The organism is Eubacterium sp. AM46-8, from assembly GCF_003466705.1.
Taxonomy (GTDB): Bacteria; Bacillota; Clostridia; order Lachnospirales; family Lachnospiraceae; genus Lachnospira.
This window is the reverse complement of sequence record NZ_QSEU01000019.1, coordinates 1-47,698: the sequence shown is the minus strand read 5'-3', so window position 1 is coordinate 47,698 and position 47,698 is coordinate 1. Positions and strand designations below refer to the sequence as shown.

At 37.4% G+C, this 47,698-nt stretch carries 49 protein-coding genes and 1 other annotated feature; of the genes, 7 read left to right on the top strand and 42 right to left on the bottom strand.

Going from position 1 to position 47,698, the window contains the following annotated elements; all coding sequences use genetic code 11:
* The 3 genes from DW963_RS12145 to DW963_RS12135 form a co-directional block, all read right to left on the bottom strand.
* Window positions 1-208 (bottom strand): hypothetical protein (locus DW963_RS12145; RefSeq protein ID WP_147347602.1); only part of this gene is annotated, 208 nt, incomplete at its 3' end.
* 14 nt (window positions 209-222) lie between these two features.
* On the bottom strand, window positions 223-1,176 hold the full coding sequence (locus tag DW963_RS12140) for a helix-turn-helix transcriptional regulator (RefSeq protein WP_117916072.1): 954 nt from the start codon (window positions 1,174-1,176) through the stop codon (window positions 223-225).
* 159 nt (window positions 1,177-1,335) lie between these two features.
* On the bottom strand, window positions 1,336-1,629 hold the full coding sequence (locus DW963_RS12135) for a hypothetical protein (RefSeq protein ID WP_117916071.1): 294 nt from the start codon (window positions 1,627-1,629) through the stop codon (window positions 1,336-1,338).
* A gap of 215 nt (window positions 1,630-1,844) precedes the next feature.
* Between DW963_RS12135 and DW963_RS12130 the strand changes: the two genes are divergently transcribed.
* Window positions 1,845-2,165, top strand: a complete 321-nt coding sequence (locus DW963_RS12130) for a helix-turn-helix domain-containing protein (protein ID WP_055287675.1) — start codon at window positions 1,845-1,847, stop codon at window positions 2,163-2,165.
* Here DW963_RS12130 and DW963_RS12125 read toward each other — a convergent pair.
* From DW963_RS12125 to DW963_RS12100, 6 genes are all read right to left on the bottom strand, one after another.
* Window positions 2,139-2,387, bottom strand: coding sequence for a hypothetical protein (locus DW963_RS12125; protein ID WP_055214303.1), 249 nt, complete (start codon window positions 2,385-2,387; stop codon window positions 2,139-2,141). The genes DW963_RS12130 and DW963_RS12125 overlap by 27 nt on opposite strands.
* 167 nt (window positions 2,388-2,554) lie before the next feature.
* The gene (locus DW963_RS12120) at window positions 2,555-2,995 is read right to left on the bottom strand and encodes a hypothetical protein (RefSeq protein ID WP_117916069.1); all 441 of its coding nucleotides are present in this window, start codon (window positions 2,993-2,995) and stop codon (window positions 2,555-2,557) included.
* 166 nt (window positions 2,996-3,161) lie between these two features.
* Complete coding sequence (locus tag DW963_RS12115) at window positions 3,162-4,415, bottom strand: type II toxin-antitoxin system HipA family toxin (protein ID WP_117916067.1); 1,254 nt, start codon at window positions 4,413-4,415, stop codon at window positions 3,162-3,164.
* Window positions 4,416-4,421: 6 nt separating this feature from the next.
* On the bottom strand, window positions 4,422-4,739 hold the full coding sequence (locus DW963_RS12110) for a helix-turn-helix domain-containing protein (protein ID WP_117916065.1): 318 nt from the start codon (window positions 4,737-4,739) through the stop codon (window positions 4,422-4,424).
* 161 nt (window positions 4,740-4,900) lie between these two features.
* The gene (locus tag DW963_RS12105; RefSeq protein ID WP_117916063.1) at window positions 4,901-6,076 is read right to left on the bottom strand and encodes a M20 family metallopeptidase; all 1,176 of its coding nucleotides are present in this window, start codon (window positions 6,074-6,076) and stop codon (window positions 4,901-4,903) included.
* A 21-nt stretch (window positions 6,077-6,097) separates the two neighbouring features.
* Window positions 6,098-7,489: a YfcC family protein gene (locus DW963_RS12100; RefSeq protein WP_055214307.1), complete on the bottom strand. Its 1,392-nt coding sequence runs from the start codon at window positions 7,487-7,489 to the stop codon at window positions 6,098-6,100.
* 186 nt (window positions 7,490-7,675) lie between these two features.
* Between DW963_RS12100 and DW963_RS12095 the strand changes: the two genes are divergently transcribed.
* The gene (locus DW963_RS12095) at window positions 7,676-8,596 is read left to right on the top strand and encodes a LysR family transcriptional regulator (protein ID WP_286169367.1); all 921 of its coding nucleotides are present in this window, start codon (window positions 7,676-7,678) and stop codon (window positions 8,594-8,596) included.
* Window positions 8,597-8,652: 56 nt separating this feature from the next.
* Here DW963_RS12095 and DW963_RS12090 read toward each other — a convergent pair whose 3' ends face one another.
* From DW963_RS12090 to DW963_RS12060, 7 genes are all read right to left on the bottom strand, one after another.
* Complete coding sequence (locus DW963_RS12090; protein ID WP_117916057.1) at window positions 8,653-9,567, bottom strand: FKBP-type peptidyl-prolyl cis-trans isomerase; 915 nt, start codon at window positions 9,565-9,567, stop codon at window positions 8,653-8,655.
* A 179-nt stretch (window positions 9,568-9,746) separates the two neighbouring features.
* Window positions 9,747-10,169 (bottom strand): hypothetical protein, encoded by a 423-nt coding sequence (locus DW963_RS12085; protein ID WP_117916055.1) that lies wholly within the window; start codon window positions 10,167-10,169, stop codon window positions 9,747-9,749.
* Window positions 10,170-10,346: 177 nt separating this feature from the next.
* Complete coding sequence (gene hemZ / locus DW963_RS12080) at window positions 10,347-11,762, bottom strand: coproporphyrinogen dehydrogenase HemZ (protein WP_117916054.1); 1,416 nt, start codon at window positions 11,760-11,762, stop codon at window positions 10,347-10,349.
* Between the two features lie 159 nt (window positions 11,763-11,921).
* Complete coding sequence (locus DW963_RS12075; protein ID WP_117916052.1) at window positions 11,922-12,545, bottom strand: MBL fold metallo-hydrolase; 624 nt, start codon at window positions 12,543-12,545, stop codon at window positions 11,922-11,924.
* A 9-nt stretch (window positions 12,546-12,554) separates the two neighbouring features.
* Window positions 12,555-14,852 carry a RelA/SpoT family protein gene (locus DW963_RS12070; protein ID WP_117916050.1) on the bottom strand — a complete coding sequence of 766 codons (2,298 nt, stop codon included), beginning with the start codon at window positions 14,850-14,852 and terminating at the stop codon, window positions 12,555-12,557.
* Between the two features lie 55 nt (window positions 14,853-14,907).
* Entirely contained in the window at window positions 14,908-15,768 is an 861-nt protein-coding gene (locus DW963_RS12065) for a sugar phosphate isomerase/epimerase family protein (RefSeq protein WP_117916048.1), read from the bottom strand.
* Between the two features lie 210 nt (window positions 15,769-15,978).
* Window positions 15,979-18,348 carry a beta-L-arabinofuranosidase domain-containing protein gene (locus DW963_RS12060; RefSeq protein WP_117916075.1) on the bottom strand — a complete coding sequence of 790 codons (2,370 nt, stop codon included), beginning with the start codon at window positions 18,346-18,348 and terminating at the stop codon, window positions 15,979-15,981.
* Between the two features lie 174 nt (window positions 18,349-18,522).
* On the opposite strand from DW963_RS12060, the gene nrdG reads away from it, so the two are divergent.
* Both nrdG and dut read left to right on the top strand, forming a co-directional pair.
* Window positions 18,523-19,044: an anaerobic ribonucleoside-triphosphate reductase activating protein gene (gene nrdG, locus DW963_RS12055; protein WP_117916045.1), complete on the top strand. Its 522-nt coding sequence runs from the start codon at window positions 18,523-18,525 to the stop codon at window positions 19,042-19,044.
* Between the two features lie 21 nt (window positions 19,045-19,065).
* Window positions 19,066-19,509, top strand: coding sequence for a dUTP diphosphatase (gene dut, locus DW963_RS12050; protein ID WP_117916043.1), 444 nt, complete (start codon window positions 19,066-19,068; stop codon window positions 19,507-19,509).
* Window positions 19,510-19,574: 65 nt separating this feature from the next.
* On the opposite strand, the gene DW963_RS12045 is transcribed toward dut, so the two are convergent.
* The 4 genes from DW963_RS12045 to infC all read right to left on the bottom strand — a co-directional run bounded on the left by DW963_RS12045 (window position 19,575) and on the right by infC (window position 21,956).
* Window positions 19,575-20,627 carry an FKBP-type peptidyl-prolyl cis-trans isomerase gene (locus DW963_RS12045; protein ID WP_286169366.1) on the bottom strand — a complete coding sequence of 351 codons (1,053 nt, stop codon included), beginning with the start codon at window positions 20,625-20,627 and terminating at the stop codon, window positions 19,575-19,577.
* A gap of 184 nt (window positions 20,628-20,811) precedes the next feature.
* Entirely contained in the window at window positions 20,812-21,168 is a 357-nt protein-coding gene (rplT, locus tag DW963_RS12040) for a 50S ribosomal protein L20 (RefSeq protein WP_012740768.1), read from the bottom strand.
* Window positions 21,169-21,224: 56 nt separating this feature from the next.
* Window positions 21,225-21,422: a 50S ribosomal protein L35 gene (rpmI, locus tag DW963_RS12035; protein WP_022097931.1), complete on the bottom strand. Its 198-nt coding sequence runs from the start codon at window positions 21,420-21,422 to the stop codon at window positions 21,225-21,227.
* Between the two features lie 39 nt (window positions 21,423-21,461).
* Window positions 21,462-21,956 (bottom strand): translation initiation factor IF-3, encoded by a 495-nt coding sequence (gene infC, locus DW963_RS12030; RefSeq protein ID WP_117916041.1) that lies wholly within the window; start codon window positions 21,954-21,956, stop codon window positions 21,462-21,464.
* A gap of 324 nt (window positions 21,957-22,280) precedes the next feature.
* On the opposite strand from infC, the gene DW963_RS12025 reads away from it, so the two are divergent.
* Window positions 22,281-23,150, top strand: a complete 870-nt coding sequence (locus tag DW963_RS12025) for a DegV family protein (RefSeq protein ID WP_117916039.1) — start codon at window positions 22,281-22,283, stop codon at window positions 23,148-23,150.
* A gap of 25 nt (window positions 23,151-23,175) precedes the next feature.
* Here the strand turns inward: DW963_RS12025 and DW963_RS12020 are convergent, their stop codons facing one another.
* The 3 genes from DW963_RS12020 to add are packed head-to-tail and all read right to left on the bottom strand — an operon-like array spanning window position 23,176 to window position 26,481.
* Window positions 23,176-23,556: a response regulator gene (locus DW963_RS12020; RefSeq protein WP_117916037.1), complete on the bottom strand. Its 381-nt coding sequence runs from the start codon at window positions 23,554-23,556 to the stop codon at window positions 23,176-23,178.
* A 36-nt stretch (window positions 23,557-23,592) separates the two neighbouring features.
* Window positions 23,593-25,422 carry a RelA/SpoT-related domain-containing protein gene (locus DW963_RS12015; protein ID WP_117916035.1) on the bottom strand — a complete coding sequence of 610 codons (1,830 nt, stop codon included), beginning with the start codon at window positions 25,420-25,422 and terminating at the stop codon, window positions 23,593-23,595.
* 3 nt (window positions 25,423-25,425) lie between these two features.
* A complete protein-coding gene (gene add / locus DW963_RS12010; protein WP_158568728.1) occupies window positions 25,426-26,481 on the bottom strand; it encodes an adenosine deaminase in 1,056 nt (351 codons plus the stop codon).
* 219 nt (window positions 26,482-26,700) lie between these two features.
* Here add and DW963_RS12005 point away from each other — a divergent pair, with 219 nt between their 5' ends.
* Window positions 26,701-27,063, top strand: a complete 363-nt coding sequence (locus tag DW963_RS12005; protein ID WP_012740775.1) for a metal-dependent transcriptional regulator — start codon at window positions 26,701-26,703, stop codon at window positions 27,061-27,063.
* A 79-nt stretch (window positions 27,064-27,142) separates the two neighbouring features.
* Here DW963_RS12005 and DW963_RS12000 read toward each other — a convergent pair whose 3' ends face one another.
* Entirely contained in the window at window positions 27,143-28,042 is a 900-nt protein-coding gene (locus DW963_RS12000) for a CAP domain-containing protein (RefSeq protein ID WP_117916032.1), read from the bottom strand.
* Between the two features lie 219 nt (window positions 28,043-28,261).
* Between DW963_RS12000 and DW963_RS11995 the strand changes: the two genes are divergently transcribed.
* Entirely contained in the window at window positions 28,262-28,609 is a 348-nt protein-coding gene (locus DW963_RS11995; protein WP_117916030.1) for a helix-turn-helix transcriptional regulator, read from the top strand.
* A gap of 72 nt (window positions 28,610-28,681) precedes the next feature.
* On the opposite strand, the gene pflA is transcribed toward DW963_RS11995, so the two are convergent.
* From pflA to DW963_RS11905, 18 genes are all read right to left on the bottom strand, one after another.
* Window positions 28,682-29,440, bottom strand: a complete 759-nt coding sequence (pflA, locus tag DW963_RS11990; RefSeq protein ID WP_117916028.1) for a pyruvate formate-lyase-activating protein — start codon at window positions 29,438-29,440, stop codon at window positions 28,682-28,684.
* A gap of 193 nt (window positions 29,441-29,633) precedes the next feature.
* A complete protein-coding gene (locus tag DW963_RS11985; RefSeq protein WP_117916026.1) occupies window positions 29,634-31,262 on the bottom strand; it encodes a DEAD/DEAH box helicase in 1,629 nt (542 codons plus the stop codon).
* Window positions 31,263-31,357: 95 nt separating this feature from the next.
* Entirely contained in the window at window positions 31,358-33,133 is a 1,776-nt protein-coding gene (gene thrS, locus DW963_RS11980; RefSeq protein ID WP_117916024.1) for a threonine--tRNA ligase, read from the bottom strand.
* Between the two features lie 220 nt (window positions 33,134-33,353).
* Window positions 33,354-33,559, bottom strand: a binding site (T-box leader).
* Window positions 33,560-33,639: 80 nt separating this feature from the next.
* The gene (locus DW963_RS11970; RefSeq protein ID WP_117916020.1) at window positions 33,640-34,734 is read right to left on the bottom strand and encodes a PTS sugar transporter subunit IIC; all 1,095 of its coding nucleotides are present in this window, start codon (window positions 34,732-34,734) and stop codon (window positions 33,640-33,642) included.
* Window positions 34,735-34,859: 125 nt separating this feature from the next.
* A complete protein-coding gene (locus tag DW963_RS13340; RefSeq protein ID WP_158568727.1) occupies window positions 34,860-35,036 on the bottom strand; it encodes a hypothetical protein in 177 nt (58 codons plus the stop codon).
* A gap of 15 nt (window positions 35,037-35,051) precedes the next feature.
* Window positions 35,052-35,396 carry a MerR family transcriptional regulator gene (locus DW963_RS11965; RefSeq protein WP_117916018.1) on the bottom strand — a complete coding sequence of 115 codons (345 nt, stop codon included), beginning with the start codon at window positions 35,394-35,396 and terminating at the stop codon, window positions 35,052-35,054.
* Window positions 35,397-35,576: 180 nt separating this feature from the next.
* Entirely contained in the window at window positions 35,577-36,224 is a 648-nt protein-coding gene (locus DW963_RS11960) for a DUF4230 domain-containing protein (protein WP_117916016.1), read from the bottom strand.
* A 252-nt stretch (window positions 36,225-36,476) separates the two neighbouring features.
* Complete coding sequence (locus tag DW963_RS11955) at window positions 36,477-36,773, bottom strand: type II toxin-antitoxin system RelB/DinJ family antitoxin (RefSeq protein WP_117916014.1); 297 nt, start codon at window positions 36,771-36,773, stop codon at window positions 36,477-36,479.
* A gap of 582 nt (window positions 36,774-37,355) precedes the next feature.
* The gene (ptsP, locus tag DW963_RS11950) at window positions 37,356-38,981 is read right to left on the bottom strand and encodes a phosphoenolpyruvate--protein phosphotransferase (protein WP_117916012.1); all 1,626 of its coding nucleotides are present in this window, start codon (window positions 38,979-38,981) and stop codon (window positions 37,356-37,358) included.
* 16 nt (window positions 38,982-38,997) lie between these two features.
* On the bottom strand, window positions 38,998-39,159 hold the full coding sequence (locus DW963_RS14185; protein WP_502694431.1) for an HPr family phosphocarrier protein: 162 nt from the start codon (window positions 39,157-39,159) through the stop codon (window positions 38,998-39,000).
* Window positions 39,160-39,272: 113 nt separating this feature from the next.
* Window positions 39,273-41,177 (bottom strand): PTS fructose transporter subunit IIABC, encoded by a 1,905-nt coding sequence (locus DW963_RS11940; RefSeq protein WP_117916010.1) that lies wholly within the window; start codon window positions 41,175-41,177, stop codon window positions 39,273-39,275.
* A gap of 17 nt (window positions 41,178-41,194) precedes the next feature.
* Window positions 41,195-42,115: a 1-phosphofructokinase gene (gene pfkB / locus DW963_RS11935; protein ID WP_117916008.1), complete on the bottom strand. Its 921-nt coding sequence runs from the start codon at window positions 42,113-42,115 to the stop codon at window positions 41,195-41,197.
* Between the two features lie 255 nt (window positions 42,116-42,370).
* On the bottom strand, window positions 42,371-42,970 hold the full coding sequence (locus tag DW963_RS11930) for an ECF transporter S component (protein WP_022097908.1): 600 nt from the start codon (window positions 42,968-42,970) through the stop codon (window positions 42,371-42,373).
* 30 nt (window positions 42,971-43,000) lie between these two features.
* On the bottom strand, window positions 43,001-43,477 hold the full coding sequence (locus tag DW963_RS11925) for a winged helix DNA-binding protein (RefSeq protein ID WP_012740791.1): 477 nt from the start codon (window positions 43,475-43,477) through the stop codon (window positions 43,001-43,003).
* Between the two features lie 117 nt (window positions 43,478-43,594).
* Window positions 43,595-44,494 carry a DNA/RNA non-specific endonuclease gene (locus tag DW963_RS11920; RefSeq protein WP_117916006.1) on the bottom strand — a complete coding sequence of 300 codons (900 nt, stop codon included), beginning with the start codon at window positions 44,492-44,494 and terminating at the stop codon, window positions 43,595-43,597.
* A complete protein-coding gene (locus DW963_RS11915) occupies window positions 44,491-45,420 on the bottom strand; it encodes a DMT family transporter (RefSeq protein WP_117916004.1) in 930 nt (309 codons plus the stop codon). The genes DW963_RS11920 and DW963_RS11915 overlap by 4 nt, the downstream gene beginning before the upstream one ends.
* Window positions 45,413-46,966: a Na+/H+ antiporter NhaC family protein gene (locus DW963_RS11910; protein WP_117916002.1), complete on the bottom strand. Its 1,554-nt coding sequence runs from the start codon at window positions 46,964-46,966 to the stop codon at window positions 45,413-45,415. Before DW963_RS11910 ends, DW963_RS11915 begins: the two co-directional genes overlap by 8 nt.
* A 32-nt stretch (window positions 46,967-46,998) precedes the next feature.
* Window positions 46,999-47,698, bottom strand: a 700-nt coding sequence (locus tag DW963_RS11905) for an ATP-binding protein (RefSeq protein WP_353652822.1), incomplete at its 5' end; no start/stop codon positions are given.

The following is a 47,698-nucleotide window of genomic DNA, read 5'->3' as shown; positions in this document are numbered from 1 at the left end:
ATATAATAATTCTATAAGTTCTTCTTGAAGCTTCTATTTTATCTTCACATTCATAATTTATACTTCTGTTTAAATCATCTACCAAACTATTAGCATAATTTATACTTCTGTTTAAATCATCTACCAAACTATTAGCTACTAACAATTTTAGTATTTTTTCAATACTCTCCAGCCTATATTCAATATCTTTCACTTTAATTTTATTCATTGTATCTGTTCATCTCACTCCACCACTTCCACATTCTCTCCCTGACTCCTCAGCCACACATTAATCCCCTCACCGAATACCTCAGCGGATACGGTGTATACGCCATCTTTTTTATCAAGAATCTTTGCTGTAGGTAGGCGGTCAAGAACTGCCTCAATGCTTCCACCTTTGTACTTGAATTTGATTTTCTTGAGCTTGCCGCCATACATAAACTGTACTCTCTTGCGAAATTCTCCCTCTTCAAATCTATCACTGTAAGGTATCTTAAAATGCTCATCAAGCACCTTATAGTCAGCTATCCTGTCAATTCTGTAGATTGTTGGAAACGCATCATCTATCACTTGAAAATTCGCCTTGATTTTTTCATCATCTATAAAAGCTGTAAGATAGAAGTAGAATTCTGAAAACATTATTGCAACAGGCTTTACTCTCCGCTTAACCACTTTATTATTAGTACTTTTCTTATATTCAAGTTCCAGATAATTGCAATTTCTTATTGCAAGTCCAATATCCCACATCTTATCTACAAACTCTGATTTGTTTGTCAGTTCTATGTAATGGAACTCCTCATTTTTAATTAAATCCTGTACTATCACTTTCCCCTCTTGTGGTGCACAACGGTCAACCAGTATGCCAAGAATATGTTGCATCTTTTTTCTCGTAAACGCCCTGCTGTCCAGCAGTATCTTGCATATTGCAAGTATCTCGCTGTTTGTCAGCTTTGTTTTGTATATCTGATTGAGATAATGTCCGCCTTTCTTCTTGTCATATTCGATTGTGTTGATTACTCCGCTCTTTCCAGCTTCCTGTTCAAAGAAATTATTAATTGCACTTATATCACGCTGAATGAATCGCTCAGATACACCATATCTGGCAGCTTCAACTTCTTTGTCAACTACTTCTCCTTCCATAAAACGTTGATACAAGTTTAGTACACGGCTTACTTTATCGTTGTAGTCATTCTCCATATGTCATTCTCCTCATTTCAGTAAGATAATGTAATGCAATATTTCACGATTTAAGCTGTTAATATTTTAGCACTTTGTTGTAGAAAATGCTAATATAAAATCAATTTATGTGAATTTTTATGCAACATTTTCACAAATATAAGTTCTAATATTAATTCACTATACAATAAATGAAAATATATTAAATCCTGTAAACACATATATAATATACAGCAACATAACCACGAATAAAAACAGATAAACAATTGCCAGAATTGGATATCCTATGCTTCTTAACTTTATCAGCCTGCATTCTTCATAATACTCTTCGTAATTAGCATATGGAGTCTTTTCTTCTTCCGGTAATTTATTCCACACCTGTCTTGAGTTATATCTGATATTGAATAGATATGGCCTTTTCAGATATACATAATCACTCTCGTTATCATTTTCAACATTATTATTGTCGCTCATCTTATGCCTCCTCATTTTGCTTCTCTTTTATGTATTAATGATAACGGACAGGTCGGACATTATATGTCTTAGTGCCATATTTTATCTTTTTATTTTAAAAAACATTTTTAATTGTCCGTGACTAATTTTATTTTAGTTGTAGATAATTATATCATCAGCTAATCAATATTACAATTATGTGTATTGTATTTATCATCTTTATAGCGAGGGATTTCATGAAAGATATTGATTTTGAAAGTATTGGAAAGAAGTTGAAAGAAATACGCTTATCTAAAGGTTTGCCACAGGACGCTGTTGCCAGTGCTGCTGAGGTCAATACTTCTCATATAAGCAATATTGAAAATAACCGTGTGAAAGTTTCCCTGCCTACACTTATCTATATATGTAATGCACTAGGTGTAACTGTAGATTATGTGTTATCCGGTGAATATACTGGAGATTATTCTTCAATCGACAGGGAAATCATGAAAGAGATCCAGTCTCTTTCTGATGAAGAAAAGGAACGTGTCTTAAGGGTTGTGCGTGCCCTCAAGTAATCTCACTGCATAGTTAAATCCTGCCATGAAGCTTTCTTTTTTCGCAACTTCAGCAACTGCCATATATTTATCACGCTCACATTCATAATCGCTCCATGTTGCCAGTTCTTTGAACTGCATCAGCTCATGTTCAATCTGTTTTTCTACTAATTCATCCACATTTTTCATTATATCTGTCTGACTTACAAGCATGTTATATAATCCTTCTAATTCATTCTGCATAATTATTCCATCCTGTATATAATTTATGGTGTTCCAGCTGCCTACATAATTACTCCCAGCCTATTTCCTTTAAATAATACCAGTTATGTCAGACACTTATTGTCATATTATTTTATTTTATAAAAAATCAGGCTTTGGATTTCTCCTCCGCCTGATGCATCATCCATTTAATTAATCTTCACTACATATTGAGTATCCATATATTCAGCAATTGCATCTGATAATAAATCTGCAAATCTTTTCTGTACATATTTTACATTCATATTATGTTCTTGTTCGTTATCATCAGCATTTCTAAAAGATAAATTCAAAATATTATCTTCCACATTTTCTACCCTGAGTGGCTTAATCCATGTACTCATCTGTATATCCTGAATATTATATTCTGTCTGAAGAACTAATAATATTGATTTCCAGTTATTTTGGATATTAGCAACGGGACTATCTTCTATGCTGTCCGCGTTATATTCCTTCTGCACCTCATTATAATCTTCTTCTTCGTCTTCATCATAGTCGTCGCTTCTCAGCTTATCCTCATAGTAATGCATTTTTGCATTTGCAACTGCTCCTTCAATATTAGCTTTCACATTAGCCCAGAAAAATCCCATAATAAATGTCTCCTTTCATCTGTACATAAATCGACTGTAAATACAGGTTGTTTGTATATTAAGAATAGCATTCAAGTCAGACATATTGTGTCTATACAATTTTTTATGCTTACAAATTATAAAAAATCAGGCTTTGGATTTCTCCTACGCCTGATGCATCTGTATTTTAATATTCACATTCTCTGAATGCAGGTTTCATTTTTTCTATCTGTCCCCTGCTTATATCATAATCCTTAGCCAGTCTCTGCCAGTTATTTTTTACAATCTTCTTAATCTCATCTACTCTATCTTCTGCTTCTTTTGATGACAAACCATAATATGAAGATGCTTCTATTGCTAGATTAAAATCAATACTTGAATCATATTCATCTACATTTAAAGAAAGATTTTCCCCATATATATCAGGATTAACATCGTACATTGGTGAAAGTCTCCAACCATCTTCTGTTAATATAAAGCCATGATTTCTAAAATGATCATCCGTATTAGATACCGCCATACTAAAAACTATTCTTCGCCATAACTCAGCCAAATCTTCTTTTGCTTTAGCTCCATTAGCCCTTAAAAAAGATGCTATCTCTAAATAGCTGCTTCCATCTATACTTCCTGCACCATCCTTTTTCCCCAGCATTGTCATCGCAGATGAAAAATGTATTCTCTGTTCACCATCTCTGTCAAATCTTTTAACTAAAAATGTACTTCCTGTTTTAGAAAACTTTTCCAACTTAGCTTCTGGCACATTCAGACCACACATTTTTGCTAATTCATGTACAACCATCTCCCATGCACCTGAATTAAACTCATCATGCTTTGATGGAAATTTTGCTATCCACAACGCTCCATCTGGTGCCATTACTGATGCTTTAGGTCTTGCTCCTCCCAAAGATGAACCTGGCGCAATTAATTGCCTAAGCCACTTTTCTTCTAAAGCATTATCATCATTTTCAAATGATATAGATGCCTGTTCTAATTGTCGAAGTGATGTCCACGGAGGTGTTGCAAGTTCTTTATCATCTGATAAAAATTCTTCTTCTGGATATGTTTTAAATCTTAATCCCCCCATTCTTGCTTTATCATACACTCCTAAAAGATAATCACTTTCCACCAGTTTCCTTGGTTTTTCATCAGCTTTTTTTGCCCTGATGGCCTCTCTCCTTTTCATAAGCAGTCTTCCCCATCTGTCAGGACATGAATCTGCAAAAACGCCAAAAATATTTTTATCATCATTCACATATTGTCTGCCATTATACAATTGTAAATCCGGATCTATAAAAGTCGTAGATTGTTCAAGCCATTTTTCATCATATTCAAATGAATAAAACTCCTTACCTCTTGCCATAGAAGCATATAATTTTCCTATTAATTGTTTATCATAAGGTAAAAAATCTGCATAAACATATATTATTCTTTCCCCATTCATTTACATTCACCTCTTTTTTCTTACCCTCTTTTGTACATGCAAATCCAAATCCTGCAGCTTTCTTCCTAGCTCATCATCTTTAGCTACTAATAATAAATCTTTATCCATGTAATTCAATGCATGTAAAACTGCTGCATAACACCCCATAGCAACTGAAGGTGATCCCTTCTCTATAGCACATAATGTTGCCCTGCTTATCCCAGCTCGCTCAGCAACAATTTCTGCTGATATTTTTCTTCTTAATCTTGCATATTTTATTTGTAATCCCATCTGTTCTAGTATGTTCAATGTTTCCGGTAATAACACTATAGATTTTTTAGGCATAATATCATCTCCTTACATCAATAATATTATACACCTCTATTAATTTTGTCAATTTTTATTTACTTTATTTTTAATTATTCATAAAAATCAGGCTTTGGATTTCTCCTCCGCCTGATTACAACTCTATTAATTCAATTCAATATTATCGCTAAACCCACTAATCAGCCTTTTTCTCTCGCCACCTCAAACTCCTGCTTTATCTGCGCAAGAAGCTCAGGATTAACAAGAACATCGCATATTGAATCAGCCATTATCTTTGCTGCATATACTATGGCATTATGCGCTGCATCACTCTTTCCCGCTTTAAGATAAGCTTCTGAATGTGGCTTTGCATCCTTGTCTGTGAATGCAATTCTTATACATGAGCCTGGAACTTCATATAACACATTGCCAAAATCTGTTGAGCCAGTCCTTTCGCGTGGTGGCGCAATCGATGGGGCATTCTCATATGCTGCATTTGCCATAAGCAGATCATTGACCTTATGGCACACAACCTTGCTCTTGAATGGAAGGTCTCTCTGAACCTCATATGTTGTTCCAGTCATAAGCGCAGCACCTTTTAAAATGTTGTAGAATCTCTCTACAACTTCATCAAGGTATTTCGTGCTGTATGAACGGAGTGTATATTCTGCAACAGTAAGATCCGGAACTACATTTGGAGGACCACCTGCATTACGGATTGTGTAATGCATTCTTGTGTCATCTTTAACATGCTCTCTTAACATCTCAATTGCATGGAATGATAATAACGCTGCATCAAATGCGCTGCGTCCTTCTTCTGGACTTATTGCAGCATGGCTTTTTACTCCGTGGAATGTTACCACAAAATTCTCGAGTGCCATACATTTTTCATCTACTGATGTATTAGGCGAACCATGCGACATAAATGCAAGGTCAAGCTCTTTCATATAACCTTTATCGAGCATAATTATCTTACCGCCAAGAGTTTCCTCTGCCGGAGTTCCATACACAACAAGCCTGCATGGATAATCCTGAAGGCAGTTCTTTACTGCGATCGCTGCCCCTATTCCGGCAGGTCCCTGAAGATGATGTCCACACGCATGTCCGATTTTTTCAAGAGCGTCATATTCAACAAGAATTCCAATCACCGGTCCGTCACTTCCATTATCCCATGTTGCCCTGAATGCTGTTTCAAGTCCTGTTCCACGCTCTACCGCAAATCCTTCTTTTTCAAGATAACTGCACAATATATCAGATGTCTTGTACTCTTCCTCGCTTATCTCCGCAAGGTCGAATATCTCATCTGACATCTGGCATAAATCTTCTTTATAGCTGTCAATAACCGCCCCAAGCTGCTTCTTAATATCGTCTGACATAATATCTGCTCCTAATCAATTCTAATATCCAATCATTAATGCACCAAGCATAAACAGACATCCAAGTGCTGTCCATATAAGGAACAGAGGCATCATGAACTTAAGCCATTTACTGTATGGAATCTTTGATACAGCAAGATATCCCATAAGTGATGATGACATTGGAAGTACTGAGTTAGAGAATCCGTCTCCTAACTGGAACGCAAGTACTGATGTCTGTCTTGATATTCCTACAAGGTCTGAAACCGGCACCATAAGTGGCATTGTAACTGCTGCCTGACCTGTTCCTGACACGATTACGCAGTTAATAAGTGACTGACATAAGAACATGCCGACAGCCTTAATTGAATCTGGCATAACATTTACAATATTAACAATTCCATACACAATAGTATCAAGAATATTGGCATCACTTAATATTACCTCAACTGTACGGGCAATTCCGATTATAAGACATCCTACAATAATGCCTTTAGCACCTTCTCCGAATTCCCTTGCAATTCTGCTAGGACCGTAACCGCTGATAAATCCGCATATTACACCCATAAATATGAACAGGCCTGACATTTCTTCAAAGTACCAGCCCTTCTTTGAAAGGCCATATATAAGTATTCCAAAACCAAGTGCCATAACAACAAGAACTGCAATCTGTCTTACCGTAATTGTGTCTGTTGCATTGTCAAATGTGTACTCCTGGTCTTCAGGAATTCCATATATTACGCTTTTTTCAGGATGTGCTGCAACCTTTCTTGCATAGCAGATTATGTATGCACTTGTAGCAGCAAGAAGCACAACAAGAATGAATACTCTGTAAGCCATTCCTGAGAACAACTGCAATTCTGCTATATCCTGCGCAACTCCTACATTGAACGGATTAAGTAATCCGGCTGTGAATCCAACCGCTGCACCGAGTGCAATCATTGCTGTTCCTGTAACTTTATCAAGCCCTAAGAATAACGCAAGTGTAATTCCGATAGGAACGAATATCATAACCTCTGATGACATTCCCATTGTGAATCCGAATATAGAAAATAATGTCAAAAATACAGGGATTACAACATATTTGTGCTTAGAAAATGTCTTAGATAACTTCTTGCATAACGCTGTAAGTGCGCCTGTTGATGTAATTACCTGAAAAGCTCCGCCGATTATCAGCATAAATGTAATTGTTGACGCTGATTTCACAATTCCGGTATAGATTGCTGAAGGAATCTTTAACGGATTAAGCGGACTTGATGCTATTCTGTGATAACTTCCAGCTTCAACTAAAGTCTTGCCTGTTGCGGCATCTTTAAATCTTGTAAACTCGCCTGCCGGCACAATATATGTTGCCGCTGCAGCAATAAGAATAATTACCACAAGTATTACAAATGTATGTGGCGTTTTCCATTTTTTCTTTGCTTTTGTTTCCATGAAATTTTCTCCCATAACAAATTTATATTTTTATACATTTTAATATAAATCATACTAAAAATAAAATTGTATGTTTTTATCGAAAGTATAAATCTAATTTATAGTTTCGATTGATTGATACATTTTAATTATGTATAATTATTACATTATTATTGAAACATGCACTATTTTAGAAAGGGAATTCATATGATTACTGAAAAAGACATGCAATATGTTCTTACAATTGCTAATTACGGAAATCTTACCAAGGCCGCCAATGCTCTGTTCTTGTCGCAGCCGGCTTTGAGCATACATCTTAAACAGCTTGAAACTTCACTTGGCATACAGCTTTTTGAAAGAAAAGGCCGCCGCATGATTCTTACATATGCAGGCGAAGAATTCGTGAAATCTGCCAGAGATATTACTATGAAATGCTTTGAACTTGAGGACCGCATGATTGATATTGGCAAAAATGTGGCTGTTAAACTCCGCATTGGTTACATGGTACGTCAGGTTGAGTCTCTCTTTCCTTCTGTTATGACTGCATTTAACAGACTGTATCCACAGTCAGTTGTATATGCCATTGACGGACATCTCTCAGACCATGAAGAGCAGCTTCTTGCCGGTGACCTTGATATGTTCTTTGGATATAACAGCGTGAGCAACACCAGACTTTCCTATGAAATCATATATGAAGACTGTCTTGTTGCCATTCTTCCCAAAAGCCACCCTGCTGTATCTTTCGCAGAGTCTAAAGAATCATGCATCTATCCATGGCTTGATCTTGCACATGTAAGAAAAGAAAGATTCATCCTGCAGCACAGCAACCAGAGTATAAGACAGCTTGAAGAAGACGCCCTTTTCTATGCTGATGTCCTGCCAGAGCTTACCTATAAGATAAGCAGTATTGACGCAGGAATCCGACTTGCTGAACAGGGATATGGAATTGCATTTACACTAAATAGTTATCTTACTTCAATGAAGCTTTCACCTGATTCAGTTATATTACAGGTTGGCGACCCAGACATGCGTATACCATTCTCAGCCGCCTTCCGCAAGGAAGATGAAAACCGGAAAGAACTGAAAGAATGGATACGGCTGACTAAAGAGCTTGTTTCCAGACAATAAAATAACCGGCTGATACTGCATTTAGCTGTACCAGCCGGTATCTTAATATTATTCAATTATAAAACTTCTACAAGCTCAATCCTGAAATTCAGTTCTTTTCCTGCCATCTCATGATTAGCGTCAAATGTGATATCTGTATCAGTTAAAGCAGCAACCCTTGCCGGGAATGGCTGTCCATACATATTCTGAAGATACACCTTATCATCAACTTTAAGTTCTTCTGCACCCGGAAGCTCGCTTATAGGCAGTGTTATGAACGCTCTTGGATCGGCTTCTCCATACGCCTCCTCTGGCATAAGATGAACATCAATAACGTCTCCGACATTCATTGTTGCAACAGCCTTGTCAAAGCCCTGAATCATCATTCCTGCTCCACAAGTAAATTCAAGCGGTTCACCTCTGTCGTAAGAAGAATCAAACTGTGTTCCATCGTTAAGTGTTCCTTTATAATGAACCTTTACCTTCTTTCCCACATTAGGTCCTTCAAATGATGGTGTAAATGTACCACAGCCACCGCCGCAGCCGCCACAACCACTTCCGCAGTCTGATTCACCTTCATCACTTCCACAATGTCCGCAACCTGACTCTTCATCTTCATGGCTTCCACAGTGTCCGCAACCATGACCTTCTTCATGATCATGATGATGGTCACAATTAACTCCTGCTGATGTTAAATCGCCATTAAGATATTCCTCAACTGCTGCATCTGCTTCTCCATCTGCTCCTGAATATACATCAATTCCAGCTTCTGAAAGTGCTGTGACTGCACCGTTACCAATTCCACCACATATAAGAACATCTACACCTTTATCCTTAAGAACAGCTGCCAATGCGCTATGACCAGCTCCATCAGTGCCAATTACCTCTGCACGGACAATATTCTTTCCTTCTGTCTCATAAATCTTAAAGCTCTCAGAATGTCCGAAATGCTGAAAAACCTGACCATTCTCGTATGTTACTGCTACCTTCATTAATAATCCTCCTGATTAATATTTATTTATCCTCATACAGTGCATGATAGACTTCAAGGAACTTTTCATCTCTCTCCCCAGTTGCTATCCTGTCTCTGCCATCAGAATAATTGTAAAATCCTTTTGCTACACATTATAACACTTCTTACTCATTATTTCTCTCCAATAGTCTTATAATATTAATAACATTTACTACATGGCGTATAGCCAAGGCTTTGTGCTTTCTCTAGCGTAACCTGACTCGGATTCTTCATATTACTGCATGAACTGCTTCTATGGTACTTCTTTCCAGATTTAGGAATCCATACCATTGTAGAACTACCAGAATTGTTAGGAACCACTGGTTCCTCTACTGCCTGCTGTTTCTCCTCAACCTGAGGTGCAGCAGCTTCTGTCTTCTCAGTTACTGCCTCTGTAGTCTTTTCTTTAGTGACTTTTTCTGTGTTGACAACGCTCTGTGTTGTCTGTTCTTTACTAACGGAAACTGTTGACTGTGTTACAGATTTCGTCGTAGCATTTTCCGCTGTCTCTGTACCACAACCCACGAGCATACATATACTCATGATAATTACCATTAATAAACATCTTGTTCTGCCTCGCATATTAATCAGCTCCTTTGTACATATATAATTGTTCCGACCATTATTTCACTGATAAAATAGTATCATAATATGTACATTTCCGCAAGATAACGAGTTCATTAGTAATTATCACCACATAAAAACTCTGCCACACGTATGCACTACATATGGCAGTTTTACACTAAGAACATATATTTTCTAAAACTCATTCTCCTCAAAGAACTTCCGCTTTCTCTCAATCATCTCATCAATTCTCTCGACATAGCTTCTGACATCTTTAACATTCTCAATTCTTTCAATCCTTACTGAGTGATTATCATCTGACTCATTATGGAACACAACCTTAGTTGAAGCTCCTGCGCCGCACGCAATTATCGTCTGCTTCTCTTCCATAATAAGAATATTATATATACATTCAAGTCCCGGAACTGCATAGCCAACATTCTCAAAATTACCTGCCATATTCTTCTGGCGGTACATATAATAAGGCTGCATGTTGAGATCTCTTGCTGTCTGCTCAGTCATCGCGATAATACTGTCTGTATTCTCTATTGAAAGTTCCGCATACTGCTCACGCAAAATATTGAGTCTTGATGCCCTCTTAATTGCAAGTGAATGTACAGTAAGGCTCTCTGGGCCCATAGCCTTAATTTCATTAAGAGTATGAGCGACCTCATTAACTCCCTCTCCCGGAAGTCCTAGAATCATATCCATGTTGATATTATCAAGTCCTGCTTCTCTTGCCATTGCATAAGCATTCTTAATATCTTCAACCGTATGCTTTCTTCCGATTAAATCAAGTGTTTTCTGGTTCATTGTCTGTGGATTAATAGATATTCTTCCCACATTATGTGCCTTAAGTACTCTGAACTTATCAGTTGTCACGCTGTCCGGTCTTCCAGCCTCAACAGTAAGCTCGCGGCATCTGCTCAAGTCAAATGCTTCTTCAACTACTGTCAGTACTTTATCTAACTGTTCTGCACTCAAAGTTGTAGGTGTTCCGCCACCCATGTACACTGTATCCAGTCTTCTGCCTTTCATGGATTCAGCAACGAATCTTATCTCTTTAATAAGTGCATCAACATAATTATCAACATAATCTTTGTATGCACCAAGTGCATATGATGAAAATGAGCAGTACAGGCAGATACTTGGGCAGAACGGAATTCCTATGTACAGGCTGTAACCTGTCTTATAATCCATATCTGTAAGTATATCCAGTTCTTTCCTCGCTACTGTAAGGGCAAGGTCTGCTTTTTCCTCACTCGCATAATGCTTTTCCATAAAATACTTCTTAATCTGTTCTTTGGCTGCACCTTCTTCAAGCATTGTATATGCAATTTTACTTGGTCTTACACCTGTAAGATATCCCCACGGAAGTTTCTTTCCAGTCTTTTCTGAAAGTCTCTTATATAAGCTGTCTTTGAATACTTCATGGGCATTCTTCTTATCAAGACCTGTGATATCCGGCACCTCTATTGTAATAATCTCATCATTCTCTTCTGGCTTAAAATCTGCTTTAAGTGCTGTAACCTCAGTTCTTGGATAAAATGAACGGACAAGTACAACCGCATCATCATAAAATACATCATTATCAATCTTAATATATATCATAGTTGCTTCCTTTTCGCGTCAGTTTCTTTTCGCCTGCTGATTCCATACTCGCAAACCCGCACTATCGTGCTTCTCCGCCTGCTTCGCAGGCTGTTTGCTCGTTGATGCCCCGCGAAAAGTAAATAACGCTTCGCGTTGCTTCCTTTTCTCTTGCGGGCATCACATAAATGGATTGTTCTGCTTTTCGTATCCAATCGTTGTGAACTCACCATGTCCGGGATATACATTTGTATCATCATGGAGCTTGCAGAGCTTGTCATGAAGCGACTCCATCATTGCAGCAGAGCTTGCTGTAGGATAATCTGTTCTTCCGACTGAACCGGCAAAAAGTGTATCTCCTGACATAAGTGTCTTGTCTGATTCAATATAATAACATGTTCCACCTGCTGTATGTCCCGGTGTATGAATTGCTTTTATCTTAAGTCCTGCAAGTTCAAGAATATCCCCATCATTATGAAGCACATCTGCTGTAACTTTAAGACTCATTCCATATGCATTAGAAAGATTTCTTGCAGGTGAAGCAAGCAGCTTCTCCTCATCACATGATGCATATATCTTAATCCCATAATGCTCACGCACTTCATTGGCAGCACCTATATGGTCAAAATGTCCATGTGTAAGAAGTATTGCCTGTGGCTTACTTCCCGAACGTACAACCATATCATATATAGACTCAGGCGAATCTGCCGGATCAATAATAATGCTTTCATTATTCTCTTTATTAATTATAAGATAGCAGTTAGTTCCTACTGGTCCTAATACTCTTGATTCAATCTTTATCATACATCTCTCCTAGCCTGCAGTTCTGGTTATATCAGTAACTCCATCTATTTTTCTTAACTTATCTATAATTCTGTTAAGTTCTTCTTTTCCGTGAATATCAAATCCCATGCTTATTGTTGCAACATTTTTCTTATTAAGACGACAGTTCATGGATTTAACATCAATTTCTGCTTCTGTAAACATTCTTGATATATCAACAATCAGTCCTGTTCTGTTATTAGCAAATATATTAATCTCTACTTCATAAGTATCATTAGTCTGTCCCTGTTCCCATTCGGCTTCAATAAGACGTGCACGCTCGTTGGCTGGGAAGTTGATTATATTAACACAGTCTGTTCTGTGAATTGATATACCTCTTCCTCGTGTAACAAATCCGACAATCTCATCTCCCGGAACCGGATTACAGCATTTTGAAAATCTCACAGCAACGTCATGGATTCCCTTAACAACAATTCCACCCTTGCCTTCCTTCTTCTTGGCCTTATCCTTAGATTCTGCCGCAACAATTTCTTCAAGAACGTCTTTATCTGTAATCTCTGCTTTCTTGGTCTTTTGATGTTCTTCGTTAAGTCTGTTTACAATCTGACTTTCCTTTAATGCACCATGACCAACTGCTGCAAGAATTGAATTCCAATCCTTAAAACCATATTTATTAAGACATTTTTCAACATATTCAGGTTTGGTAATATCAGATAAAACAATTCCCTTAGTCTTGCAGTAATTGGCAATCATTTCCTTGCCCTTAAGAATATTATCTTCCTTTAACTCCTGCTTAAACCACTGGTTTATCTTGTTTCGTGCCTGAGTACTCTTTACTATTGAAAGCCAGTCTCTGCTTGGTCCTTTGGAATTCTGCGATGTAATAATCTCTATTCTGTCACCTGACTTGATGACATAATCAATATTAACAAGCTTTCCATTAACTCTTGCTCCTACCATCTTGTTTCCTACTGCACTATGTATGCTGTACGCAAAATCTATAGGACAAGAACCTGCTGGAAGTGTTTTAACATCTCCTGAAGGTGTGAAACAATATACGCTGTCTGAAAAAAGATTTAAATCATTCTTAATTGATGATAAGAATTCCTTATTATCAGACATTTCCTTCTGCCATTCAAGAATCTGTCTTAACCAGCTAAGCTTTGCTTCCTCACTCTGGTTGTCCTTCTCACCTGTCTTTCCCTCTTTATATTTCCAGTGGGCTGCAATACCATACTCAGCAATCTTATGCATTTCGTAAGTTCTTATCTGTATCTCAAACGGCTGTCCGTTAGATGCAATAAGTGTTGTATGAAGCGACTGGTAATTATTAGGCTTAGGCATTGCAATATAATCCTTGAAACGTCCCGGAATAGGCTTATACATTTCGTGTATTACACCAAGTGCCGCATAACAGTCTTTTACAGTGTCAACCTTGATTCTTACTGCAAATATGTCATATATCTGGTCAAGCGTCTTATTCTGGTTAACCATTTTTCTGTAGATTGAAAAGAAATGCTTAACTCTTCCGTCTATCTCAGCCTCAATACCGGCATTGCTTATATGCATGCCGACTTCTTTAATTATGCTCTTTATAAATGCATCTCTGCCCGGTCTGTTTAAGTTAACCTGTTCAACAAGATCATTATATACATCAGGCATCAGATATTTCATTGATAAATCATCAAGTTCTACCTTAATCTTGGAAATACCTAACCTATGGGCAATTGGGGCATATATTTCCATTGTCTCTCTTGATTTCTCAATCTGCTTTGCCGGTGACTGATACTGCATTGTACGCATATTATGCAGTCTGTCGGCAAGCTTTATAAGAATAACTCTTATATCCTTTGCCATTGCAAGAAACATTTTTCTAAGGTTTTCTGCCTGGACCTCAATCTTATCATGCTGGTAATTAAGCTGTGTCAGCTTTGTTACGCCATCTACTAACAGTGCTACCTCATCACCAAATTCTTTTGCAACGTCTTCACTTGTCATAACTGTATCTTCAACAACATCATGAAGAAGACCTGCAATAATTGATTCTTTATCAAGCTCCAATTCAGCCAGAATAATAGCAACACATAAAGGGTGGATTATATAAGGCTCACCCGATTTTCTGAACTGTCCCTCATGTGCCTTTCTTGCGGTCTCGTATGCCTTCTCGATATCAGACAGATCTGTAGATGGATGGTATTTCTTTATAGCTGTAATAAGATCCTTATATAATTCCTCAGGACTTGTAAAATCTGCTGGTGTATCCACCGCTCTTTCAACCTGATTAGTTTTGTTATGGCTTGCGCCTGGTAACTCTATATTCTCTGGCATACGTGCTCCATTCTCTGGTAATTGTCCAGCGTTATAGTTTTCTTAAGCCCATTATTTATACACTGGCATATGTTCTTTCCATAAATTCTCTTGTAGCCACTGCATTCTCAGGAACAGTATTTTCCAGTGTGCAGTGTACATATGGCTTATGCTCCTTAATCTTCTTTAACAGAAGTGGATAATTAAGACCTCCTCCGGTCACCGGATTACCCTTTCCTGTACCTGCTGCCACTGACTTAAGCTCACTGCCTTCAACAATATAATCCTTGCAGTGAACAACAGCAATATCCTTTAATAACAGTTCAAATGCTTTCTCAATAATCTCATCCTGCTGTGCAAGATTATCAACACATAACAGGTTAACCGGATCAAATATAATCTGAAGATTAGGTGAATCAATAGCATCAAGTACCTTTCTTGCACGTTCAACAGTGTATACAATGTGCTTCCATACAGGCTCAATTGCCACAATAACACCAAACTGTTCAGCATATTTAACTATTGGTCTTAAATTATCAATAAAGCACTGAAGAGCCTCCTCACTGTGATTAGCTGGCTCATACTTATACTCCTCATTAACCGCACCAGTCTCAGTACCAACAACTCCACAGCCAAGAATACTTGCAAATCTTATATGTGCCTTATACTTCTCAACAATCTCCTTATGCTTCTCAGGATTGGGATTGCAAAGGTTAAGATAACAACCAAGTACTGCAACATCAACCTTATTCTCTGTGCATAACTCTTTTATATACATGGCAAGTCCCGGTGTCATAGTCTCCACGCCCGGCTTAAACTCCTTAATAGACTTACTTAGTGCTATATGCATACAGTGAAAACCCTGTGCATGTATATTGGGTATAAGCTCCTCTAATGGAGCGTATGCAACATCATGTGCTCTTATTCCGATTCTCATAAAAAACCACCTTTCCGTCAATTACAAACACTTTTGAAAGATTATACTATATATTACATAAAAAAACCAGTAAATATCTGCGACTTTTCCAAGCTGTGAGGGCGTTAATGCTGCTATATACAAAAGAACGGTGAGAGAAAGCCCGCCCAAGCGAAACGCGTTTGCTTTCTCTCACCGTATTAAACTCTGTATGCACCTTTATCTCAATTATCAATACAGCTTTACATTATTAATTAATCCTGTATCTCCAAGTGCCTTATAATATGTAACAAGTGGTATAAAACTCTGTGCAAATCCTTTCGTACTGTCACCAGAAACAATAACAGCATCATCTATAACCTTTTTAGAACCAATTCCTGCCTTTCCTGTGTTATTAATATTAGTTTCAAATGTTTTGAAACCATACTCAAGATATTTCTTATCACCTGTAAGTTCATACGCAATTGCCAGTGATTCCAGAAGAAGTGTGTTATTTCCATTCCTTGAAAGTGAAGGAAGCTCCTTATAATAGAACAAACCATTGTCAAGAGTACAATTCTCTACAATATCATCAATTGCTCTTATAAGCATCTGCTTAATATCTTCTCTTGGGAATACCCTGTAATATCTCATTACGCTTCCTGCAGCTACTGATATCATAAATCCTACTCTTATAAGAGTATTGTCCGTATATGGAGCAAGCCAGTTGCCATACTCCTCTTCCCATATCTTAAAGCTGTCAATAATCCACTCACATTTTGCAAGCCATTTTTCATCTCTTGTCTCCACATATAATGCAACAAGTGCACGTAAAGCCCAGCCAGTTTCTCTCGCATTGGCTTCTCCCGGTTTGGCATACATTGGTGTATCCAGAAGTCTTAATATGTTATCACCTATACTTATAGCTGTCTCAAGACCTCTCTCATCACCTGTAAAATGATAGTAATCAATCACTCCTTCAACCCATTCATGTGAGCATACCATTATTCCATTCTTACAATGGCCTGCTGTATGTTCCCACTGTCCACCTATTCTTAATGGATTCTTGCTGTAATGGCATACATCAACATCCATCTGATGCTTTGCTGAAACTATTAAATAGTCAAGGAATCTTCTGATTCCAGTTCTTGCATACATAAGAGCACATGAATGCGGATAATCATATTCATTATTACTCCATACAGGTTTTCCGCCACCTCTTCCCTGTAAAGTATATCCCATATCAATAGAATCGCCCCAATTCAACATGCCGTAGCATCTTGAATGGTTATCAGCCCTTGCAATAAGTGCGATTTCAACTTCATCCACAAGATGTTCAGGGAATACATCCATACACACTTCTGCCTTCTTGAATTCCTCTGGTGCTATGCATGGTCTGTCAGGCATCTGGTATATTGTACTTCTGTTATCAAGTTCCCACATCTGCATATCCGGTTCATGGAAATGCATCAGGAATCTCTGTTCCTTTGCCATACCAGACTGCATAACAACATTTCCAATATCCTCTGGAACAAGCATAACAGCTACTCCGCCGTCATATGCCTTAATTGCCTTCGGATAATTCTGCTGTGCCTGATATACAGTTATACACAATCCATCATTTCCATCAGTATAATCTGCAAGAAATGTACCATAGAATACCTCTGCAAAATGTTCATTTGCTTCCTTTACAAGATATGCATCATCGATAATCTTATTAACCTGCACTCCATCTCTTCCAATATAGAAATCAGTCTTATAATTAGAGCTTCCAACAAGTGTTCTTACATTGGAAACAGGTGCTTTACCAGATATCATCTCTAATTCCCCGGTTCCTCTTGTGTGATACACAGGTCCATTCTCTTTAGAATTATCCGTAAGTACATCTCCACATCCGGTAGAATCATTACCCATATTAATGTGCATATCAAACAAATCATCACTTGCAGTGACTGTCTCATCAGGCTTTGCATAAAATACCAGTGATTTAATATGAAGCTCATCATAAGTTGTATTAATAATCCTGTATGAAACATCAATCCATGACTTAGCTGCATATGATGTAAGTGTTATCTCAAAATCAACTTTTTTATTATTAAGAATGTTACTTCCTTTAGCTCTGATTACACATTTTACAGGACCTGCGTCTATAATCTTCCATTCACCAATATTAATGTCGTATAATCCCATATCATCTTTCAGATATGGTCCTTCAAAATTCTGAGCGGTATAATGTTTTCTTCCATCATCAAGTGTTTCAAATATATTCTGGGAATTATTCTTTACTGTAAATGCAACACAGCCTGTGTCAACACACAGTCCCTGCCCAGTCTGAGTAACAGATACTCCCTTTTCTTCACAGCTTCCATCAGACTCTTTTTCAAACTCAAGCACTGCGCCCTTATTAGCCGGAATATCAGCAAGAAAATCCACATACAGGTATCTTATGCTTCCATCTGCATGCTTTGATGTAACCTTTGGCTGAACCATGCATTTTTTGCCATCCTGTGTAATAGCTATCCTGTCAGCAGTTTTTAGCTCTCCTTCCTTAAAAGGAAGTGCTATGCCTGCCGGTTCCTGTAATCTGTCATACCTGTAAAGCTTGTCAAAATAAATTTTCATTATATGTACCCTCCATTGTTTGTCACGAGCAAATCTGCTATAATTGTACAACAGATTTAAATCATTTGCTATAGTCTTAATATAGCATTCATAATTCTGTAATTCATGTGATAAGATGTCATTATTAGCTAATAATACAGATTTATTGCAGCTTTTAGAAAGAGGGTTTATATTATGCATTATGCCGAGATAAAAACCTGCGATATTGCTAACGGACCAGGGGTGCGTACATCTCTTTTTGTAAGTGGATGCACTCACCGATGCAAAGGTTGTTTTAACGAAATTGCATGGGATTTTAATTATGGCAGGGACTTCACAGACGATACAATCAAAGAAATCATTGATTCCCTTGCCCCAGACTATGTTACAGGTCTCACACTTCTAGGAGGTGAACCATTTGAACACAGCAACCAGCAGGGACTCCTTCCATTGCTGAGAGAAGTACGCAGAATATATCCTAACCTGAGTATATGGTGCTTTACAGGATATCTGTTTGACAAAGATATTGTTGAAAAAATGTGCAATGAATGGAAAGAAACTAAAGAAATGCTTCAATACATTGACGTCATAGTTGACGGCAAATATGAAGAAGACAAGAAGGATATGATGCTTCAGTTCAAGGGTTCATCTAACCAGAGGACAATCCTTGTAAAAGAATCACTCGAATCAGGTAATATCGTACTTCTGTATGATTAATAATATAAAGGAGAATACACAATGTCACAGAAAGTTAATATTAAGAAATTAAATCCAGATTCCTGTATCCCAACATACGGAACAGAGTTCTCAGCAGGAGCAGACCTCTACTCAGGAATGCCAGAAGCTGTAACAGTTATGCCAGGCACAACTGAATTCATCAAAACAGGAATAGCAATGGAGATACCAGCAGGCCTCGTAGGCCTCATCTATGCAAGAAGCGGAATGGCATGTAAAAAAGGTCTTGCCCCAGCCAACAAAGTAGGCGTAATAGATTCTGACTACAGAGGTGAAATCATAGTTGCCCTCCACAACCATTCAGATAATCCTGTAACCATAGAACCAAAAGACAGAATCGCACAGATAGTCTTAGCTCCATACATCACAGCAGACTTCAACGAAGTAGAAGAACTTGACGACACAGAAAGAGGCGAAGGAGGCTTCGGCTCAACAGGCACGAAATAATACAGGAACCGGCAGCATAATAATATGCTGCCGGTTCCCACTCACAACCTAAATTCTTTCCTGCCTTACTTATAAGAAATGTTGGCATGTTCAATAACATAGTCCTGTGCCTTCTGTACAAGCATAGCCTTTACAATCTTATCTTTTCCGTATTTTTCAACAAATGTATCCGCATTAGAGTATCCGTTATCAGCCGCAAAATCATCAAGAGAACCTTTATAATCGTATTCTCTCATTGTCATATTGCGGTCTTTAACTATAGCCTCCATGATAAGCTGCTGTGTAGCAGATTTCTTAACAAAGTCATCAAAAGAAAGTCCATACTGCTTCTGACAATATTCATCCTTTGAAAGCTTAGAAAAATCCGCATAAAAACCAATAGATGTTTCAAGTCTGGATCTTGTTTCTTCCATAAGTGAATCAGGATAACTGCTTATCTTGAATGTATCCTGTAAAGAAGATAATACATCTTCCTGTATCTTGTTCTCAACCTTTGAATTAATATCAGTTTCAAGAGATTCCTTTATTGACTGTCTATATTCTTCGATTGTATCATATCCAAATGTTTCCTTAACATATGCATTAGTAAGCATTGGCACATTAGGCTGTGAAACTGTCTGCATTGTAAGCTCAAACACTACCTTAGTTCCTGCATATACTGTATTGCTATATGTTTCCGGCAAATCAATTACCATGACCTTAGTCTCTCCAGCCTTCATTCCATAGAGTGCTTCATCAAGCTCTTCTATGTCAAGTCCAAGCTTATCTTTTCCAAGTATCATTGTAACACCATCTGTATTAGACAGTCCTGTTGACTGTGAACCCGAACTTGTAGCAACATAAGTTACAAGTATCTGATCTCCATCAACAGCACCTCTGCTGACTTCTGAATAAGTTGTATTATTCTCTATATCTTCAGCAATCTTATCATCAATAAGCTGATTTTCTATAGAAGTTTTATCAACTGTTACAGCTATATCCTCATATTTTCCAAGCTGTACATAATCATTAACATTATAATCGTATTTTACTTCAATCTCTTTATTACATGCAGTTGCCATAAGCATTGTTGCTGATAATAAAACTATTGATGCTTTTCTTAAAAAATTTTTTCTCACAATAGACCTCCGCTCTTACTTCTCTATACAGAAGTAAAAAATTGACTTTCATACTATATCACATAAAAGAGATTTTATCCATATTTGTTCATATTAGTTCACAGAAATATCATACATTTTAAAAAGAAAAGACTGCCGCTTTCACGACAGCCTATTATCTCAATGATATATAATATATAATCAATTATGCAAGCTTAGACTTAGCAACCTCTGCGAGCTTAGCAAATCCTTCTGCATCGTTAACAGCCATCTCAGATAATACCTTTCTGTTAAGATCGATATTAGCTAACTTAAGACCATACATGAACTTGCTGTATGAAAGTCCGTTAATTCTTGCAGCAGCATTGATTCTGGCAATCCATAACTGTCTGAACTGTCTCTTCTTCTGCTTTCTGCCCTTATAACTCTCTGTAAGAGCTCTCATAACTGACTGCTTAGCAACTCTGTACTGCTTAGATCTTGCTCCTCTATAACCCTTAGCGAGCTTTAATACTCTGTTATGCTTCTTCTTTGCGTTTAATCCGCCTTTAATTCTTGCCATTTTATAAATTCCTCCTTAAACTATATCTCTAAATAAATGTTGTTATACCATTAATCTTAGAGATAAGGCATAATCTTCTTCATTGTCTTAACATTAGTTGCATCAGTCATAGCTGCCTGTCTAAGATTTCTCTTTCTCTTAGCTGACTTCTTTGTAAGAATATGGCTCTTGTATGCCTTCATTCTCTTTAACTTACCTGTTCCAGTTACTTTAAAACGCTTTGCAGCTGCTCTTTTTGTCTTTACCTTTGGCATAATAATCCTCCTAAAAATGTCTGTTAGTTGTTATTTATTTTAACGTTTTTCAGTTAAAAACATCATCATGCTCCTGCCTTCCATCTTAGGAGCCTTCTCAATTACAGCTATATCGCCAAGCTTTTCTGCAAAATCCTCTAATATATGCTTAGTAGAGTCGATATGAGCCATTTCTCTTCCTCTGAATCTTAATGATACTTTAACCTTGTTACCTTTCTCAATGAACTTTCTTGCTGAGTTACACTTAGTATTAAGGTCATTGACATCGATGTTAGGTGATAAACGAACTTCCTTAACTTCTACTGTCTTCTGTTTCTTCTTAGCTTCCTTTTCCCTGCGGAGCTGTTCGTACTTGAACTTGCCATAATCTACAATTCTGCATACAGGTGGATTAGCTGATGGCGAAACCATTACCAAATCTATTCCTGCATCCTTAGCCATGTTTAAAGCATCTCTTAATGCCATAACTCCAAGCTGCTGTCCTTCTTCTCCAATAACACGAACCTCTTTGCATCTAATCTGTTCGTTAATCATTAACTCGTTAATAGCGGTACACCCCCATATAAAAAAATAAAGTGAATAGCACAGCTATCCACTTTCTTTAATCAAAACACAATCCTATATTATGTGTAATTCTTAAATATCAACCCGAGTCGCCCTGTGCGCTGAGGTGAGAGTGGATACTCTGCTTTGCTTTGCAACTATTGCATAATATCATTCCAAGCAGCATATGTCAACCCCATTTTAAAAATTTATTTGCAAAATTTTATTACAATGCAATTAATCTTAAGTCTTGGAATATCACCTCAATAATGATATTATAATACAGAAAATAAATCAAGAAAGGATCTGACATTTATGAAAGATTTTCTTATATCAACTGACACAACTGCCGATTTGCCTGACAATTATGTTAAAGAAAACAACATTGATATCCACACTTTATTCTATGCATTTGGTGAAGTAATCTATGGAACAGACAATACTATGCCTGAGAAAGAATTTTTCGACCGAATGCGTAAAGGCGAGATGCCAACAACTATGGCATGCAATCCGCAAGATTGTAAGACAATATTTGAAAAACGCGTCAATGAGGGCTTTGATATTCTTCATATTGCATTTTCATCAGCACTTTCCAGCAGTTACAATAACGCCTGCATAGCTGCCAATGAAGTTATGGAAGAACATCCGGGAGCGCGAATCGTTGTTATCGATTCTTTAGCTGCTTCAATGGGTGAAGGTCTTATAGTATATAAAGCTATCGAAATGAAGAAATCCGGAAAATCTATGGACGAAATAATAGACTTTGTCAATGAGCACAAGCTTAATGTAGTACATAATTTTACTGTTGATGACTTAAACCACTTATATAGAGGCGGCCGTGTTTCTAAGACTACTGCCATTATTGGTACACTTGCCAATATCAAGCCAATCCTTCATGTAAATAATGAAGGCAGGCTTATTAATATAGGAAAAGTCCGTGGAAGAAAGAAATCACTTATTGCTTTAGTTGACCGTATGGAGGAACATATAGGTTCATACAGGGATAAGAATGATATTGTATTCATCAGTCATGGTGACTGCTTACAAGATGCACAGTTCGTAGCAGGTCTTGTCAAAGAAAGATTCGGCATAGATAACATATGGATTAATTATATATGTCCTACAATTGGCACACATTCCGGTCCTGGAACAGTTGCACTCTTCTTTATGGGTGAATCAAGATAATATACATGCAGAACTGGCAGAGTGTTTACCACCCTGCCAGTTCTGTTATCTGTTCTACCAACGTATTCACATCTACAGGCTTAGATATAAGTCCATTCATGCCTATCTTTTGCAACATCTCCATCTCTGTTCCAAAGCCATCTGCTGTCATAGCAATTATTGGCACATCTGTACATTTTCCATTCTTAGTTCTTATAATTTTCGTAGTCTCTATACCATCTATTCCTGGCATTCTCACATCCATAAGAACTGCATCTATGTCATCCGCCTGTTCACTTTCAAGCAGTTCAATCGCTGAACTGCCATCTTCTGCCTCGTAAACTGTTATATCTTCATCTTCAAGAATATCTCTTACAAGTTCCCTGTTAAAATCATTATCATCAACTACAAGTACACATTTATCCATGCTGTTCTCCTCTGACACATAATCATAAGATTCATATTATAACACATTATTCTCTCTTATTTCTGAAACAAGCTTTCTTCTGTATGCCCTGCAGCCATTTTCATTCCAGTATTTTCTCTTTTCAACCTTAATAACCTCAAATGTTGTATGGAAAATATCTGTCTTATAGCTTGTATATGGTTCTCTTCCTGGATAGAATACAGTAATTGAATCTGCACATTCATCTATCTTAAGACCGTAATCCTTAGCAAACTTTCGTGATTCATAGGGGCTTCTTATCATCTTGATATGTGCATAATATCCTACAAGATAAGCAAAATAGTTAATATCAAATTTATCAAGCCATCTGCCATCACTTGCCATAAATACTATAACAGGGAATGTTCTTTCTTCATCTGCAATCAGTGTTGTAAGATCATCATAATCCTTACTGTCTTCAACGTATCTTACAGATTCCCTCATTCTTTCCACATCAACAATGCCTATATTGTCTGCGATCTCTCCAAAGAAATTAGGTCTTGAGAACAGAACATTTTCATTATCTCTGTATCTATCTGACGGCTCTGCATATCTGTTAGATACCGTGAATTTCAGTCTGTCACCTTCTCTGCATACAACTGCTTCAGATATCCATACTCTTGTTGGTATCTTAGTATCAAGATGTGTAGTTTTTTCAGAAAAATACACATTATCTGCATCATATAAAAGATTAACAGAATATCCTGGTTCCGCATTAACATAAGTTCCAGCACTATCTGGCAGGTCTGTAAATACATCCTCAAATCTTGACTTAACCCACGAATATATATATCCTGTAGCTTTTCTGAACGCATCTGCCATGACAAGATTGCTAAGATCAATATATGTATCAGCCTTAAACACCATATATGAGCCAAACTGCTTGAACGGCTCAAATCTTCTTCTCTTGGCTATATTATCATTCTCCTGTTTCTTCTCATGTTCTATCCTTGCAAATGCTTCTTTGAGTCTCTCATCCTCAGGTCCTATCTGATTAACTATCTTAACAATATTATTAACAGTAATCTCCGGACCTTTATCTCCTGTATTATCCCACAACTGTCTTAGTAACGGTTCTCTTTTAAATTTATAAAACTTCTTGGCAAGTTCTGTATCTTCATCAAATATCTCTTCAATATATGGATGCAGCGGTTCTCTTGTAAACTTCAGTCTATAATGGCACCTTAACATATAGTTCCATTTTCTATCTTTGTAATGCTGATGTCCTAAATCTTCAATCAGCCCCACAACTGAATCATCACATAACTCCAGTGTCGCAAGAATACTGTTCATCTTTCTTGCAAGCGCTTCATTACCCGTGCCAAAAGCTGAGCCTTTATATCTCATATCATGTTCAATCTCATGCCAGCCCTCAAAAGAATTAGTTCTTACCTGTATCTCAAATGTATCATCCACATAATCTCCAAGCTCCGGATTAACAATGGTCTTGCTAAGATATCCCGGCAGCTTGAATATTCCGTTAATCTTCATTGCCCTGAACTCATATTCATTGGCCTCTGTTGTATTCCACACGCCCGGCATAGAGAATATTGTATCAAGAAAATTCTTAACAATCTCAACATCATCCGCATAATACAGAATAATTCTTATTCCTATAAGATCCTGCATCTTCTTATCCTGATTCTCTGTCCCCGGTCTTCTGTAGTCCTTTAATATAAGTTTATCAAGCATTGAATCAGGAGCTTTCACCCTGTATGCAACCCTGTAATAGAATCCTGCTTTCTTAAGCTTTTCTTCTATAATACTTAGCAGATCATCCTTAACAATATCAGGAACATATATCTTTTCTACATTCTCCTTAGTAAATAATTCATTAATTTCATTCATATCCTAACCTCTTATTCCCGCCACTTTGGCAAACTGTGTCTCCACCCTTGCCCTTAAGCGGTTTTTTATTCCCTCTGTTGCAAATGCAGCTTCAACGCCATTCATTATCATCTGCTTAACATCTTTCTTCTCCATATTAAATGTATCTGCAACCAACGCCAGTTCCCTCGCCTCTGTAGTGTTAGAAACCATCATATTATCCGTATTAACAGTAACTCTTATCCCCTTATTCATAAGCTGCTGTATCGGATAATCCCCTATTGTCTCATATATTTTAGTGTTCAGATTGCTTGTCGGACATAATTCCAACACAACACCTCTGTCTGCAAGTTCCTGCATAACTAAAGGATTCTCTATACATCTTATGCCATGTCCTATTCTTTTTGCCTGAAAATTCAATGCACATTCAACACTTTCTGCTCCAGCTGCCTCGCCTGCATGAATAGTAAATGGTACTCCTTTCTGCACGGCATCCCTGAATACATCTGCAAATGTATCCGTTGCATAAAGTCCTTCTGCCCCTGCAAGGTCTGCCGCCACAACACCGCTTCCCTTTTCAGCATATAATGCAGCAAGTCTTACTGTCTCCATATTAGCATCCTTATTATCATCCGAACGCATACAGCATAATATAAGATTGTGACAGGAATATGACTTCCAGTACTTTCTTGATTCATCGAGTCCCTCACATGCTGCTTCAACAATCTCCTGCTGTGACAATCCTTTTATTGTATGAAGCTGCGGCGCAAATCTTATCTCGCTGTATATTACCCCCTGTTCTTCCTGCTCCTTAACAAGCTGACACACACTATATCTAACAGCCTCACGCGTCTGTAAAAGCTGAAGTGGGAATTCGAACTTTTCAAGGTATTCATTAAGATTCTTACAATCTGATGACACACTCAGCTTTGCTGACAATTCTGCATCATCACCTGTTTCTATATTCTGCATACCACAAAGATGTCTTACAGATTCAAGCGACAATGAACCATCAAGATGTACATGCAGGTCTGTAAGGCAATCCAGTTTTTCTATCCATTCTATATTGCTACTATTCAAAAAAAACACCCTCTAACATAATATTATCTTACATACACTTCTTTACATTTTAAACTGCATTCATTTTATTTGCAACACTGATAAGCTTTTGTCTCCATATTTTACCAAGTATTTTGATAATTTTTATGATTAATTTATATTCAGCGCATTTGCATTAAATATACATGCGTGTTATAATTCATATATCAATATCGTTATAAGTAATCGGGGGATATAATTATGTCAGTTATTCATGAATCAGCAGAAAACTATCTTGAGTCAATATTAATGTTAAGCAAAAAGCTTCCTGTGGTTCGTTCAATAGATGTTGCCAATGAATTAGGTTTCAAGAAATCAAGCGTCAGTATTGCAATGAAGAATTTGAGAGAATCTAATCATATAACGGTAACTAAAGAAGGTTACATATATCTTACAGAATCAGGTAAAGAGATTGCTGAGATGATATATGAGCGCCACCAGCTCCTTACATCATGGCTCATAAGACTTGGTGTTGATCCTAAAGTTGCTGAAGAAGATGCCTGCCGTATCGAACATGATATAAGCAAAGAATCATTCAACGCTATTAAGAAAGCAATATCTTAATTTTTCTCATATAATTTCCTTCTCGGAAAGAGCCATACCGGATTATCCGGCATGGCTCTTTCTATTTTACATATTCTTTTTATCCAGCAAATTCCTGTGCCCAGTAATGACTGTACCTTCCTGCTCCACAGCCTGAATTACTATAACCCAGCCCCATTTTTGTATACTCCGGGCTCAATATATTAGCCTTGTGTCCTGCTGAACTAAGCCATGATTTCATAACATCTTCAGGAGTTGCCTGACCTGCCGCAATATTCTCACCACATGCATTCTGCCATTCAACATTACATATGTCATACACTTCAAAGCAGCTATGATCATTAGGTCTTTTATGTCCAAACACACCTGTACAATCCATCTCTATAGCTCTCATGTTAGCTGCATTACACAGTGCCTCATCCAGCACGAGCGGAGCAACGCCAGCATTAGCTCTTTCATTATTAACAAGTTCTAACACCCTGTTTGCAAATTCACTATATGTAACCGTATTAATCTTTGCAATTGCAAGAAGGCTTTCATCATCAATGACATTAGCACTTTCGCCAGAAGAAGAATCATCTGAATTCTCTCCGGCATCAGATGAACCACCATTGTCATCTGATTCTGAGCCATAACCGGAGCCATTATCCTGATAGCTGTCATCCTGACTGGCATCATCCTGATATCCACTATTCTGTGAATTCTCCTGCACATTATCTGTGCCTATGTCTGCCTGTCCAGCATCTGTCTGATTGTCAGATGAATCTGATGCATTGGCATCCTGCTGATTACTTTCAGTCTGCTTATTGTTCTCACTATCTGTTTTCTGTGTGACTTTTTCAAATGTCTCTTCGTATGCAATTGCTTTAGTTGCTACTTGCTCTTTATTAATGTCCTTCTCTTTAGAAGCCACATTATCTCTGGCAGCGCTGCCACAACCTGCGAACAGACCTCCTGCAATCATTACAGCAATAAAAGCTGCTGTATATCGTCTCTTCATAATATTTGTCCCCCGTTTATCTACTCCTTGACAGTTTCACTGTCAAAGAAAATCATAACATACTGGCATAAGATTTTCCATAAGCATTTTTTGTCATCAATACCATATAAACCTGTATAATTGCCATAAATTACCATTTATACTACTATTATTATGCTGATAAAATGTTATTTTTCTAATAGTCCAATCTCGATTAGATGAACTATGGAGGAATACTATATGCATGAGTATCGTAATAGAATCCGTGAATTACGTGAAGAAAAACATATAACACAGGTAAGATTAAGTACTGAACTGGGGGTTGCTCAGGAAACCATAAGTGCATACGAACAGGGAAGACACCTTCCAAGCGTCACATCACTTATGAAGCTTAGCGTAATATTAGATGCTAGTATGGACTATATAATGATGAAATCTGATGTCAGAAATGTTGTACAGGTAAAATCATTATCTGATAATGAAACAAGACTTCTCAGATATTATAAAAAGCTTAACACATCAGGTAAAGAAAAAGCACTTTCATACCTCGAAGGCCTTAATGACGGATTAAGAGCTGGCCGTAAATAGCATATTTTTAAGTAATATATAAGCCTCCCTGACAAATATACGTCCGGGAGGCTATTAGTTTAATTAACCTTATTATTCAAGATATTCTGTGTATTCTGCTGTCTTTAATATTTCGTTAGCTCTTGCAATCTCTTCCTTAGTCGGTGGCATTACGTCAGAAAGTGTATATGGAATTCCTAATTCTTCCCATTTGAATACACCAAGTGTATGATATGGAAGCACTTCAAATCTTTTTACTGTCTTTAAGCTGGCAACAAAATCTCTTAACTGTTCAAGATCTTCCTGTGCATCTGTAACTCCTGGAACAAGAACATGTCTTATCCACATATCCTTATTGTGGTCAGACAGATACTTTGCAAGGTCAAGAATGTTCTTATTAGTCCATCCTGTAAGGTCCTTATGCTTCTCATCATTAATCTCTTTAATATCAAGAAGAAAAAGATCTGTGACTGCCATCAGTTTATCAAACTTTTCAAGATACTCAGGCTCCATCTTGAAAGGATTGCCTGATGTATCAAGCGTTGTGTGTACACCATTCTTCTTTGCAATTTCAAAAAGTTCTGTTACGAACTCCATCTGAAGAAGCGCTTCACCACCACTTACAGTGATTCCGCCACCATTCTTCCAGTAATTTCTGTAACGGTAAGCTTTATCGAACACTTCCTGCGCTGTTTCTAATGTTCCGCCTTCTTCTTTCCATGTCTCAGGATTATGACAATATCTGCATCTCATATGGCAGCCCTTAAGAAATACAATATATCTTACCCCTGGTCCATCAACCGAGCCAAAGCTTTCTACCTGATGAATTCTACCTTTAATACTTTCACTCATAGCATTTTCCTCTTCCATAATTATTACTTTATAAATGTATTATCACAAAACAGCGATAATTTACTCCAAAAATATCTACATTTTATAGAAACATATATTTGGTGCATTAAATATAACACATCCCCTATATATTGTCAGTTTGAAATCATCATGTTTGCATAAAAAAGCAAAATGTAGACCTTTTTACCTACATTTATCTGTTTCTATAACGTATTCTCTCAAGCCTGTTTATTTCATAACATTTTTCACACATGCCAAACTTATGATTCCATTCCAGCTTCTTTCCGCATCGTTTGCATCTGTTAAAAAACTCGCCATTAGTAAGCTCGCTTACTATTCGTTCTGATATATCTTCCTTCAACATTCTTATACGCTCATTATATTCTGAAATATTGAGTGCATTACAATACGAATTCAGCAGGTCCAGTTTTTTATATAACTGCTCCAGATCATCAAGTTTCATGTTCGTTATATCATCATATTCTGTATCAACATAGTACCACATTCTGCTTACAGGTTCACCATCTGCTGTCATATCAACCAGATCCTGCCACAGATATTTTAATTGTTCACTGTTTTCATCAAATGGTATATTAATAAGACTGTATTCAAGGTCTTTATTAATCTTCTCACCATGTTTTTTCTCAATATATTCAGCAAGCTTAATACGATTCTTAAGATCTGCAACCGAAAAGCATTTTTTCTCAATAGTCTTTAACCATATCTTAAATATTTCCGACAGACTGTATGGCATATCGAGCACTTTTCTAGGCGGCTGTATAACGCAGCTTGTTATCTGTTCATATCTTCCATGCAGAAGCTCACCTATCTGTTCCCTGTCTTCTAAAGAATTAACATATCCCTGATTATACATTCCTTTTCGTCCGGCTCTTCCGGCAATCTGCTTGACCTCACTCATATTAAGAGATCTCTTTGATTTGCCATCAAATTTTCTTGCTTCAGTAAATATAACTCTTCTTATTGGAAGATTCACTCCCATTCCAATCGCATCAGTACATACAACTATCTTACTTTCGCCACTTAAGAACCTTGCAACCTCTGCTTTTCTTACACTGTAAGGAAGCGAACCATATATAACACTTACTTTATAACCTTCCTTTTTAAGCAGTGTTGCAAGCATAAGTACCTTTCTTCGTGAAAATGCGACTAAAGCATCACCATCCTGTATATCATCCGGAAATATGAAATCATGGTCTTCCATTATAAGCCTTGAATTTCTCTTATGTCTTATGTCTGTATATGTGTCTCCACACATTTTTATAAGCATTTTAACGATATGTATTGCATTCGGTGACATGCATATGTGAATAACATCCGCATTGACACCAAGAATTGCTTCTGTCCACGCCCAGCCCCTGTCTTTGTCTGACACCATCTGGGCTTCATCTATTACACAGACATCATAATGCCTGCTTATATCCATCTTCTCTACAGTACACGATAAATGCTTTGCACCTTCCCTTATGTCCTTCTCTTCACCTGTTGTTAAAGAACAGTTAATTCCTCTGGCAAGGCTCATCTCCTGAATCTCTAACGCAAGCAGCCTTAAAGGTGCAAGGTACATTCCTGCATCTGCATTGTAAAAATCCTCAAGTGCATCATGGGTTTTTCCAGTATTAGTCTCCCCTATATGCAATATAAAATGTCTCTTTATATTTCTGGCTTCAGGATACAGCTGTGTTATATCCTCAGGTATGCTCTCCATTAAGGCGGTCTTTATCTTAAGTTCCTTAAGACTCGCAAGATCCTTTGGCACGAATTTTTTCTTTTTCTTTTTCTTTTTATAGTAATATCTAGCCATTTATTTTCCTATTGTTTTCTTAAATATAAACAAGAAGCATGACAATGCGTAATAAATTACATATTGTCACGCTTCTTTCTGTAAGGTCAGTCTAATTATTTAGCTGCTGCAGGATTATTCTTCTTAGTAGCAATCTCATCCTTAAGCATTGCAACAAATTCGTCCTTAGATACTGTAGTTGACTTCTGCTCTCCGTGAAGTCTGTAACTTACAGTTCCATCTGCTGCTTCATTCTTACCAAGTACAATAAGGTAAGGAATCTTCTTAACCTGAGCTTCTCTTACTCTGTATCCAAGCTTTTCTGCTCTCTCATCAATCTCAACTCTGATTCCATTATCAGCAAGATAATCATAGAGACCATGTGCATAAGCATTTAACTCCTCATCTTCATTCTTAACTGGAAGAATTGTAGCCTGTACAGGAGCAAGCCATAATGGAAGGTTGCCCTTTGTCTCCTCAAGTATATAAGCCATGAATCTGTCAAGAGAACCAAGGATAGCTCTGTGAAGAACTACAGGTGTCTTTCTCTGTCCATCTTTATCAATGTATGTTAAGTTGAACTTAGATGGAAGACAGAAATCAAGCTGACATGTTGATAAAGTATATTCATTACCGATAGCAGGCTTAACATTAACATCAAGCTTAGGTCCGTAGAATGCAGCCTCTCCGATTTCCTCTGTGTACTCAATTCCGATATCATTAAGAACCTTTCTTAATGCGTTCTCAGCATTGTTCCACATTTCATCATCATCATGATACTTTACCTTATCCTCTGGATCTCTTAATGAGAGAACACAGCGGTAATCTGTAATATTGAAATCCTTGTATGTCTCAAATATAAGGTCTACAACCTTGGCAAATTCTGACTCAATCTGCTCTGGTGTTACGAAAAGATGGGCATCATTCTGACAGAAATGTCTTCCTCTCTCAATACCCTTTAATGTTCCACTTGCCTCAAATCTGAAGTCATGTGCAATCTCACCAATTCTTATAGGAAGATCCTTGTAAGAATGCATTTTATTAGCATATATCATCATGTGATGAGGGCAGTTCATTGGTCTTAAGACAAATGATTCGCCTTCAACTTCCATAGCTGGGAACATGTTTTCCTTGTAGTGATCCCAGTGGCCTGATGTCTTGTAAAGATTAACTGTACCAACACATGGTGTCATTACATGAAGGTATCCAAGCTTTCTTTCCTTGTCCTTAATGTAATTCTCAAGCTCCTGCCATACTGTATATCCCTTTGGTAAGAACATTGGAAGTCCACGGCCAATTAAGTCATCTGACATGAAAAGTTCCATTTCTTTGCCAATCTTTCTGTGGTCACGTTCCTTTGCTTCCTCAAGAAGCTTAAGATGTTCTTCAAGCTCCTCAGCTGTTGGGAAACATACACCATAGATTCTCTGCATTACATGATTGTTAGCATCGCCCTTCCAGTATACACCAGAATATTTAACAAGCTTGAAATTCTTACAGAGCTTAGTATTATCAACATGAGGTCCACGGCAGAGGTCTGTGAAATCGCCCTGGTCATATACTGTAATGTTGCCATCTTCAAGACCGCTTATAAGGTCAAGCTTATACATATCATCCTTGAACATCTCAAGGGCTTCTTGCTTAGAAACTTCTCTTCTGTATATCTTCTTGCCTTCCTTGCAGATTTTCTTCATTTCTTTTTCGATAGCTTCAATAACTTCGTCATTGATTACATTATCTCCAAGGTCTATATCATAATAGAATCCCTCTTTTACTACTGGGCCAACCCAGAACTTAGCATGTGGATATAAATGCTTAACTGCCTGTGCCATAACATGTGCACATGAATGATTAAGAGTATTCAGTCTTTCATCTTCCTTAAAATTAACCATGATAAATCTCCTTTTGTGTTAATATTTTTGTTGCTATTCTCATCGCTGCTTGTGCTCGTAGCTCATGTTCCAGAGCTTCGCTCTGTCACTGTCGCGGTGCTCCTCGAATATCCATGCAAAGTCCACACCCTGTGCAAGCACAGCTGTTGACTTTCCCTGTATATTCTCATCGCTACTCGCGCAAAAAAGCCCCTTATACAGTGGCTTTCCAGCTTGCTGTATAAGGGGCGAATATTCAATCCGCGGTTCCACCCTTATTATTCTCTAAATCAGGAGAACATCTCATTATGATTATAACGGAATCACCGTGCCGTATTGGGGCCGCTCAGAGGTGGTTTTCCCATATCCGTATTCTAAAGCACTTCCACCATATATGCTTCTCTCTGTAGAACCGTAACATAGTACTCTTCTCGTCAACACTTTGATTAAAAGTATATTTCAAAAGCTACCTGATGTCAACCTTTTAATCACAGATTTTATATTCAATTTTTAATTCAATTTTCATTTTAAGACAATTTCATATCTCCATCTTTAACCCAGCCAATCTTCTTAAGAAGCATATTAATAAGCGGGCAAAGAACTGCCGGAAGAACAAATGATATAAGTATCATTCCAGCCCAGTCAAATCCTGTAATTGCTGCCTTAGTTCCATTGGTAATGTCATTTACCCAGCCTGAATATACTCCAATCTGACCGACAAATCCGCAAGTTCCCATACCGGATGATACCGGAGTACCATTCATCTGCAGCTTGAACAAGCATGTTGCCATAGGACCTGTAATTGCAGACGTAACTATCGGTGCAATCCATATTCTCGGATTCTTAATGATATTTCCCATCTGAAGCATTGATGTACCAATTCCCTGAGATACAAGTCCGCCCCAGCGGTTTTCATTAAACGACATAACCGCAAAGCCAACCATCTGTGCGCAACAGCCTGCAACTGCTGCTCCACCCGCAAGTCCTGTAAGTCCAAATGCAGCACATATAGCTGCAGATGATATAGGAAGTGTAAGCGCAATTCCAACAAGTACTGATACCGCAATTCCCATAAGGAAAGGCTGGAGATTAGTTGCAAGCATAATAAGCTCGCCAATCTTCATTGCCGCTTTTCCTAAAGCCGGAGCGATAAGAGCTGCAACGCCTGTTCCAACACCTATAGTAACAAGCGGTGTAACAAGAATATCTACCTTAGTTTCTTTAGAAATCATTTTACCTGCTTCTGCTGCAATAATTGCAACAAAATATACCGCAAGCGGACCGCCCGCACCACCAAGTGCATTAGATGCAAATCCAACAGTTATGAGTGAAAACAGCACAAGTGGAGGACATTTCAGCGCATAACCAATAGCAACTGCCATTGCCGGTCCACTCATTGCTGACGCAAGCCCTCCAACTGTATAATTTACGCCACTCACTGTTGCCACAGTATTAGTAAGAAAACCGATATGTAACTGTGTTCCCAGTGTATTAAGAATTGTTCCTATAAGCAGCGAGCAAAACAGTCCCTGTGCCATCGCTCCCAGTGCGTCAATTCCATACCTTTTAACTGAAACTTCAATATCCTTGCGTTTCAGAAAAGATTTAAATTTCTCCCACATAAATAGACCTCACTTTTTATAAATTTTCACTATGATAGCATATTATGTGGGATTTGTGAATTGTTCGCAGCTGATAATAAATTAATGTTTATCATAAAGCAATGCTTATTAGAATGTACTCCTTACTAGAAAGTGATGCTGCCTATTATCCCATCCATTTTCCCAAGAGCTGATTTTCTTTCTCTTATAGCTCTCTCTAATGACATTTTTTCATAAGATGTACCTTTAAGTTCTTCAATAGTCCATTCATCTCCTAAATATGCCATCTCATCAATAAAAATTTCTTTTTCATTTTCTTTCATAACTATATATCCTCCTTAATGTGACCTCAAATTTTCCAATAATTGTTCTGCCATCTCAATAAGTTCTGCCGTTTCTGACTGATTATCATACATATTATTAATCTTTTCTTTAAGAATCATTACCTGCTCATCTACCGTCATGTATTCAAGCTTTGCAATTTCTGATAATCTGTATCCAAACCGTTGATACAATCTTATCTTTTTAATCTTTTTTACTGTAGCATCATCATATAGCAGGTAACCATACTTATTCTTTGTAGTTGCTTTAACCAAGCCATAGTTTTCATATGTCTGCACAATCTTTCTCGTCACTCCTGTTTCCTTGCATACTTCTTTAAGTGTCATTAAATCATTCCTCATAGGCCCTCCTTTAACCTATGACTACTCCAACGGAGCAGTCAAATGGTTTTTACAAAAAATTTGATTTTCATAAAAGGCCATGTAAATTTCGCGAAAAATGATTATGATTATGTATGTGAAAGCATGAAAAAAGCGCCATAGTCAATTGACTAGAGCGCTACTGTTAATATTTAACTCCAATTACATATAAACAATTTCATATTCTTTAAATCCTGATAAAAAAGCTTTTATAATATTTTTTATATTTTCTGATGCATTATCATAAATCCCCTTAGATTCAACATCTTCCAGTCCCATTTGTTCAATTTCATCTACTATTTCCTCATACTGCGAAAACTCAATAGGATTCAAAATATTATTTGATTCTGAACATGTTACTGTGTCCCATATTACATAATTATCATTCAACTGTATTTCAGGCAACTTAATATATATTTTACTACTATCATTATCAACATTAATAACCATTTTGCTCATATCATACCCAACTTTAACAACACCACTTGCTTTAATTTCAATAGAATTTGTTGTTCCAAAAATTTTGATGTTATCCAACCAATATCTTGCAGAGTCTTTACCATAAGTTACAGTATACTCACCACTATAACTTGATAATTCAGCTATTCCTTTCAGCTTTGCCTCTACTTCTTCAATAGTAACTATACTTTTTTCATTTTCTCCTGGCAATTTAAGGTCTATGCCACTTTGATTATTCTTTTGCTCTAATTTCCATTTGCCTTCATTTCTTAAATTAGCAGTTTGAAAACCAGCAACAAATGTAAGTGCCAAAACAAAAATACTCAAAATTATCTTAAAACATTTTTTCATATCTGGTCTCCTATGTCCATGCCGTTACAATCACTAATAAATAAAACGCCACAATAAGACCTATAATTGTTAATAAAATACCTAAAGCTTTTTTCATTGGTATTACCTCCTAAATTTATCTTTCAGTTAACTGATTAATTATTCTAAAAGTTATACAATTATATAACCCCATTATCCGATAAGAATTTTCTATACATATCTTCAACTCTTTCCAAATCATCTTTATGAAGATTTCCTATCTTAAATATAAAACTATCTTTTGTAAGAAATATCATCCCACTCTGTTTCATCATTCCATTCATCCGCAGATGATACAGTTGCTTTTCCTGCACTGTTATAATTCGTATTCTTCATAGCCAGCTTATACGCTTGCATTCCATATATACCACTATTCATATCCGGGTGAAATGGCAACGCCTGTTCCCTTACAGCCTGTTTTGCTGCCATTGTAAAAAATGTGGTCATGTCCAACCCTAGATTAGACATAAGTTCCTGTAACTGACTTTTCAATGTTTCATCAATTCTCATAGTAACATTTGTATTTGCCATTATCATCACTCCTTTCATCTTCTATTTTATTATATTCTTTCGCATATTTTTTCAATGCATTGTTATAACAGCGCACATATTATATCATAATATGAAATAACATATCAATTCTATTCCCTTAAATCTCTCCTATTTTTAAGGGAATAAGCAATATAATAAGCGAATATCTCCTTAGAGTTCTATCCATGCCAGTTCTCAATATACTAATCATCTATATTCTGTCACACAAATATAATACAATCTAACACCTGATACCTATCAATAGTCGCATTTTACAACTTCTTATGGGTAATTTCTCCATCAAATCATCATATTCAAGCCAATACTGCATCAAAAAAGCCTATAAGATGTTCAAGCAAAACAATCTTATAGGCTTTTCAACTCTAAGTATTCAATTTACCTGCCAAAACTACCTATCAATCAACACAAAAAATGTTTCTTATAGGAAGACGGCAATTCCACGCTATATTTTAGACATTAGCGACTGAATTTCCTCATGCGAAATCGCCAAAGCTGCCAGATCTCACCGATGCAGTGATGCCGCCAACGCCACAGCAATCAAGCAAGCTAGCCAGCAAGCCCCTAAGAAATCCTCGTCTCACGAATCACTTTTCTGACAGCCAGCACCTTGCCTGCTGAAACCGAAAGCTCATCGACACCCATCTTAAGAAATTCTTCTGTGAGTGTTGTGTCTGCACCGAGTTCCCCACAGATACCTGCCCAGATTCCCTCTGCATGTGCATTCTCAACAACCATTCTTATCATGGCAAGAATGGCTGGATGATGAGCATCGTAGAAATCATCAAGCTTTGTGTTCTGACGGTCAATCGCAAGTGTGTACTGTGTCAGATCATTAGTTCCGATACTGAAGAAATCCACCTTCTTAGCAAGCTGGCGGCTCATAATTACAGCAGCCGGAGTCTCAATCATAATTCCACTCTTAGGATTACCGAATTCAATTCCCTGCTCTGTAAGCTCAGCCTTAACTTCATTCTCAATAACTTTAATCTTATCAACTTCCTGTTCACTGATTATCATAGGATACATGATAGATATGTTTCCATATGCGCTTGCTCTGTAAAGGGCTCGTAACTGTGTCTTGAATATCTCAGGTCTTGTCAGGCATATTCTTATTGCACGAAGACCAAGAGCAGGATTATCCTCTTTATCCAGTCCGAAATAATCACACTGCTTATCAGCACCGATATCAAGAGTTCTTATAATTACCGGTTTTCCAGCCATGCTTTCAGCTACAGTACGGTATATGTTGAACTGTTCTTCTTCTGTTGGAAATGTATCAGATTCAAGATATATGAATTCACTTCGAAACAGTCCAATTCCTGCTGCATCATTGGCAATAACATTTGCAAGGTCCTTAATGTTACCAATATTAGAATAAAGCTTAATCTTCTTGCCATCTAAAGTCACATCTTCCTTGCCTTTAAGTTCCTGCAAAAGAGCTTTCTTCTCATTGTCTTTGCGCTGTTCCTCCTGCATTGCTGACAGGGTTGCCTCATCAGGTTCAATATATACGACACCGTTAGTTCCATCGACAATACCAAGCTTGCCATTAAGAGATTCATCAATAACAATATCTGAACCAATTAAAGCCGGAATTCCCATTGTTCTTGCAAGAATCGCAGTATGCGAATTAACTGAACCCTTCTGTGTAACAAATGATAATATCTTGCTCTTATCCATCTGGACTGTCTCTGATGGTGCCAGATCCTCTGCCACCATAATAACAGGTTCATCTGCATCTATACCGCTTCCTGTATTGCCGGAAAGTATTCCTAACAATCTTTCTGTAATATCTTTGACATCTGCTGCTCTTCCACGCATATATTCATCGTCCATGGCTGCAAACATCTGTGAAAAATTATCCCCTGTCTGGGCAATGGCATATTCTGCATTCACCATCTGACTATCAATAATATGCTCAACAGATTCCTTATAATCGTCATCTTCAAGCATCATCTGATGAATCTCAAATATTGCCGCATTAGCCTCGCCAACTTCGCGAAGTGCTTTATCATGAAGTTCCCCCAGTTGTTTAAAGGCTGTTTCTACAGCTTCATAATAACGGTTCTTCTCAGCTTCTGCATCAGTAATCTTTACACGCTTAACCTGATGTTCACCTTTCTCATACACCATTATCTTACCTATAGCAATGCCTCCAAATACACTTTTTCCAGTATATTTATTCATGTGCACCTCCTGTCTGCTACATATTGCTCTTCATGAATTCTTCAATCTTAGCTGCTGCAACCTCTTCATCTTCACCTTCTACAGTAATTGTAACTTCATTACCACATTTTACAGCAAGTGCCATAATACCGAAGATTTTCTTGCAGTCTCCTGACTTGCCATCCTTAGTAAGAGTAATCTTGCTGTTAAATTCCTTAGCGGCCTTTACAAGCTCTCCTGCTGGACGAGCATGTATGCTTCTGCATCTGTAATAACGTACTTAAATTCCTTCATAATTAAAAACCACCTTTCTTAGGCTGCTTTCTTCTTAAAGAGCCCTAAACATATTGTTGAGATGATAGTTCCTGCCACAAGTGCAATCACATAATATATTGCATTGCCTACTACAGGGAATACGAAAATGCCGCCATGTGGTGCCATTAAAGTACATTTGAAAAACATACTGATGGCACCTGCTGCACCTGAACCTATGATACATGCTGGTATTACATGTAAAGGATCTGCTGCCGCATAAGGTATTGCACCTTCTGTTATAAATGCAAGTCCCATAATAAAGTTAGTTGGACCGGCATCTCTTTCTTCCTTAGTAAACTTATTCTTAAAAAGTATTGTTGCAAGAGCAATCGCACATGGTGGAACCATACCACCTATCATTACTGCTGCCATTATATCATAATTACCTGCCGCAATGGAAGCAGTTCCGAAAACATATGCTGCTTTATTGAATGGTCCACCCATATCAATTGCCATCATGGCTGCAAGTATGAATCCAAGAAGAACCCTGCTTGTACTTCCCATTCCTGCAAGGAAGCTGTTAAGTCCTGTGTTAATCCCACCCATTACAGGCTCTACAATAAATGTCATTCCAAGTCCTATTACCAGAATACCCACTACCGGATATATAAGTACAGGTGCTATCTTTTCCAATGCCTCTGGTAACTTATCACATATTTTTCTTAAAAGAACTATAATGTATCCTGCTGCAAAACCTGCAACCAGAGCGCCTAAGAATCCAGACTTTCCATTAGCTGCGATATAACCACCAACAAAACCAAGTGCAAGTGCCGGTCTGTCACCAATGGCCATTGCAATAAATCCTGCCAGAACAGGGAGCATGAAGCCAAATGCTGCTCCACCGATAGACTTAAACAGTGCCGCAACAGGTGTTATCGTACCAAAATTGCTTCGTTCTGCCTCTGACAGTGCATTCATATCAACATTAAGTCCATCAATAAGAAATGCTATGGCAATCAGAATACCTCCGCCTACAACGAAAGGTAACATATGTGATACACCATTCATAAGCTGTGTATATATCTTATGTCCAATTCCGCCGCCTTTCTTTGCTGATGCGCTTTCCTTCTTTTCAGAAATTCCTGCCTTATATACAGATGCATCTCCTGCAAGAGCTTTCTTTATAAGTTCATCTGCTTTATTAATTCCATCTGAAACCTGACACTCAATTACTTTCTTTCCATCAAATCTCTCCATTGGAACCTGTGCATCTGCTGCTACAATAATACATTCTGCTGATTCAATATCTGCATCTGTCAACACATTCTTAGCTCCGCCAGAACCTCTTGTCTCAATCTTAATTGCACATCCAGCCTTAGCTGCTGCCTTCTCAAGTCCTTCTGCTGCCATGTAAGTATGTGCAATACCTGTAGGGCAGGAAGTAACTGCAAGAATCTTAGCCGGCTTATTATCTTCCTTTTCAAGTCTTTCATCTATACTCTTGGCTTCTTCGTCAGCCCCATCAATAATTTCAAGGAATTCCTCCGGGCTTCCGGCTTTCATAAGCTTTGCTACAAAATTCTCATCCATAAGAAGCACTGATAACTTACTTAACACATCAAGATGTACATTATCCTTAGTATCCGGTGCTGCAATAAGGAAAAGAATCTTTACCGGCTCATCATCAAGCGATTCAAAATCAACTCCATCCTTAATAACCATTGCTGCAAGTCCTGGTGCATTAACGGCACTGCATTTGCCATGAGGAATTGCTATTCCTTCTCCCACACCTGTTGTACTTTCTTCTTCTCTTGCATATACTTTAGCCCTGTAGCTTTCGATGTCATCAATCTTTCCGCTCTTTGCCATAAGTTCTACAGCCATATCAAGAGCCTCACTCTTTGTCTTAGGAGCAGCATTAAGATTGATACTTCTCTTATCCAGTAAATCTGTAATTCTCATAAAATACCTCCTTTACATTATCCCTTGCAGGTAACCTCTACCCGCTTTAATACCTCTAAAATCTCTCTTTTTGTTGCAAGATTTTCTGAAAATGCACTGGCACTTCCTGTTGCAACGCCCATTCTGAATGCATCTTCATAATTACATGTCTGAAGATATCCCGCCATAAATCCTGCAACCATTGAATCACCTGCACCTACTGAATTCTTAAGCTCGCCCTTTGGTGCATCTGCTTCATATACCTTTCCATATTCATCAATAAGAACTGCGCCTTTTCCACCCATCGATATAAGCACATTGACAGCTCCCATATCCTGCAGCTTCCTTGCATATGGAATAACCTCTTCCTTAGATTCAAGCTTAACACCAAATATATCTCCAAGTTCATGCTGATTAGGCTTGATAAGAAATGGGTGATATTCAAGAACATTAAGTAAAAGCCTGCTTGTCGCATCAACTATAATCTTAACGTCTCTTCCCTGTAGTCTTTCCATAATTCTTCTGTATATATCGTCTGATATACACGAAGGAATACTTCCTGCAAGTACAAGAACATCTCCACTTGAAAGTCTATCAATCTTACTTACAAGAGAATGGAGATTATCTTCTGATATCTGAGGTCCCATTCCGTTAATCTCTGTTCCATCTATGTTCTTAATCTTCATGTTTATTCTTGAAAAGCCATTATCAACCTGAATAAAATCCGTATTAATGCCATATTCTGATACCATGTCACATATCTGTTTCCCAGTAAACCCGGCTACAAATCCAAATGCTGTTGTATCAAATTCAAGATTATTAAGAACTATTGAAACATTAATTCCTTTACCACCCGGAAGCATATGCTCATATGATGTTCTATTCGTCATTCCCAGCTCAAAACTCTTAACTTCCACTATATAATCCAGTGATGGATTAAATGTTACTGTATATACCATTGTCTCTCCTTTCTGGCTTCACAACCTTTTTGTTATATTTATAATACAGTCATATTCGTTCAAAATCAATCATATTCATTTACAAACTTTTAGATTATTTTTGTGCATTTTTCACAAATTATCATCAAAATACCTTCTCTAAATATGCATTGTGTATCAACTTCATAACTTTCAGTATCGGCCAAAAACAAAAAAATATGCCAGAACTTCAGACTCAGCCAAAGTTCCAGCATATTAGTATTATATATTATTATATTAATGTTTTCCCTTAAGAAGTGGTGATAATGGCTTATATATAAGCATTGATATTCCCACGTCAATAAGTCCCTTAACTATTGTAAAAGGAAGATTAAAGCATATCAGACACTGCATGATTGATTTCATAGATGGAATTATAGCCTGATACAGACTTAATATTACCACCTCTGGCATTGCCAGTTTATAATACACAGGATACACTATTAAATAATTCGAGAACACACTGAATACCCCCATTGCCATGGCACCGCATAAACCGCCAAGCAATGCTCCTGTCTTAGACTTTTTCTTCTTATAAACAATTCCTGCTGTAAACACGAATACGGAACCGAGTATAAAGTTAGAAAGTTCTCCAACAAGCATACTCTGTGAAGCTGCCAGATGTACAACATTCTTAATGAGACATATTATAATGCCTGCCACTGGTCCGAGTGCATAAGCACCAAGTAACGCCGGAAGATCCGAAAAATCAAACTTGATAAATCCTGGCATAATAGGAATCGGTATCTCCAGATACATAAGAACTACTGCTACTGCTGAAAGCATACCCGTCACCGCTATCGTTCTCACATTACTCTTAGTATTAACATTACTCATTGCTTTTATTCTCCCTTATATTCTGTAATATTATTCCGCCTCCTTAAGGTGCATCTTTTTTGATGCATGCTCCATAGCTTCAACAAGAGTTCTCATATCACTAAGTATCTGTGTAGTTCTTTCTTCACCAAGTTCAGCAATAACATTACCATAATATTCTCTGTTATTGTCCTCTCTTTTTTTTAAGAAATCCCTTCCGGCATCAGTGAATACGAGATATGTACCATCTGTTCCTTTGCCATCATGTTTCCATAAAGCATAGCCCATGTCCTTAAGACTGCTTGCGATTGCCGATGTCTGTGGAATTGATATTCTCATAAATGAAGACAAATCCTTAAGATATGTCTTATCCTTGCCATCAATACAATCTTTCTCCATTACCTTGAGCGCAATATAATCTGCCAGCTCAAGACCATTGTAAAAATTCTTTCTTCTCTCCTTATCCATCAGGAACCTCTGAAATATAAGTTCTGTAGATAATTCGAAGCTTTCAAAACTATTGTTCATACCCCTATCTCCTCTCTGTCTTAAAATAATGATTCGATAGATTTATATTACCAGAAAAATCCTTATATGTCTGTATAACAATCATGAACAATTATTAAAAAGTTATAAACTCATTTTCTATTGTTTACAGCATTCGGCCCATCTGTAACCCACTTGTATAAGTTCAGATTCATCCGCATAAGAATAAATCTTATTCTTAGTACCTATTCTCAATGCATTTTCACAATCATGCTTATGAATCAGCATCGACCTGTTATTAAGTATATAATCATAATCATTAGAAACATCGTCTGCCTTAACCGCAACATCAATAAACCGGCCTGTGTATTTTGATTCCCCTGTAGAATATATGTAGTCAAGCCCAGGCTGGACATTATATAGAAAAACATTAAAGCATATTCCCTCTCCATTATCTTCTACAGAATATGCTTCCATAAGAACCCCTCTGCACATAAGTTCTTCCTTGTTAAATACCGGTGTCACTCTGTACATTACATGATTAGACGTTTCTTCAAGATATCTTGCAATCTTTACAACATATACATTCATATTGTCTGTCATATATGGACTCGCGGTTATATAATTCTTCTTATCTGTATCAGAACCGCCGAAACACCATGGAATAATCTGGGTTCTTACCTGACAGGCACCGCCAATCTCCTCATATGTGGCATTATTCCATCCTGTCGGATGAATACTGTCAGAATCGCCTTTCTTATCATCTTCTACAGGCATAGAATCATAATTAATACATGCAATAGCCGATGTTCCTCTTTTAAGGCTGTCAAGCGGTCCATATTTCAGATAGCGTTCATTTTTAATCTCTGAACCTGTAAAATACGGCTTATTATCATTAACATATACATAAGGATTATCACCCTTATATTCCGTAATATCATCATAGGAAAACTGAATACTTTTTGAATTAACATTATTAGCAGAAACATTTGCAAAAAGCTTATATCCGCCAAACACAATCAACACAAGTAATATTATCCCTATTATTTTCTTTCTCATTTCGTATTACCCTTCTTCATTCCTGGTACCTGTGCCAGAATAACCGCTATAAATACCAGAACGCAACCCATTATCTCTCTCTTTTTTAATACCTCTCCAAGTATAATCCATCCTGCAAGCACCGCAAACACTGATTCAAGGCTCATTACAATAGATGCCACCGAAGGCTGTGCATATTTCTGTCCAACCATCTGAAGAGTATATGCTATACCACTCGACAATACACCTGCATATAGTATCGGAACAAGCGCAGCTTTAATTCCTGCAAATGTAACATTTTCCTTAAATATCATAGCAAATGTTGAAATAATTGCAATAACAATAAACTGTATACAGGACATTTTCATACTGTCAGCACTTGAAAATTTATCAATAACAAGAATGTGTATTGTAAAGCATATTGCTCCAAGGAACACAAGGACATCACCAAGGTATATTCCGGATGCCCCGCCAGACATACATAAAAGATACATTCCGGCAACACATCCTGTAACAGAAACTCCTATTATCCAGTGCATTTTCTTACCCATAAAAACCGAAACCACTGAAACCATAACAACATACGTTGCTGTTATAAAGCCAGACCTTCCTGATGCTGCAACGCCTTGTGGATACACACTTATTCCATACTGCTGGAATGTCATTGCTGCAAAAAGAACAATTCCGCATATTATGCCTGCACCCAATGGCCATGTCAGTAAACAACTGTTATTCTCTGTATTAATCACTTTTCCAGAATTATTTCTTTTATCCAACACATTTTTAATTACAATTACAACTGCCAGAAACAGTGCACCGACTATAGACCTTGCAGCATTAAATGTAAATGTCCCAACTGTTCCTGCACCACTTGTCTGTGCAACAAATGCCGTCCCCCAGATAAATGCAGCAAGAAGCAGTATCAGGCTTCCCTTTATATTATTCATTACTCTTACCCTTATTAATATATTTGATACCTATAAATGCACCTATAAGAATAACAAAACCTATAATAAGAGGAATAACAGGATTCTGTACAAATCCTGCAATAACATATGTCACGCAAGAAATAACTGCAACCACAATTACATATGGAAGCTGTGTAGACACATGATTCATATGATTACACTGTGCTCCTGCCGAAGCCATAATTGTAGTATCTGATATCGGTGAACAATGGTCTCCACAGACAGCTCCAGCCATACATGCAGAGATTGATATAATCATCATTGTATGGTTAGTTCCTGAAAATGTATTTACAACAATTGGAATAAGAATTCCAAATGTTCCCCACGAAGTTCCTGTTGCAAAAGCAAGGAATACTGCAACCAGGAATATAACTGCAGGCAGAATACTTAACCATCCACCCGATACTCCTTTCACAAGTCCGGCAACAAACTCCTTAGCACCAAGACTGTCTGTCATCGCTTTGAGTGTCCATGCAAATGTAAGAATAAGGATTGCCGGTACCATTGCCTTGAACCCTTCCGGTATGCATGAGCATGACTCATTGAATGAAAGAACTCTTCTTACTGCATAGAACACAATTGTTATTATAAGTGCAAAGAAACTTCCAAGCATGAGTCCTACCGAAGCATCACTTCCTGAAAATGCATCAACAAAACCTACTCCCTTGAAAAAATCTCCTGAATATAGCATTCCGATTATACAGCAAACTATAAGTGTAATAATTGGAAATAACAGATCTAACACTTTTCCGCGGCCCTTAATTACATCTTCTGTTGCGTTAGCATATGGTCTGTCAGGAGTTGTATACAAGTCTCCTTTAGCTGCATTTGCTTCATGAACTGCCATTGAACCAAAATCAACCTTTAACGCTACAATAAGAATCATTGCTGCAATAGTAAATAATGCATAATAATTGTAAGGAATAGCCTTAATAAATATTCCAAAACCATCTTCGCCCTCAACAAAACCTGTTACCGCTGCTGCCCATGAAGATATAGGCGCAATAATACAGATTGGTGCCGCTGTTGCATCAATAAGATATGCAAGCTTAGCTCTCGAAACATTATGCTTGTCTGTTACCGGACGCATAACGCTTCCAACTGTAAGACAGTTAAAATAATCATCAATAAATATAAGAATTCCAAGAAGCACCGTAACAAGCTGTGCTCCAACTCTTGTTTTAATATGTCTTCCAGCCCATTCTCCAAATGCTGCCGAACCACCTGCTTTATTCATCATGCATACCATGATTCCCAGTACAACAAGGAACACCAGAATTCCTACATTGTAAGGATCTGACAATACTCCTACAAGACCATCTTCAAATATATGAAGAACTGATTTTTCAAAACTGAACCCGCTCTGAAATATATTTCCATAAAATAGTCCTCCTATTACAATTCCTACAAAAAGTGAACTGTAAACCTCTTTGGTAATTAACGCTAATATAATAGCAACCAGCGGTGGTATAAGTGCCCAAAAGGTTGCATACAGATTAGGTACATACTGAATAACTTCTTCCATTGTATCTCTCCTTAATAAATATGTATTTTACACTAATTGTATATTCTGCTTTCACTACATGTAAAGTATATAACCTGATAATCCTTTGCAATCTCATCAAGAAGCTTCATAGCTCCCTTAATGTTATTATCATCAAGATTAACAAACGGATCATCAAATATAAGAAATGGTTTCTCCTCTTTATACATTGCCTCGACAAGTGCCATTCGCATGCATATTCCAACCAGATCCTGCTTCCCTGCACTAAGATATCCTATATCCCTTGGCATATTCTGTTCCATGACAGTAAGCTTTGTATCTGCATCCATACTGAATGTATCCGGTTCATATCCTGCAAGAATTTTGAAATATTTTCTAAACCCTGCCATAACAGGTTCCATATATTTAGCAGTAAATGACTGTTTTGAATCTTCCATTATCTGTTTAGTTAATTTTAACAGTCTTTCCTTTTTTATCTCATTTTCTTGCACGCTTTCCAGCTCATTAAGTTCTTGTCTGAAATTTTCACACTCTTCAGCCTGAATCTGAAGGTTTTCAAGCTGTCTGTTACACTGTGCTATCTGCTCTGAATAATTCTCAATCATAATATCAGTCTGCGACATATCAGCAGCAATATCTTCAAGAGAAACCTTGTCATCTTCATCCTCGCCTGCAGCCAATAAACTTATATCTGTGCCTGCCTCAAAATCATTCTTTGCTGAGCCTGCCTCAAAATCATTCTTTGCTGAGACT

Bases quoted from the DNA above. Each gene is read 5' to 3' on its own strand.
- DW963_RS12140 (WP_117916072.1), bottom strand. From the start codon at position 1,176: ATGGAGAATGACTACAACGATAAAGTAAGCCGTGTACTAAACTTGTAT.
- DW963_RS12135 (WP_117916071.1), bottom strand. From the start codon at position 1,629: ATGAGCGACAATAATAATGTTGAAAATGATAACGAGAGTGATTATGTA.
- DW963_RS12130 (WP_055287675.1), top strand. From the start codon at position 1,845: ATGAAAGATATTGATTTTGAAAGTATTGGAAAGAAGTTGAAAGAAATA.
- DW963_RS12125 (WP_055214303.1), bottom strand. From the start codon at position 2,387: ATGCAGAATGAATTAGAAGGATTATATAACATGCTTGTAAGTCAGACA.
- DW963_RS12120 (WP_117916069.1), bottom strand. From the start codon at position 2,995: ATGGGATTTTTCTGGGCTAATGTGAAAGCTAATATTGAAGGAGCAGTT.
- DW963_RS12115 (WP_117916067.1), bottom strand. From the start codon at position 4,415: ATGAATGGGGAAAGAATAATATATGTTTATGCAGATTTTTTACCTTAT.
- DW963_RS12110 (WP_117916065.1), bottom strand. From the start codon at position 4,739: ATGCCTAAAAAATCTATAGTGTTATTACCGGAAACATTGAACATACTA.
- DW963_RS12105 (WP_117916063.1), bottom strand. From the start codon at position 6,076: ATGTCAGACGATATTAAGAAGCAGCTTGGGGCGGTTATTGACAGCTAT.
- DW963_RS12100 (WP_055214307.1), bottom strand. From the start codon at position 7,489: ATGGAAACAAAAGCAAAGAAAAAATGGAAAACGCCACATACATTTGTA.
- DW963_RS12095 (WP_286169367.1), top strand. From the start codon at position 7,676: ATGATTACTGAAAAAGACATGCAATATGTTCTTACAATTGCTAATTAC.
- DW963_RS12090 (WP_117916057.1), bottom strand. From the start codon at position 9,567: ATGAAGGTAGCAGTAACATACGAGAATGGTCAGGTTTTTCAGCATTTC.
- DW963_RS12085 (WP_117916055.1), bottom strand. From the start codon at position 10,169: ATGCGAGGCAGAACAAGATGTTTATTAATGGTAATTATCATGAGTATA.
- hemZ (WP_117916054.1), bottom strand. From the start codon at position 11,762: ATGATATATATTAAGATTGATAATGATGTATTTTATGATGATGCGGTT.
- DW963_RS12075 (WP_117916052.1), bottom strand. From the start codon at position 12,545: ATGATAAAGATTGAATCAAGAGTATTAGGACCAGTAGGAACTAACTGC.
- DW963_RS12070 (WP_117916050.1), bottom strand. From the start codon at position 14,852: ATGCCAGAGAATATAGAGTTACCAGGCGCAAGCCATAACAAAACTAAT.
- DW963_RS12065 (WP_117916048.1), bottom strand. From the start codon at position 15,768: ATGAGAATCGGAATAAGAGCACATGATGTTGCATACGCTCCATTAGAG.
- DW963_RS12060 (WP_117916075.1), bottom strand. From the start codon at position 18,348: ATGAAAATTTATTTTGACAAGCTTTACAGGTATGACAGATTACAGGAA.
- nrdG (WP_117916045.1), top strand. From the start codon at position 18,523: ATGCATTATGCCGAGATAAAAACCTGCGATATTGCTAACGGACCAGGG.
- dut (WP_117916043.1), top strand. From the start codon at position 19,066: ATGTCACAGAAAGTTAATATTAAGAAATTAAATCCAGATTCCTGTATC.
- rplT (WP_012740768.1), bottom strand. From the start codon at position 21,168: ATGGCAAGAATTAAAGGCGGATTAAACGCAAAGAAGAAGCATAACAGA.
- rpmI (WP_022097931.1), bottom strand. From the start codon at position 21,422: ATGCCAAAGGTAAAGACAAAAAGAGCAGCTGCAAAGCGTTTTAAAGTA.
- infC (WP_117916041.1), bottom strand. From the start codon at position 21,956: ATGATTAACGAACAGATTAGATGCAAAGAGGTTCGTGTTATTGGAGAA.
- DW963_RS12025 (WP_117916039.1), top strand. From the start codon at position 22,281: ATGAAAGATTTTCTTATATCAACTGACACAACTGCCGATTTGCCTGAC.
- DW963_RS12020 (WP_117916037.1), bottom strand. From the start codon at position 23,556: ATGGATAAATGTGTACTTGTAGTTGATGATAATGATTTTAACAGGGAA.
- DW963_RS12015 (WP_117916035.1), bottom strand. From the start codon at position 25,422: ATGAATGAAATTAATGAATTATTTACTAAGGAGAATGTAGAAAAGATA.
- DW963_RS12005 (WP_012740775.1), top strand. From the start codon at position 26,701: ATGTCAGTTATTCATGAATCAGCAGAAAACTATCTTGAGTCAATATTA.
- DW963_RS12000 (WP_117916032.1), bottom strand. From the start codon at position 28,042: ATGAAGAGACGATATACAGCAGCTTTTATTGCTGTAATGATTGCAGGA.
- DW963_RS11995 (WP_117916030.1), top strand. From the start codon at position 28,262: ATGCATGAGTATCGTAATAGAATCCGTGAATTACGTGAAGAAAAACAT.
- pflA (WP_117916028.1), bottom strand. From the start codon at position 29,440: ATGAGTGAAAGTATTAAAGGTAGAATTCATCAGGTAGAAAGCTTTGGC.
- DW963_RS11985 (WP_117916026.1), bottom strand. From the start codon at position 31,262: ATGGCTAGATATTACTATAAAAAGAAAAAGAAAAAGAAAAAATTCGTG.
- thrS (WP_117916024.1), bottom strand. From the start codon at position 33,133: ATGGTTAATTTTAAGGAAGATGAAAGACTGAATACTCTTAATCATTCA.
- DW963_RS11970 (WP_117916020.1), bottom strand. From the start codon at position 34,734: ATGTGGGAGAAATTTAAATCTTTTCTGAAACGCAAGGATATTGAAGTT.
- DW963_RS13340 (WP_158568727.1), bottom strand. From the start codon at position 35,036: ATGAAAGAAAATGAAAAAGAAATTTTTATTGATGAGATGGCATATTTA.
- DW963_RS11965 (WP_117916018.1), bottom strand. From the start codon at position 35,396: ATGAGGAATGATTTAATGACACTTAAAGAAGTATGCAAGGAAACAGGA.
- DW963_RS11960 (WP_117916016.1), bottom strand. From the start codon at position 36,224: ATGAAAAAATGTTTTAAGATAATTTTGAGTATTTTTGTTTTGGCACTT.
- DW963_RS11955 (WP_117916014.1), bottom strand. From the start codon at position 36,773: ATGGCAAATACAAATGTTACTATGAGAATTGATGAAACATTGAAAAGT.
- ptsP (WP_117916012.1), bottom strand. From the start codon at position 38,981: ATGAATAAATATACTGGAAAAAGTGTATTTGGAGGCATTGCTATAGGT.
- DW963_RS11940 (WP_117916010.1), bottom strand. From the start codon at position 41,177: ATGAGAATTACAGATTTACTGGATAAGAGAAGTATCAATCTTAATGCT.
- pfkB (WP_117916008.1), bottom strand. From the start codon at position 42,115: ATGGTATATACAGTAACATTTAATCCATCACTGGATTATATAGTGGAA.
- DW963_RS11930 (WP_022097908.1), bottom strand. From the start codon at position 42,970: ATGAGTAATGTTAATACTAAGAGTAATGTGAGAACGATAGCGGTGACG.
- DW963_RS11925 (WP_012740791.1), bottom strand. From the start codon at position 43,477: ATGAACAATAGTTTTGAAAGCTTCGAATTATCTACAGAACTTATATTT.
- DW963_RS11920 (WP_117916006.1), bottom strand. From the start codon at position 44,494: ATGAGAAAGAAAATAATAGGGATAATATTACTTGTGTTGATTGTGTTT.
- DW963_RS11915 (WP_117916004.1), bottom strand. From the start codon at position 45,420: ATGAATAATATAAAGGGAAGCCTGATACTGCTTCTTGCTGCATTTATC.
- DW963_RS11910 (WP_117916002.1), bottom strand. From the start codon at position 46,966: ATGGAAGAAGTTATTCAGTATGTACCTAATCTGTATGCAACCTTTTGG.